Origin of the sequence: Streptomyces sp. NPDC006368, from assembly GCF_040612535.1 — a bacterium.
GTDB lineage: Bacteria > Actinomycetota > Actinomycetes > Streptomycetales > Streptomycetaceae > Streptomyces.
The window spans coordinates 1-54,564 of the sequence record NZ_JBEXQK010000032.1; the positions used below are offsets into that span (position 1 = coordinate 1).

Annotated in this window: 56 protein-coding genes and 2 pseudogenes (1 of these 58 only partly in view); 23 read left to right on the top strand and 35 right to left on the bottom strand. The window is 72.9% G+C overall.

All coding sequences use genetic code 11. From position 1 onward, the window contains the following. Positions 1-84: pseudogene (locus tag ABZZ38_RS21825) on the top strand (LysR family transcriptional regulator); the annotation flags it as partial. A gap of 191 nt (positions 85-275) precedes the next feature. Here ABZZ38_RS21825 and ABZZ38_RS21830 read toward each other — a convergent pair. After that, positions 276-950 (bottom strand): response regulator transcription factor, encoded by a 675-nt coding sequence (locus ABZZ38_RS21830; protein WP_356742430.1) that lies wholly within the window; start codon positions 948-950, stop codon positions 276-278. Positions 951-968: 18 nt separating this feature from the next. Next, the gene (locus ABZZ38_RS21835; RefSeq protein WP_356742432.1) at positions 969-2,171 is read right to left on the bottom strand and encodes a sensor histidine kinase; all 1,203 of its coding nucleotides are present in this window, start codon (positions 2,169-2,171) and stop codon (positions 969-971) included. Between the two features lie 164 nt (positions 2,172-2,335). Between ABZZ38_RS21835 and ABZZ38_RS21840 the strand changes: the two genes are divergently transcribed. After that, complete coding sequence (locus ABZZ38_RS21840) at positions 2,336-3,466, top strand: SAM-dependent methyltransferase (protein WP_356742434.1); 1,131 nt, start codon at positions 2,336-2,338, stop codon at positions 3,464-3,466. Next, positions 3,463-4,623, top strand: a complete 1,161-nt coding sequence (locus ABZZ38_RS21845) for an NADH-quinone oxidoreductase subunit D (protein ID WP_356742436.1) — start codon at positions 3,463-3,465, stop codon at positions 4,621-4,623. The genes ABZZ38_RS21840 and ABZZ38_RS21845 overlap by 4 nt, the downstream gene beginning before the upstream one ends. A 7-nt stretch (positions 4,624-4,630) precedes the next feature. Here ABZZ38_RS21845 and ABZZ38_RS21850 read toward each other — a convergent pair whose 3' ends face one another. From ABZZ38_RS21850 to ABZZ38_RS21865, 4 genes are all read right to left on the bottom strand, one after another. Further along, positions 4,631-5,611, bottom strand: a complete 981-nt coding sequence (locus ABZZ38_RS21850) for a hypothetical protein (RefSeq protein ID WP_356742438.1) — start codon at positions 5,609-5,611, stop codon at positions 4,631-4,633. 216 nt (positions 5,612-5,827) lie between these two features. Beyond that, positions 5,828-6,805 carry an ABC transporter substrate-binding protein gene (locus ABZZ38_RS21855; RefSeq protein ID WP_356742440.1) on the bottom strand — a complete coding sequence of 326 codons (978 nt, stop codon included), beginning with the start codon at positions 6,803-6,805 and terminating at the stop codon, positions 5,828-5,830. After that, positions 6,805-7,497, bottom strand: coding sequence for an ABC transporter permease (locus ABZZ38_RS21860; protein WP_356742442.1), 693 nt, complete (start codon positions 7,495-7,497; stop codon positions 6,805-6,807). Before ABZZ38_RS21860 ends, ABZZ38_RS21855 begins: the two co-directional genes overlap by 1 nt. Positions 7,498-7,500: 3 nt before the next feature. Then, a complete protein-coding gene (locus ABZZ38_RS21865) occupies positions 7,501-8,193 on the bottom strand; it encodes an ABC transporter permease (RefSeq protein WP_356742444.1) in 693 nt (230 codons plus the stop codon). A 140-nt stretch (positions 8,194-8,333) separates the two neighbouring features. Between ABZZ38_RS21865 and ABZZ38_RS21870 the strand changes: the two genes are divergently transcribed. Further along, positions 8,334-9,476, top strand: coding sequence for a betaine/proline/choline family ABC transporter ATP-binding protein (locus ABZZ38_RS21870; protein WP_356742446.1), 1,143 nt, complete (start codon positions 8,334-8,336; stop codon positions 9,474-9,476). A 41-nt stretch (positions 9,477-9,517) separates the two neighbouring features. Here the strand turns inward: ABZZ38_RS21870 and ABZZ38_RS21875 are convergent, their stop codons facing one another. Next, positions 9,518-10,633 (bottom strand): alpha/beta hydrolase-fold protein, encoded by a 1,116-nt coding sequence (locus ABZZ38_RS21875; RefSeq protein ID WP_356742449.1) that lies wholly within the window; start codon positions 10,631-10,633, stop codon positions 9,518-9,520. Between the two features lie 147 nt (positions 10,634-10,780). Here ABZZ38_RS21875 and ABZZ38_RS21880 point away from each other — a divergent pair, with 147 nt between their 5' ends. The 6 genes from ABZZ38_RS21880 to ABZZ38_RS21905 all read left to right on the top strand — a co-directional run bounded on the left by ABZZ38_RS21880 (position 10,781) and on the right by ABZZ38_RS21905 (position 15,623). Further along, positions 10,781-12,622, top strand: coding sequence for a phosphatidylglycerol lysyltransferase domain-containing protein (locus ABZZ38_RS21880; RefSeq protein ID WP_356742453.1), 1,842 nt, complete (start codon positions 10,781-10,783; stop codon positions 12,620-12,622). Between the two features lie 52 nt (positions 12,623-12,674). Further along, the gene (gene folP / locus ABZZ38_RS21885) at positions 12,675-13,535 is read left to right on the top strand and encodes a dihydropteroate synthase (protein ID WP_356742455.1); all 861 of its coding nucleotides are present in this window, start codon (positions 12,675-12,677) and stop codon (positions 13,533-13,535) included. Next, complete coding sequence (locus ABZZ38_RS21890; protein WP_356742457.1) at positions 13,532-13,996, top strand: nuclear transport factor 2 family protein; 465 nt, start codon at positions 13,532-13,534, stop codon at positions 13,994-13,996. Before folP ends, ABZZ38_RS21890 begins: the two co-directional genes overlap by 4 nt. Positions 13,997-14,141: 145 nt before the next feature. After that, positions 14,142-14,501 carry a dihydroneopterin aldolase gene (folB, locus tag ABZZ38_RS21895; RefSeq protein ID WP_355363069.1) on the top strand — a complete coding sequence of 120 codons (360 nt, stop codon included), beginning with the start codon at positions 14,142-14,144 and terminating at the stop codon, positions 14,499-14,501. Continuing rightward, entirely contained in the window at positions 14,498-15,097 is a 600-nt protein-coding gene (gene folK / locus ABZZ38_RS21900) for a 2-amino-4-hydroxy-6-hydroxymethyldihydropteridine diphosphokinase (RefSeq protein ID WP_356742459.1), read from the top strand. Before folB ends, folK begins: the two co-directional genes overlap by 4 nt. Before the next feature lie 49 nt (positions 15,098-15,146). Then, the gene (locus tag ABZZ38_RS21905; RefSeq protein ID WP_356742461.1) at positions 15,147-15,623 is read left to right on the top strand and encodes a DUF3180 domain-containing protein; all 477 of its coding nucleotides are present in this window, start codon (positions 15,147-15,149) and stop codon (positions 15,621-15,623) included. A gap of 119 nt (positions 15,624-15,742) precedes the next feature. Here the strand turns inward: ABZZ38_RS21905 and folE are convergent, their stop codons facing one another. From folE to dacB, 6 genes are all read right to left on the bottom strand, one after another. Then, on the bottom strand, positions 15,743-16,348 hold the full coding sequence (gene folE, locus ABZZ38_RS21910; RefSeq protein ID WP_356742463.1) for a GTP cyclohydrolase I FolE: 606 nt from the start codon (positions 16,346-16,348) through the stop codon (positions 15,743-15,745). Between the two features lie 149 nt (positions 16,349-16,497). Further along, positions 16,498-18,528 (bottom strand): ATP-dependent zinc metalloprotease FtsH, encoded by a 2,031-nt coding sequence (gene ftsH / locus ABZZ38_RS21915; RefSeq protein ID WP_356742465.1) that lies wholly within the window; start codon positions 18,526-18,528, stop codon positions 16,498-16,500. Between the two features lie 168 nt (positions 18,529-18,696). Further along, entirely contained in the window at positions 18,697-19,236 is a 540-nt protein-coding gene (hpt, locus tag ABZZ38_RS21920; protein ID WP_031077393.1) for a hypoxanthine phosphoribosyltransferase, read from the bottom strand. Between the two features lie 41 nt (positions 19,237-19,277). After that, positions 19,278-20,393: a tRNA lysidine(34) synthetase TilS gene (gene tilS, locus ABZZ38_RS21925; RefSeq protein ID WP_356742467.1), complete on the bottom strand. Its 1,116-nt coding sequence runs from the start codon at positions 20,391-20,393 to the stop codon at positions 19,278-19,280. Between the two features lie 216 nt (positions 20,394-20,609). Further along, complete coding sequence (locus ABZZ38_RS21930) at positions 20,610-21,734, bottom strand: zinc-dependent metalloprotease (protein WP_356742469.1); 1,125 nt, start codon at positions 21,732-21,734, stop codon at positions 20,610-20,612. Positions 21,735-21,820: 86 nt separating this feature from the next. Beyond that, on the bottom strand, positions 21,821-23,239 hold the full coding sequence (dacB, locus tag ABZZ38_RS21935) for a D-alanyl-D-alanine carboxypeptidase/D-alanyl-D-alanine-endopeptidase (protein ID WP_356742472.1): 1,419 nt from the start codon (positions 23,237-23,239) through the stop codon (positions 21,821-21,823). A 110-nt stretch (positions 23,240-23,349) separates the two neighbouring features. Here dacB and ABZZ38_RS21940 point away from each other — a divergent pair, with 110 nt between their 5' ends. Next, positions 23,350-23,844 carry an inorganic diphosphatase gene (locus ABZZ38_RS21940; protein ID WP_017949744.1) on the top strand — a complete coding sequence of 165 codons (495 nt, stop codon included), beginning with the start codon at positions 23,350-23,352 and terminating at the stop codon, positions 23,842-23,844. Positions 23,845-23,968: 124 nt separating this feature from the next. Beyond that, positions 23,969-25,618 carry a threonine/serine exporter family protein gene (locus tag ABZZ38_RS21945; protein WP_356742476.1) on the top strand — a complete coding sequence of 550 codons (1,650 nt, stop codon included), beginning with the start codon at positions 23,969-23,971 and terminating at the stop codon, positions 25,616-25,618. Positions 25,619-26,060: 442 nt separating this feature from the next. On the opposite strand, the gene ABZZ38_RS21950 is transcribed toward ABZZ38_RS21945, so the two are convergent. After that, on the bottom strand, positions 26,061-26,462 hold the full coding sequence (locus ABZZ38_RS21950; RefSeq protein WP_356742480.1) for a hypothetical protein: 402 nt from the start codon (positions 26,460-26,462) through the stop codon (positions 26,061-26,063). 134 nt (positions 26,463-26,596) lie between these two features. On the opposite strand from ABZZ38_RS21950, the gene ABZZ38_RS21955 reads away from it, so the two are divergent. Next, complete coding sequence (locus ABZZ38_RS21955) at positions 26,597-31,066, top strand: cation-transporting P-type ATPase (protein WP_356742482.1); 4,470 nt, start codon at positions 26,597-26,599, stop codon at positions 31,064-31,066. A gap of 68 nt (positions 31,067-31,134) precedes the next feature. Here ABZZ38_RS21955 and ABZZ38_RS21960 read toward each other — a convergent pair whose 3' ends face one another. The 6 genes from ABZZ38_RS21960 to ABZZ38_RS21985 all read right to left on the bottom strand — a co-directional run bounded on the left by ABZZ38_RS21960 (position 31,135) and on the right by ABZZ38_RS21985 (position 36,814). Continuing rightward, entirely contained in the window at positions 31,135-31,824 is a 690-nt protein-coding gene (locus ABZZ38_RS21960; RefSeq protein WP_356742484.1) for a VTT domain-containing protein, read from the bottom strand. Positions 31,825-32,086: 262 nt separating this feature from the next. After that, positions 32,087-32,845, bottom strand: coding sequence for a MerR family transcriptional regulator (locus ABZZ38_RS21965; RefSeq protein WP_356742486.1), 759 nt, complete (start codon positions 32,843-32,845; stop codon positions 32,087-32,089). 229 nt (positions 32,846-33,074) lie between these two features. Next, positions 33,075-33,716: a PadR family transcriptional regulator gene (locus ABZZ38_RS21970; RefSeq protein WP_356742489.1), complete on the bottom strand. Its 642-nt coding sequence runs from the start codon at positions 33,714-33,716 to the stop codon at positions 33,075-33,077. A gap of 53 nt (positions 33,717-33,769) precedes the next feature. Next, positions 33,770-34,315 (bottom strand): DinB family protein, encoded by a 546-nt coding sequence (locus ABZZ38_RS21975; RefSeq protein WP_356742494.1) that lies wholly within the window; start codon positions 34,313-34,315, stop codon positions 33,770-33,772. 94 nt (positions 34,316-34,409) lie between these two features. After that, positions 34,410-35,867, bottom strand: coding sequence for an aldehyde dehydrogenase family protein (locus ABZZ38_RS21980; RefSeq protein ID WP_356742499.1), 1,458 nt, complete (start codon positions 35,865-35,867; stop codon positions 34,410-34,412). A 65-nt stretch (positions 35,868-35,932) separates the two neighbouring features. After that, on the bottom strand, positions 35,933-36,814 hold the full coding sequence (locus ABZZ38_RS21985; protein WP_356742503.1) for a helix-turn-helix transcriptional regulator: 882 nt from the start codon (positions 36,812-36,814) through the stop codon (positions 35,933-35,935). 287 nt (positions 36,815-37,101) lie between these two features. Between ABZZ38_RS21985 and ABZZ38_RS21990 the strand changes: the two genes are divergently transcribed. Continuing rightward, positions 37,102-37,611: an ATP-binding protein gene (locus tag ABZZ38_RS21990; protein WP_356742505.1), complete on the top strand. Its 510-nt coding sequence runs from the start codon at positions 37,102-37,104 to the stop codon at positions 37,609-37,611. A 110-nt stretch (positions 37,612-37,721) separates the two neighbouring features. Here the strand turns inward: ABZZ38_RS21990 and ABZZ38_RS21995 are convergent, their stop codons facing one another. The 5 genes from ABZZ38_RS21995 to rpmG form a co-directional block, all read right to left on the bottom strand. Further along, positions 37,722-37,961 (bottom strand): DUF397 domain-containing protein, encoded by a 240-nt coding sequence (locus ABZZ38_RS21995; protein ID WP_355363110.1) that lies wholly within the window; start codon positions 37,959-37,961, stop codon positions 37,722-37,724. 225 nt (positions 37,962-38,186) lie between these two features. Next, positions 38,187-38,438 (bottom strand): 30S ribosomal protein S18, encoded by a 252-nt coding sequence (gene rpsR / locus ABZZ38_RS22000; RefSeq protein ID WP_356742508.1) that lies wholly within the window; start codon positions 38,436-38,438, stop codon positions 38,187-38,189. A 6-nt stretch (positions 38,439-38,444) separates the two neighbouring features. After that, positions 38,445-39,581 carry a GTP-binding protein gene (locus ABZZ38_RS22005; RefSeq protein WP_356742511.1) on the bottom strand — a complete coding sequence of 379 codons (1,137 nt, stop codon included), beginning with the start codon at positions 39,579-39,581 and terminating at the stop codon, positions 38,445-38,447. Beyond that, positions 39,581-39,838: a type B 50S ribosomal protein L31 gene (locus ABZZ38_RS22010; RefSeq protein ID WP_356742513.1), complete on the bottom strand. Its 258-nt coding sequence runs from the start codon at positions 39,836-39,838 to the stop codon at positions 39,581-39,583. Before ABZZ38_RS22010 ends, ABZZ38_RS22005 begins: the two co-directional genes overlap by 1 nt. A 6-nt stretch (positions 39,839-39,844) precedes the next feature. Then, a complete protein-coding gene (gene rpmG / locus ABZZ38_RS22015; protein WP_030573688.1) occupies positions 39,845-40,009 on the bottom strand; it encodes a 50S ribosomal protein L33 in 165 nt (54 codons plus the stop codon). 63 nt (positions 40,010-40,072) lie between these two features. On the opposite strand from rpmG, the gene rpmB reads away from it, so the two are divergent. From rpmB to ABZZ38_RS22030, 3 genes are read left to right on the top strand one after another with little or no spacing between them, the layout of a single operon-like run. Beyond that, entirely contained in the window at positions 40,073-40,309 is a 237-nt protein-coding gene (rpmB, locus tag ABZZ38_RS22020) for a 50S ribosomal protein L28 (protein WP_356742517.1), read from the top strand. Beyond that, a complete protein-coding gene (gene rpsN, locus ABZZ38_RS22025; protein WP_356742521.1) occupies positions 40,309-40,614 on the top strand; it encodes a 30S ribosomal protein S14 in 306 nt (101 codons plus the stop codon). The genes rpmB and rpsN overlap by 1 nt, the downstream gene beginning before the upstream one ends. 50 nt (positions 40,615-40,664) lie before the next feature. After that, positions 40,665-41,168, top strand: a complete 504-nt coding sequence (locus tag ABZZ38_RS22030; protein WP_356742524.1) for a hypothetical protein — start codon at positions 40,665-40,667, stop codon at positions 41,166-41,168. Between the two features lie 58 nt (positions 41,169-41,226). Here ABZZ38_RS22030 and ABZZ38_RS22035 read toward each other — a convergent pair whose 3' ends face one another. From ABZZ38_RS22035 to ABZZ38_RS22045, 3 genes are all read right to left on the bottom strand, one after another. Then, complete coding sequence (locus tag ABZZ38_RS22035; RefSeq protein WP_356742528.1) at positions 41,227-41,676, bottom strand: hypothetical protein; 450 nt, start codon at positions 41,674-41,676, stop codon at positions 41,227-41,229. Between the two features lie 178 nt (positions 41,677-41,854). Continuing rightward, positions 41,855-42,982, bottom strand: a complete 1,128-nt coding sequence (locus ABZZ38_RS22040) for a DUF2786 domain-containing protein (protein ID WP_356742533.1) — start codon at positions 42,980-42,982, stop codon at positions 41,855-41,857. Further along, entirely contained in the window at positions 42,979-43,374 is a 396-nt protein-coding gene (locus tag ABZZ38_RS22045; protein WP_356742536.1) for a helix-turn-helix domain-containing protein, read from the bottom strand. The genes ABZZ38_RS22040 and ABZZ38_RS22045 overlap by 4 nt, the downstream gene beginning before the upstream one ends. 72 nt (positions 43,375-43,446) lie before the next feature. Between ABZZ38_RS22045 and ABZZ38_RS22050 the strand changes: the two genes are divergently transcribed. After that, entirely contained in the window at positions 43,447-44,268 is an 822-nt protein-coding gene (locus tag ABZZ38_RS22050) for an NAD(P)H-binding protein (RefSeq protein WP_356742539.1), read from the top strand. Between the two features lie 95 nt (positions 44,269-44,363). Here the strand turns inward: ABZZ38_RS22050 and ABZZ38_RS22055 are convergent, their stop codons facing one another. Continuing rightward, the gene (locus tag ABZZ38_RS22055) at positions 44,364-44,936 is read right to left on the bottom strand and encodes a WHG domain-containing protein (RefSeq protein ID WP_356742541.1); all 573 of its coding nucleotides are present in this window, start codon (positions 44,934-44,936) and stop codon (positions 44,364-44,366) included. A gap of 126 nt (positions 44,937-45,062) precedes the next feature. Between ABZZ38_RS22055 and ABZZ38_RS22060 the strand changes: the two genes are divergently transcribed. Next, positions 45,063-46,751, top strand: coding sequence for a bifunctional 3'-5' exonuclease/DNA polymerase (locus ABZZ38_RS22060; RefSeq protein WP_356742543.1), 1,689 nt, complete (start codon positions 45,063-45,065; stop codon positions 46,749-46,751). 76 nt (positions 46,752-46,827) lie between these two features. Here ABZZ38_RS22060 and ABZZ38_RS22065 read toward each other — a convergent pair. The 3 genes and pseudogenes from ABZZ38_RS22065 to ABZZ38_RS22075 all read right to left on the bottom strand — a co-directional run. Further along, a pseudogene (locus tag ABZZ38_RS22065) lies at positions 46,828-47,107 on the bottom strand (SigE family RNA polymerase sigma factor); the annotation flags it as partial. Positions 47,108-47,269: 162 nt separating this feature from the next. Further along, positions 47,270-47,656, bottom strand: a complete 387-nt coding sequence (locus ABZZ38_RS22070) for a rodlin (RefSeq protein ID WP_356742545.1) — start codon at positions 47,654-47,656, stop codon at positions 47,270-47,272. A gap of 160 nt (positions 47,657-47,816) precedes the next feature. Next, complete coding sequence (locus tag ABZZ38_RS22075) at positions 47,817-48,203, bottom strand: rodlin (RefSeq protein ID WP_356742547.1); 387 nt, start codon at positions 48,201-48,203, stop codon at positions 47,817-47,819. A gap of 177 nt (positions 48,204-48,380) precedes the next feature. Here ABZZ38_RS22075 and ABZZ38_RS22080 point away from each other — a divergent pair, with 177 nt between their 5' ends. The 4 genes from ABZZ38_RS22080 (at position 48,381) to ABZZ38_RS22095 (ending at position 52,553) form a co-directional block, all read left to right on the top strand. After that, positions 48,381-48,761: a DUF6479 family protein gene (locus tag ABZZ38_RS22080; protein ID WP_356742549.1), complete on the top strand. Its 381-nt coding sequence runs from the start codon at positions 48,381-48,383 to the stop codon at positions 48,759-48,761. A 175-nt stretch (positions 48,762-48,936) separates the two neighbouring features. Beyond that, complete coding sequence (locus ABZZ38_RS22085) at positions 48,937-50,247, top strand: cytochrome P450 (protein ID WP_356742551.1); 1,311 nt, start codon at positions 48,937-48,939, stop codon at positions 50,245-50,247. 433 nt (positions 50,248-50,680) lie between these two features. Further along, positions 50,681-50,914 carry a chaplin gene (locus ABZZ38_RS22090; RefSeq protein WP_356742553.1) on the top strand — a complete coding sequence of 78 codons (234 nt, stop codon included), beginning with the start codon at positions 50,681-50,683 and terminating at the stop codon, positions 50,912-50,914. Positions 50,915-51,251: 337 nt separating this feature from the next. Then, positions 51,252-52,553 carry a glycosyl hydrolase gene (locus tag ABZZ38_RS22095; protein ID WP_356742555.1) on the top strand — a complete coding sequence of 434 codons (1,302 nt, stop codon included), beginning with the start codon at positions 51,252-51,254 and terminating at the stop codon, positions 52,551-52,553. Between the two features lie 24 nt (positions 52,554-52,577). Here the strand turns inward: ABZZ38_RS22095 and ABZZ38_RS22100 are convergent, their stop codons facing one another. The 3 genes in view from ABZZ38_RS22100 to ABZZ38_RS22110 are tightly spaced (each overlapping or abutting the next) and all read right to left on the bottom strand, a layout consistent with a single transcriptional unit that may run on beyond the window. Further along, positions 52,578-53,666 (bottom strand): GNAT family N-acetyltransferase, encoded by a 1,089-nt coding sequence (locus ABZZ38_RS22100; protein ID WP_356742560.1) that lies wholly within the window; start codon positions 53,664-53,666, stop codon positions 52,578-52,580. Further along, entirely contained in the window at positions 53,663-54,352 is a 690-nt protein-coding gene (locus tag ABZZ38_RS22105) for a lipopolysaccharide biosynthesis protein (RefSeq protein WP_356742563.1), read from the bottom strand. The genes ABZZ38_RS22100 and ABZZ38_RS22105 overlap by 4 nt, the downstream gene beginning before the upstream one ends. Then, positions 54,349-54,564 carry the end of a glycosyltransferase gene (locus ABZZ38_RS22110; protein WP_356742567.1) on the bottom strand. Its footprint extends 870 nt past the window's final position, so 216 of the gene's 1,086 nt are visible here — the last part of the coding sequence; its start codon lies beyond the right edge, outside the window — the gene reads right to left on this strand; its stop codon occupies positions 54,349-54,351. Before ABZZ38_RS22110 ends, ABZZ38_RS22105 begins: the two co-directional genes overlap by 4 nt.

A 54,564-nucleotide genomic window follows, 5' to 3' on the forward strand; every position in this document is an offset into this window, starting at 1 on the left:
CGGGACGCGGAGGGCGACGAGTCGCTGCCGCTCGTCCTGGACGGTGAGGCGGATGTGGCGCTGGCCGTGGAGTACCGGGGCGCAAGGCGGAGAAAGGAGGCACCGCGGTGGGCCCACCTCCCGTGCCCGAAGGGCTACGGGGGACATCGGCGACTGACGACAACGCGGCTGGGGGTACCCCCAGGCGCGTTGCTCTGGGGAGTGCGCGCCGGGCGCCCGGCAGGCAGACGGGACTGTGAAGACACGACCTGGGGACCCCGGTTCCGGCCGATCGCTCAGCCCGAGGCGCCCCCGGCCCGTACCAGGCCCGTCTCGTAGGCCAGTACCACCACCTGCACGCGGTCGCGCAGGGCCAGCTTCGTCAGAATGCGGCCGACGTGGGTCTTGACGGTGGCCTCGGACAGCACCAGCCGGGTCGCGATCTCGCCGTTCGACAGGCCCTGGGCGACGAGCATCAGCACCTCGCGTTCGCGCTCCGTCAGCTTCTCCAGGGCGGCGTTCCGCGGCTCGCCCCCGGTCGAGGGCAGCATCGGGGAGAAACGGTCGAGCAGCCGCCGCGTCGTCGACGGCGCGACGACCGCGTCACCGCTGTGCACGGAGCGGATGGCGGCGAGCAGGTCGCCCGGCGGGACGTCCTTGAGCATGAAGCCGCTGGCGCCCGCCTTCAGCCCGGAGAAGGCGTACTCGTCCAGGTCGAAGGTGGTGAGGATGAGGACCCTGGGCGCGTCGGGCTCGGCGCAGATGCGGCGCGTCGCCTCCACACCGTCGAGCCGAGGCATGCGTACGTCCATCAGCACCACGTCCACGGCGGTGGACCGCAGGACCTCGATGGCCTCGGCCCCGTCGCCCGCTTCCGCGACGACCTCCATGTCCGGCTGGGCGGCGAGCACCATGCGGAAGCCGGTGCGCAGCAGCACCTGATCGTCGACGAGCATCACGCGGATCGGCATACAACGGTCCTTAAGGGGTCAGTGGGCGGGCTTGAGGGGGAGCAGGGCGCTGATCCGGAAACCGCCGCCGGGCCGCGGGCCGGCGTCCAGGGTGCCGCCGACCATACCGACCCGCTCGCGCATGCCGATCAGGCCGTGGCCACGGCCGTCGGCGCCCCCGTCCTCGTACAGCTCGTGCGAGGCGCCGCGGCCGTCGTCCTCGACCAGCAGGCCGAGGCCGTCGTCGAAGTACACCAGGCGCACGCTGGCCCCCACGTCCGGGCCGCCGTGCTTGCGGGTGTTGGTGAGCGCCTCCTGGACGATGCGGTACGCGGTCAGCTCGACGCCGCTGGGCAGCGGGCGCGGCGTGCCCTCGACGCGGAAGTCGACGGCCAGCCCGGCCGTGCGGACCTGCTCGACCAGGTCCTCGATCTGCCGGACGTCGGGCTGCGGGACGTAGTCCTCGGAGTCCTGCGGTTCCCCGGTGCGCAGGATGCCGAGCAGCCGGCGCATCTCGGCGAGGGCCTGGCGGCCGGTGGCCGAGATGGTCTCCAGGGCCTGCTTCGCCTGCTCGGGCGAGCTGTCGATGACGTAGGCGGCGCCGTCGGCCTGGACGACCATCACGGAGACGTTGTGGGCGACGACGTCGTGCAGCTCGCGGGCGATGCGGGCGCGCTCGGCGGCGACGGCGACCTTGGACTGGGCCTCGCGCTCCTTTTCGAGGCGGGTGGCGCGCTCCTCCAGCTGCGCGAAGTACGCGCGGCGGGTGCGCATGGAGTCGCCGAGCACCCAGGCGAGCACGAACGGCACGGTCATCACGACGGTGAAGAAGATCTTCCCGGGGATCGAGAGGTTCTCGACGGGCCAGCGCACCTGCGACAGCGGCGCCGCGCTCACGCCGCCGATCAGCGCGAGGCGGGACGCCCAGCGGGGCCCGTCGCCCTTGGCGGCGACCGTGTAGATGACGACGAGCATGGCGAAGTCGGCCGGGTTCGTCGCGATGTCCAGGGCGAGCTGGGCGGCGCCGAGCGCGGTGACGAGCAGCAGCGTCTTCTCGGGCGCGCGGCGGCGCAGCGCGACCGCGAGGCAGAGCAGGAGGACGATGCCGGCGGCCAGGAGGCGGGGCTCCGCGCCGACGGGGACCGTGGCCACCCACAGCAGGGAGAACCCGAGGAGCATCACAGCCCAGAAACTGTCGACGCCCGTGGGGTGTCTGCGGATGAAGTCATAGAGACGCTGCACGTAACCCAGCGTAGGGAAACGCGATAGGTGCAGGGGTCAACCGGAGGTCCCATCCACATGGCCGGGGTCTACTCCACAAGGTGGAGACTGGTGCCCGTGATGGATGAGAGGTGTCAACGGGCCTGTTGGCGGAGCCGGCGCCGGACCTGTCGGCGGAGCGTTCGATGAGCGGGCACGGGCGGGGCCGGCGCGGCTGGCGGGCGGCCACGGAGACCGCGCTGTACGGGCCCGACGGCTTCTACCTGCGGCCCGAGGGGCCCGCCGGGCACTTCCGCACCTCCGTGCACGCCTCGCCGCTCTTCGCCGCGGCGGTCGCCCGGTTGCTGGCCCGGGTCGCGGAGGAGTGCGCCGCGGGCGCGGCCGACGAGGCGCACGAGGTCGCGCTGGTGGACATGGGCGCGGGACGGGGCGAACTGGTGAGCGCGGTGCTCGCCGCGGCGCCGGCCGGTCTTCGCGTACGGGCGTACGCCGTCGAGCGCGCCGCCCGGCCGGCCGGGCTCGATCCGCGTATCGCGTGGGTCGCGGAGCCGCCGCGCGGGGTGCGGGGGCTGCTGTTCGCGAACGAGTGGCTCGACAACGTCCCGGTGGACGTGGCCCAGCTGGACGACGCGGGTACGGCCCGGTACGTGGAGGTGGCGCCGGACGGCACGGAGCGGCTGGGCGCGCCGGTGGCCGGTGCCGACGCGGAGTGGCTGGCCCGGTGGTGGCCGCTGCGGGAGCCGGGTGAGCGGGCCGAGATCGGCCGGCCGCGGGACGAGGCGTGGGCGGGGGCGGTGGGCACTCTGGCGGCGGGGCTGGCGGTCGCGGTGGACTACGCCCATGTCCGGGACGCCCGGCCGCCGTTCGGCACGCTGACGGGGTTCCGCGCCGGGCGCGAGGTCCCGCCGGTGCCGGACGGCACCTGTGACATCACGGCGCACGTGGCCATGGACGCCTGTGCCGCGGCGGGCGCTCCCCGTCCTGAGCCGCGGGGCCCCGGCCCGTACGGCACCGGGGCCGGGGCCGGAACCGAGGCCGACACCGACACCGGGACCGAGGCCGACACCGGCACCGGCACCGACACCGGCACCGGCACCGGCACCGGCACCGAGCTCGTGTCGCAGCGCGAGATGCTGGGGCGGCTCGGGCTCTCCGGTGCGCGACCGCCCCTCGCGCTCGCGTCGAGCGATCCCGCGGCGTACGTCCGGGCGCTCGCGACCGCCGGGCAGGCCGCCGAGCTCACCGCCCGCGGCGGTCTCGGGGACTTCACCTGGCTGCTCCAGCGGGTGCCCGGCGAGGGATACTGTCCGCCATGACGGACAGGACGCAGCCCATGGAGACCACCGTCGGCATCGGCGGTGCGGCCGAGAGCACCGACATGGTGCTGAACATCGGCCCCCAGCACCCCTCCACCCACGGCGTGCTGCGCCTGCGCCTCGTCCTCGACGGCGAGGTGATCCAGCACGCGGAGCCGGTCGTCGGCTACATGCACCGCGGCGCGGAGAAGCTGTTCGAGGCGCGCGACTACCGCCAGATCATCATGCTGGCCAACCGCCACGACTGGCTGTCGGCGTTCTCCAACGAGCTCGGTGTCGTCATGGCCGTCGAGCGGATGCTCGGCATGGAGGTCCCGGAGCGCGCCGTGTGGACGCGCACGCTGCTCGCCGAGCTGAACCGGGTGCTCAACCACCTCATGTTCCTCGGCTCGTACCCCCTCGAACTGGGTGGCATCACCCCCATCTTCCACGCGTTCCGGGAGCGGGAGGACCTCCAGCACGTCATGGAGGAGGTCTCGGGGGGCCGGATCCACTACATGTTCAACCGGGTCGGCGGTCTGAAGGAGGACCTGCCGGCCGGCTGGCTCGGCCGGGCCCGTGAGGCGGTGGCGGCGATCCGCTCCCGCATGGACGTGTACGACCGGCTGGTCCTCGGCAACGAGATCTTCCGGGGCCGTACCCGCGGCGTCGGCGTCATGTCGCCGGAGGTCGTGCACGCGTACGGGGTCAGCGGCCCGCTCGCCCGCGCCTCCGGTGTCGACTTCGACCTGCGCCGCGACGAGCCGTACCTGGCGTACGGCGAACTCCAGGACACCCTGAAGGTCGTCACCCGCACCGAGGGCGACTGCCTGGCGCGCTTCGAGTGCCTGCTGGAGCAGACCCACAACGCCCTCGACCTCGCCGACGCCTGTCTCGACCGGATCGCCGACCTGCCGCCCGGGCCGATCAACCAGCGGCTCCCGAAGGTCCTGAAGGCGCCCGAGGGCCACACGTACGCCTGGACCGAGAACCCGCTCGGCGTCAACGGCTACTACCTGGTCTCCAAGGGCGAGAAGACCCCGTACCGCCTCAAGCTGCGCTCGGCGTCCTACAACAACATCCAGGCGCTGACCGAGCTGCTGCCCGGCACGCTGGTCGCGGACATGGTGGCGATCCTGGGGTCGTTCTTCTTCGTCGTCGGCGACATCGACAAGTAGCGGGAACTCAGCCGACGGCGCCGCGCCGCAGCCGCACCACGTCCAGCTGCTCGGTCTCGTCGTGCGCGGTCAGGTCGATGACCTTGCCGACCGCGCGGTCCTCCCGGCGGCGCACGGTGGCGAGGGCCTCCTCGCCCACGACGTCCGCCAGGTCCTCGTGCTGCACGGCCTCCACGGCGGCCTTCTGCGTGCCGAAGAAGTCGAACCCGCCCTGGAGGCGCGGTGCGGGGCGGCGCTGCGCCGCGTACGGCACGACCGCGGCAGCCGCCGGGACCGGACGCATCGGGGGGACGGCGGACGACGGGCGGACCTGCGACCGCTCCCCGGCGGCCGCCGCGTGCTTCCCCTGCGGCTCCTCCGCCTCCCCGGCCAGCTCGGCCGGGTCGCGGCGGCGCGCCTCCTCGGTGGTGCGCTTCGCCTCCCGCACGGCGGCGTTGCGCGTGAGGTCCTCCAGGGCCTTGGCGGCCATGAGGTACGCGGCCGGGGTCGGCGTGGAGCCGGCGGCGGGCAGTCCCCTGGCGGCGGCCGGGGCGGCGGCCTCGATCGCGAGCCGCCGGCGGCCTTCCAGGGCGCTGGCCCGCTCGGTCTCGGCGGTGGCGTACCGCCGCAACAGCTCGGCGTGCTCGTTGCGCAGCCCGGCGAGTTCGACGCGCTTGGCCCGCAGCTTCGCCTCCAGCTTGGCGCGCAGCTCGCGGGACTCCTCGAGGTCCGTCTCCAGCTCGGCTATCCGCTCCTCGGTGCGCCACTGGTCGCCCGCGCGGGCCCGGGTGAGCTCGGCGACCCGGCGGCCCGCGGCACGGTCCCAACTGCGCATGAGTACGGAACCGGTGACGGCCGCCGCGGCGGCCGCGGCGACCAGCAGGCGCAGGGGCAGGGGGTCCGCGAGGAGCCAGGCGCCTCCGGCACAGAGAACCGACGCTCCGGCGACCGCCGAAGGCGGCAGCAGCCTGTGCAGGGGTGGGGAATGGCGGTGGCGTCCACGTGGCATGGCCTGAAATTTACCGTGCGTAGGTGTCGTTTGGGGATCGGCCCGGCAATGTTTTGCCAGTGATCGACTTCCTGATCGACTTCCCGATCGACTTCCGGGTCCGGCGGCCTTCCGGCCGGGGATCCGGCGCGTGCCGACTTCCCTCTCCGGTGCCCTTCCGCCGCCCTTCCCGTCCCTATCCCTTACCGAGTTCCCTCCGCCGATTCCCTCTCCCGGTCAGTTCTTGATCAGGCCCTTGTCCGCCAGGTAAGCCCTCGCCGCGTCCGCGGGCTTTGCCCGCTCGGCGTCCACCTTCCTGTTCAACCCGACCAGATCCTCAGTGGTGAGAGCCTTGGTGATCTTGGCGAGCGCCGCCGCTATCTCCGCCGAGCCGGCGTCCTTCGCATTGACGACCGGCAGCACATTGTCGGCGTTCTGGAGCTTCTTGTCGTCCTTCAGCAGCACCAGCCCGAAGGCGTCCAGGGTCGCGTCGGTCGTCGTGGTGAGGACCAGCTGGTCGATGCCGTCCTTCACGGCCTGCTTGGCCTGCGGCGTACCGACGCCCTTGGGGTCGATGCCCGCCACATCGATCCCGTACGTCTTCTTCAGGCCCGGCGCGCAGAACGGCCGTATCTCGCACTCGTCGCCCGCCGCGATCTTCACCCGGAGCTTCGACGCGCCGAGGTCGGAAAGCGTCGTGAGCTTGTTCTTCTCCGCGAATTCCCTGGTGACGGCGAAGGCGTTCTGATCGACCGCGCCGCCCGCCGGGAGGACCTTCAGCCCGCGCGGCGCCGCCAGCTTCTCCAACGCCGCGACGGTGGCGGTGACATCGCTGGAGGCGACCGGCTTCTCCTCCGCCGCCTTCGGGCCGTTCACCTTGGCGTTGAGGAATTCCGCAAGCGTAGCCGCGTATTCCGGTACGACGTCGATGTCGCCCTTCTCCAGGGCGGGTTCGTACAGTTCCCGGTTCTCCACGGTCTTGATCGACGTGGTGTACCCGGCGTCTTTCAGCACCTGTGCGTACAGCTCCGCCAGCACATTGGCCTCGGTGAAACCGGCCGAGCCGATGACGAGCGCGCCCTTGCCGCCCCCGCCCGCCGACGCGGTGTCCGCGCCGCCCTTCTTCTCCAGGCTTTCGCCACCGCACGCGGCGAGCCCACCGGTCAGTGCCACCACGGCCAGTACCGCACCCGCCCTGCGCGAGGTCCTGCTCATCACGTTCTCCGTCCGGATGTGGATAGGTCAGTGCGCCGCGCCGGGTCGAAGGCCCGCCCGGCGAGCGCCATCAGGCCCTCGACCGCCAGGGCCAGCCCCCCGACGATCAGCGCCCCCGCGACCACCTGCGCGGTGTCGTACGTGTTGAAACCCGCGGTGATGATCCGGCCGAGCCCGCCCTGGCCCGCCATCGCGGCGAGCGTCGCGGTGGCGATCACCTGGACGGTCGCCGACCGCAGACCGGTCATCACCATCGGGTAGGCCAACGGCAGTTCGACCCTGCGGAAGACCTGCCAGCCCGACATCCCCATGCCGCGCGCCGCCTCGACCACGGCCCGGTCGACCTCGCGCATCCCGATGTACGCGTTGGTCAGCAGCGGCGGCACCGCGAACAGCACCAGCGCCACGATCACCGGCAGGTCGCCGTGGCGCCCCAGCGGGGTGAGCGTCAGCAGCACGAGCACCGCCAGCGTCGGCACCGCGCGCCCCACGTTGGAGATGTTGACGGCGAGCGTCCCGCCCTTGCCGATGTGGCCCAGCCGGAGCGCCAGGGGCAGCGCGATCAGACATGAGATCAGCAGGCACACCCCGCTGAACCAGAGGTGCTCACCGAGCCGGTGCCACACCCCGCTCTCCCCCTGCCAGTTGGCCCCGGTCGTCAGCCAGGTCCAGGAGTCCGCCACCGCACCCATCGATCAGCCCGCCCCACCCGTACGCGACCGGACGCGGGTCCACGGGGTCAGCACCCGCTGGAGCCCGAGCAGCAGCAGGTCGGCCGCCACCGCCAGCAGTACGCACAGCACCGACGCCGTGAGCACCTGCGCCTTGAAGAAGCTCTTCAGCCCGCTCGTGATCAGCGTGCCGAGACCGCCGTAGTCCACCAGCGCGCCGACCGTCGTCAGGGCGACCGTCGACACCGTCGCCATCCGCACGCCCGCCATCACGGCCGGCAGCGCGAGCGGCAGCTCGACCTCCCACAGCAGCCGGCCCCGCCCGTACCCCATGCCGCGTGCCGCCTCCCGCGCCTCCCGCGGCACCGCCGCGAGCCCGGCCAGGATGTTCCGTACGAGAATGGTCAGCGAGTACAGCACGAGGCCCGTCACCACCAGGGCCGCGGAGAGCCCGAAGAGGGGCAGCAGCAGCGAGAACATCGCGAGCGACGGGATCGTGTAGAGCACGGTCGTCAGCCCCAGCACCGGCCCGGCGAACCGCGGCCGGGCGCGCACCAGCAGCGCCAGCGGAAAGGCCACGGCCAACCCGATCAGTACCGACACGGCCGTGATCCAGACATGCTGGACGGTCGCGTCCGCCAGCTCCTGGGCGCGGGAGCGGACGTACTCCCCGCAGATCCAGTCGTTGGCCGCCAGACAGTTCGGCGCCGCGCTCACGCACTCCACCCCCGCTCCCGTGCTCGGTCGTCCCCGTGTTCGACCCGCTGACGACCCTATCCCCCACCACTGACAATCGCCGGGACCCGCCACAGCACGGCAACATGGCCTTCACACCGCACCCGCCACAATGGGGAACCATGATCCGATTCGAGCACGTCACGAAGCGGTACCCGGACGGCACCACCGCCGTCGACGACCTGTCGTTCGAGGTGGCCGAGGGGGAACTCGTCACGCTCGTCGGACCGTCCGGCTGCGGCAAGACGACCACGATGAAGATGGTCAACCGGCTCATCGAGCCGACCGAGGGCCGGATATTCGTCGACGGTCACGACATCTCCGCCACCGACCCCGTCAAGCTCCGCCGGCGGATCGGCTACGTCATCCAGCAGGTCGGGCTCTTCCCGCACAAGACCGTGCTGGAGAACACCGCGACCGTCCCCCACCTCCTCGGCGTCAAGCGTTCCACGGCCCACGCCCGCGCCGCCGAACTGCTCGACCTCGTCGGGCTCGACCCGTCGCTCTACGGCGACCGCTACCCCGAGCAGCTCTCCGGCGGCCAGCGCCAGCGCGTCGGCGTCGCCCGCGCCCTGGCCGCCGACCCACCCGTGCTGCTGATGGACGAGCCGTTCGGCGCGGTCGACCCCGTCGTACGCGAGCGTCTGCAGGACGAGTTCCTCAAGCTCCAGTCCCAGGTGCGCAAGACGGTCCTGTTCGTGACCCACGACATCGAGGAGGCGGTCCGGCTCGGGGACCGTATCGCCGTCTACGGGCAGGGCAGGATCGAGCAGTTCGACGCGCCGGCCACCGTGCTGGGGGCGCCCGCCACCCCGTACGTCGCCGACTTCGTCGGCGCGGACCGCGGCCTCAAGCGCCTCTCCGTGACGCCGATCGAGCCGGGCGACCTCGAACAGCCGCCGGTCGTCCACCTCGACGACCCGCTCCCCCGCGAACTGGACTCGCGCTGGGCGGTCGTGCTGGACCGCGACGACAATCTGCACGGCTGGATCTCCGACGAACAGGCCGCGCGGAGCAACGGGCTCGTACGCGAACACGCCCGCCGCATGGAGGCCTGGCTGCCCGTCGGCGCCTCCCTCAAGCAGGCGTTCGCCACCATGCTCCAGCACGACGCGGGCTGGATCGCGGTCGTCGACCGCTCCGAGAAGGGCCGCTTCCTCGGCGTTCTCACCCCCGCCCGGCTGCACGAGGCGCTGCGCCGCTCCACCGCGGCGGACGCCCGGGACGTGCCCCGGACCGATGTCCACGTGGAGACGGTCGGCTGAGACGCGCGGGCGACGCGCGGGCGACGCGCGCGGGCGCGGCGTTATGCGGCGCTCAGCCGGCCGCTCAGCCAGACCAGGGCGGCCGGGATCTCCCGGTTCCAGGTGGTGAAGTTGTGCCCGCCGCTGTCGAGGGTGATCGACGACACGCGCGCGGGCGCCTTCACCTTCCTGACGAAATCGAGCGTGCCCTTGAGGTTCCCCTCGCCCTGCCGGGAGGTGGTCACCAGGAAGGACGTCCGGCCCCGGGGCAGGTGGTCCAGGCTCCACAGCAGGTCGGCACGGCTGCGCAGGCGCCGGTCGCCGTGGAAGAGGTCGCCGGTCGTGACGTCCTCGGCGGCCTTGTAGTAGGCGGAGAGGCCGGCGCCCGCCGCGTAACGGTCCGGGTGGTGCATCGCGATCTTCAGTGCGCAGTAGCCGCCGGTCGAGTTGCCGATGATGCCCCAGTCGCGGGGCCGCGTGCCCACCCGGTACGTCCCGGCCACCGCCTTGGGCAGGTCCTCGGCGAAGAACGTCTCCGTCTGCGGCCCGCCGGGGATGTCGACGCACTCGGTGTCCCGGGGCGGCGCCACGGTCGGCCGCAGCATCACCAGGATCATCGGCCGCATCTTCCCCTTCCTCACCTGCTCATGGGCGGTGCGCGGGTACTTCAGCCCCTTGAGCAGGTTCTCGGCGGTGCCCGGGTAGCCGGTCAGCACGACCGAGGCCGGGAAGGTCTTCCGCGCGTACCGCGGCTGGAAGTACTCCGGGGGCAGATAGACGTACGCCGGGCTGTTGATCTTCGACTTCCCGCCGGCGATGACGACCTTCTGGACCTGACCGGCAACCGCCGGCCGCCCGCCGCCCGGCACGCCCTCCGGCTTGCGCTCACCGACGACCGTGAGGTGCTTCCCGCCCGCCGAGTGGTCGACGACCACGCCCGGCTGCTGCTCCCGGCCGAAGAGGTCCGCCCAGGAGCCGTAGAAGAGGAAGTAGTTGTTGGCGGCCAGGCCGACCGCAGCGAACAGCGCCACCTGGGTCGCCAGGAGCAGGCCCACCCTTCCCAGCACCGGGCGCACGCCCCGGCGCGACAGCCGCGGCCACAGCCACACCGTGGCGGCGAACAGCGCCACGGCCAGTACGGCGGCCAGCGCAAGGACTTTGCTGCTGGTGAGACCCATGAGTCGTTCCAGTCCTCTTCATCGAGAATTTCCGGGGGCGAATGAACCCGCCTCCCGTGGACGCCGTCCTAGAGAGCGCACGTTGTCCGAGCCGAACATTCTCCGGCCCTCTGGACACAGGAATCTCTCGCGGAGCCACGGGAAGCGATGTCTGTCACGCAAGATGGGGACAAGTCGGGATCGGTTCCGTCTCGGGTGCGCCGTGCCCTGCGCGGGCCACGCCCCGAGAAGGTCCCCTCCCTGGTCGGCACGGCCTGCACGGTCATCGGCCTGATCGACATCGCCGCCGGGGTCTTCCCCCGCTTCCGGGCCAGCCGGATGCACGCCATCGCCGAGGTGCTGCCCGGCACGCTGGGCCCGCTCTCGGCGGCCCTCTCCCTCAGCGTCGGCGTGCTGCTCCTGCTGCTCGCGCACGGTCTCAAGCGGCACAAGCGCCGCGCCTGGCGCGCCGCCGTGATCCTGCTGCCGGTGGGCGCGGTCGCCCAGTTCGTCTACCGCCACTCCGTCATCGGCGTCCTGTTCTCGCTGCTGCTGCTCGCCCTGCTCCTGCGCCACCGCGGCGAGTTCGCGGCCCTGCCCGATCCGCGCAGCCGCTGGAAGGCGCTCGCCAACTTCGTCCTCATGGGCGCCGGTTCCCTCGCTCTGGGTCTGGTCATCGTCAGCGCCCACCCCGGGAGGGTCATCGGCAGCCCGAGCCTCAGCGACCGCCTGGAGCACGTGCTGTACGGCCTGTTCGGCGTGGAGGGGCCCGTCGGCTACCGCGGCGGCGTCGACTGGACCGTCGGCTACTCCCTCGGCGCGCTCGGCCTGCTGACCGCCATCACCACCATCTACCTGGCCTTCCGCCCCGAACACCCCGTCGCCCGGCTCACCGAGGACGACGAGACCCGGCTGCGCGCCCTGCTCGCCAAGCACGGCGGGCGCGACTCCCTCGGGCACTTCGCGCTCCGCCGCGACAAGGGCGTCGTCTTCTCCCCCAGCGGCAAGGCCGCCGTCTGCTACCGCGTCGTCTCCGGCGTGATGCTCGCCAGCGGTGACCCGATCGGTGACGTCGAGGCCTGGCCCGGCGCCATCGAACGCTTCATGGACGAGGCCAAGGCCCACTCCTGGACCCCCGCCGTGATGGGCTGCTCCGAGACCGGTGGCGAGGTGTGGACCCGGGAGACCGGTCTCGACGCGCTGGAGCTCGGCGACGAGGCGGTGGTGGACGTCGCGGATTTCTCCCTCACCGGGCGCGCGATGCGCAATGTGCGCCAGATGGTCAAGCGCATCGAGCGCAACGGCTACACCACCCGGGTACGCCGCGCCCGTGACCTGCCAGAGGACGAGCTGGAGGCGATACGGCGCGCCGCGGCCGACTGGCGCGGCACCGACACCGAGCGCGGCTTCTCCATGGCCCTGGGGCGGATCGGCGACGCGGCGGACGGCGACGCGGTGATCGCCACCGCCCACAAGGCGGACGCCGAATCCGGCGCGTCCCCGTACGGCGACCTGAAGGCGATCATCCACTTCGTGCCGTGGGGCATGGACGGCATGTCGCTGGAGCTGATGCGCCGCGACCGCTCCGCCGACCCGGGCATGAACGAACTGCTCATCGTGGCCGCCCTGCAGGCCGCTCCCCGGCTGGGCATCACGCGGGTGTCGCTGAACTTCGCGATGTTCCGCTCGGCCCTGGCGCGCGGTGAGAAGCTCGGCGCGGGCCCGGTGCTGCGCGTCTGGCGCGGCCTGCTGGTCTTCCTCTCCCGCTGGTTCCAGATCGAGTCGCTGTACAAGTTCAACGCGAAGTTCCAGCCCCACTGGGAGCCCCGCTTCGTCGTCTACCGCAGCACCCGTGACCTGCCGCGCATCGGCTTCGCCGCCATGCAGGCGGAGGGCTTCGTCACCTTGGCGCCGCCCCGCCCCTTCCGCCGCCGGAGCGCCGGGCGCACGGCCCGCCCGTGCGCGCACATCACGCCGCCGGCCGGGGAGCGCGAGGTCCGCGCGGCCTGAGCCGGACCCCGTGGGGCCCGCCCCCCGGGGGCGGACCCCCTAGGCTGGACGCATGAGTACGTTGCGCGCACGTGGCACGGCCCGGGGCCTGCCGGAGTGGGACCGCTGTGCGGTCATGGGGGTCGTCAATGTGACACCCGACTCCTTCTCCGACGGTGGCCGCTGGTTCGACACCACGGCCGCCGTCAAGCACGGCCTGGACCTGGTCGCCCAGGGCGCCGACCTGGTCGACGTGGGTGGCGAGTCGACCCGTCCGGGCGCCACGCGCGTCGACGAGGACGAGGAGCTGCGGCGGGTCGTTCCCGTCGTACGCGGCCTGGCGGCCGAAGGGGTCACCGTCTCGGTCGACACCATGCGCGCCTCCGTCGCCCGCCGGGCCGTCGAGGCCGGCGCCGTACTGGTCAACGACGTGAGCGGCGGCCTCGCCGACCCCGAGATGGTGCCGTCCGTCGCCGCCGCGCAGGTGCCGTTCGTCGTCATGCACTGGCGCGGCTTCAGCGAGAACATGAACAGCCTGGCCGTGTACGACGACGTGGTCGCCGAGGTCGTCGCCGAGCTCCACGCGCGCGTGGATGCCGTCGTCGCCGGCGGCGTCGACCCGGAGCGGATCGTCCTCGACCCCGGTCTCGGCTTCGCCAAGCAGGCCCCGCACGACCTGGCCCTGGTGGCCCACCTGGCCGACCTGCGCGCTCTGGGCCGCCCCCTGCTGGTGGCCGCCTCGCGCAAGCGGTTTCTCGGCCACGTCCTGGCCCCGGAGGGCTCCTCCCCGCCGCCCGCGCGGGAGCGGGACGCGGCCACCGCCGCGGTCTCGGCGATCGCCGCGCACGAGGGCGCCTGGGCCGTACGCGTCCACGAGGTGCGCGCGACGGCGGACGCGGTCCGGGTGGCCCGTGCCGTCGAGGGCGCCTCGTGAGCGACGCGCGCACCCACGACACCGAAGCGGTCGAGCTGGCCAACACCGCCTTCTACGAGGCGATGGAGCGCGGTGACTTCGAGGAGGTCAGCGAGCTCTGGCTGGACGAGGCGTTCGGCGAGATCTCCTGCGTGCACCCGGGCTGGCCGGTGCTGACCGGGCGCGGCGAGGTGCTCCGCTCGTACGCGCTGATCATGGCGAACACCGAGTACATCCAGTTCTTCCTGACCGATGTGAAGGTGTCCGTGGCCGGTGACACCGCCCTGGTGACCTGCACCGAGAACATCCTCAGCGGCGGCCCCGCCGAGGACGGCGCGGAGCTCGGGCCGCTCGTCGGGCAGCTCGTCGTCGCGACGAACGTGTTCCGCCGTACACCCGACGGGTGGCGGGTCTGGTCGCACCACGGTTCACCCGTCCTGGCTGAATCCGGTGACGAAGAGGACGACGACAACCCGTCCTGAGTGGGTAGGCGAGCGGGTAGGCGAGTCCACGGGCGGGCGCTGTCAGTCGCTGTCAGTGCTCGCAGGTAGATTCGAGTGGTGGCAACGCGCGTCGACCGCACCCGGCCGCTTGCCCGCCCGACCAACGACAGCAGGAGTGATTCGCGTGGATCGTGTCGCGCTGCGCGGCCTCAAGGCCCGCGGGCACCATGGCGTCTTCCCCCGGGAGCGCGAGGAGGGCCAGACCTTCATCGTGGACCTGGTGCTCGGCCTCGACACCCGCCCCGCGGCGGCCGATGACGACCTGGCGAAGACCGTGCACTACGGGATCGTGGCGGAGGAGGTCGTGGACGTGGTGCAGGGCGAGCCGGTCGACCTGATCGAGACCCTCGCCGAGCGCATCGCCCAGCAGTGCCTCAAGCACGGGGGGGTCCAGGAGGTCGAGGTGACCGTGCACAAGCCGGACGCCCCGATCACCGTGCCCTTCGACGACGTCACCATCACCATCACGCGGAGGCGCGCATGAACAGCACGCAGAGCGACCCGACGGTACAGCCGGTGCCCGCCTCCGTCACGGAGCAGGTCGACGCGGCGGACATCACGCTCTCCAACCCCAAACGGGCCGTGATCTCCCTCGGCGCCAACCTCGGCAACCGCCTGGAGACCCTCCAGGGCGCCATCGACGCCCTGGAGGACACACCCGGCGTCCGGGTCAAGGCGGTCTCCCCCGTGTACGAGACGGAGCCCTGGGGGGTCGACCCCGGCTCCCAGCCGTCGTACTTCAACGCGGTCGTCGTCGTGAAGACCACGCTGCCCCCGGCGTCCCTGCTGGAGCGGGCGCACGCGGTCGAGGAGGCGTTCGCGCGCATCCGCGACGAGCGCTGGGGCCCGCGCACGCTCGACGTCGACATCGTGGCGTACGCGGACGTCGTCTCCGACGACCCCGTCCTGACCTTGCCGCACCCGCGCGCCCGCGAGCGCGCCTTCGTGCTGGCGCCGTGGCACGACGTCGACCCCGGGGCGCAGCTGCCCGGCTCCGGCGCGATCGCCGACCTGCTGACCGGCGTCGGCCGGGAGGGCGTCGTCGTCCGGCCCGACCTGGAACTGCGGCTGCCCGAGTAGCCGTTAACCTCGACGGGAAGCGTACGGCGACGAGCACGAAGGACACCCGGTGAAGCAACTGCGGCTCAAGGTACTGGCCGGACTCTTCGCCGTCGCCGGCATCCTCTCCTGGGGCGGCGCCCGGCTGTGGGAGTCCTTCGGCACCCTGCCGAGCGTGCCGCTCGCCGCGCCGATCGTGCTCGCGGCGATCGCCGCCGTCCTCGCGGCGACGGCCCTCTCGCTGCGCTCCCGCCTGCGCGCCCAGCGCGAGCGCCGCCCCGGCGCGAAGGGCGTCGAGCCCCTGATGGCCGCCCGCGCGGTCGTCTTCGGCCAGGCGAGCGCCCTGGTGGCGTCCCTGGTGAGCGGCGCCTACGGCGGCACCGGCGTCTTCCTGCTCGGCTCCCTCGACATCCCGGCCCGCCGGGACCAGGCGATCTACGCCGGCTTCTCGGTGGCGGCGGGCATCGCGGTGGTCGCGGCGGCGATCTTCCTGGAGCGGGTCTGCAGGCTCCCGGACGACGAGGACGAAACCCCGGCCCCCGCGTAACGCCGCCAGTCGGGGGGTGGGCCCCACAGCAGCGTGCCGCCCGCGACCCCGCCCGTGCGCACCGTACCCGTCGTCCCGGCGTGTTCCGGAACAGGAGACGGGCGGGGAAGGGGAGTCGGTCAGTTCGCCATGATGAGGCTCATCGCCTCCGCGCGCGTCGCCACGTCCCGCAGCTGCCCCCGCACCGCGGAGGTGATCGTCTTGGCGCCGGGCTTGCGGATGCCGCGCATCGACATGCACATGTGCTCGCACTCGATGACCACGATCACGCCCCTGGGCTCCAGGATCTTCATCAGGGAGTCGGCGACCTGGGTGGTCATGCGCTCCTGCACCTGCGGCCGGCGGGCGTAGACGTCGACGAGCCGGGCCAGCTTCGACAGGCCGGTGATCTTGCCGGTGGTGGACGGGATGTACCCGACGTGGGCCACGCCCCGGAAGGGGACCAGGTGGTGCTCGCAGCAGGACGTGACCTCGATGTCCTTCACCAGGACCATCTCGTCGTGTCCGAGGTCGAACGTCGTCGTCAGGACGTCCTCGGGCTCCTGCCACAGGCCCGCGAATATCTCCCTGTACGCGCGTGCCACCCGGGCCGGCGTCTCGCGCAGGCCCTCGCGGTCCGGGTCCTCTCCGACCGCGATGAGAAGTTCGCGCACGGCGTTCTCGGCTCGCTTCTCATCGAAGGTGCCGATCGTGCCTTCGCCGTCCAGCGTCACCGGGTCGGTCATCTGTGCCTCGTTCCGTGTTGCGTGAGTCCGCGCGTACCTGTGTACGTGAAAAGCCGCGCCCCCACAGGCTAGAACCTGGGGGGCGCGGCATTCATTCCGGGGCCTTGGCGAGGGGTCCGGGCCCTGACCTGGGCCGGGACCGGGAACCCTTACGCCTCGGGGCGCTCCTCGGGGACGGGCTCGGCCGCCGGGGTGGCGTCCACGGGGCCGGAGCCGTTGGCGACGGCCGTGCCCGCCGCGCCGTTGGTCAGCGCCAGCTCCTTGGGGGAGAGCACCGGCGGCCGCGTCGACGGCGTACGCCGCGAGGAGCCGGTCCACGCCGGACGGGGCGGGCGCTTCACGATCGGGGCGAAGATCTCGGCGATCTCCTCCTTGCCGAGCGTCTCCTTCTCCAGCAGCCGGAGGACCAGGTTGTCGAGGACGTCACGGTTCTCGACGAGGATCTCCCAGGCCTCGTTGTGCGCGGTCTCGATGAGCTTCTTGACCTCTTCGTCGACGAGCGCGGCGACCTCTTCCGAGTAGTCGCGCTGGTGCGCCATCTCGCGGCCCAGGAAGGGCTCGCTGTTGTCGCCGCCGAACTTGATCGCTCCGAGCCGCTCGGTCATGCCGTACTGCGTGACCATGGCCCGCGCGGTCGCGGTCGCCTTCTCGATGTCGTTGGCCGCGCCGGTGGTCGGGTCGTGGAAGACCAGCTCCTCGGCCGCGCGCCCGCCCAGCATGTACGCCAACTGGTCGAGCATCTCGTTGCGCGTGGTCGAGTACTTGTCCTCGTCCGGCAGGACCATGGTGTAGCCCAGGGCACGGCCACGGGACAGGATCGTGATCTTGTGGACCGGGTCGGAGTTGGGCGAGGCCGCCGCTACCAGGGCGTGTCCGCCCTCGTGGTACGCGGTGATCTTCTTCTCCTTGTCCGACATGATCCGGGTCCGCTTCTGCGGGCCCGCGACCACCCGGTCGATCGCCTCGTCCAGCATGTGGTTGTCGATGAGCTTCTTGTTGCTGCGCGCGGTGAGCAGCGCGGCCTCGTTCAGCACGTTCGACAGGTCGGCGCCGGTGAAGCCCGGCGTACGACGCGCCACGGCGGACAGGTCGACGTCCGGGGCGACCGGCTTGCCCTTCTGGTGGACCTTGAGGATCTCCAGACGGCCCTGCATGTCCGGCCGGTCGACGGCGATCTGCCGGTCGAAACGGCCGGGGCGCAGCAGCGCCGGGTCGAGGATGTCCGGCCGGTTCGTGGCGGCGATCAGGATGACGCCGCCCTTCACGTCGAAGCCGTCCATCTCGACGAGCAGCTGGTTCAGGGTCTGCTCGCGCTCGTCGTGGCCACCGCCGAGACCCGCGCCGCGGTGCCGGCCGACGGCGTCGATCTCGTCGACGAAGACGATCGCCGGGGCGTTCGCCTTGGCCTGCTCGAAGAGGTCACGCACACGGGAGGCGCCGACACCGACGAACATCTCGACGAAGTCGGAGCCGGAGATCGAGTAGAACGGGACGCCCGCCTCGCCCGCGACGGCGCGCGCGAGCAGCGTCTTGCCCGTACCGGGCGGGCCGTACAGCAGCACACCCTTCGGGATCTTGGCGCCGACCGCCTGGAACTTCGCCGGTTCCTGGAGGAACTCCTTGATCTCGTGGAGTTCCTCGACGGCCTCGTCGGAGCCCGCCACGTCGGCGAAGGTGGTCTTGGGGGTGTCCTTGGTGATCAGCTTGGCCTTGGACTTCCCGAAGTTCATGACACGGGAGCCGCCGCCCTGCATCTGATTCATCAGGAACAGGAAGACCACGACGATCAGTACGAAGGGCAGCAGGGAGAGCAGCACCGAGACGAACGGGCTCTGCTTCGACGGCGAGACCGTGTAGCCCTTGTCGATGTCACCCGCTTCGTACTTCTGCTGCAGCGTGGCGGCGAGGTCGGAGCCCTGCGTGCCGATGTAGCTCGCCTGGATCTTGTCGCTGCCCTTGACCTTCTGGCCGTCCTTGAGGTCGACCTTGATCATCTGTTCGTCGCCGGTGGTCAGCTTGACCTGGTCGACCTGGTTCTTGTCGATCGCCTGGACGACCTCGCCGGTGTCCACCGTCTTGTAGCCACCGGACGAGCCGACGACCTGCATCAGCACGACCACGGCGAGGACGGCCAGCACGATCCACATGACCGGCCCACGGAAGTATCGCTTCACGTCCATCCATACGGAGCGATGACGCCCCGTCCCTCCTGCCCGTAGGTAAATGCTGCTATGAGAAAAGACTGTGCTTCGGACGGTACCCCAGCATTGTCACCCGCGACCGCCTTCCCATGCTCCAACGGCGGGAAGGAGGCCAGGGTTCCCGGGCCGCGCCAGGACATCAGCTGTTCAGCCGCCGTAGACGTGTGGGGCGAGCGTGCCGACGAAGGGCAGATTGCGGTACTTCTCCGCGTAATCCAGGCCATAGCCGACGACGAACTCGTTGGGGATGTCGAAGCCGATCCACTTGACGTCGATCGCGACCTTCGCCGCCTCCGGCTTGCGCAGAAGGGTGCAGACCTCCAGGGAGGCCGGCTCGCGCGAGCCGAGGTTCGACAGCAGCCAGGACAGGGTCAGGCCGGAGTCGATGATGTCCTCGACGATCAGGACGTGCTTGCCCTTGATGTCGGTGTCCAGGTCCTTGAGGATCCGGACCACGCCGGAGGACTGGGTGCCCGCTCCGTACGAGGAGACGGCCATCCAGTCCATCGTGACGGGGGTGGACAGCGCGCGGGCCAGGTCCGCCATCACCATCACCGCGCCCTTGAGGACGCCGACGATGAGCAGGTCCTTGCCCGCGTACTCAGCGTCGATCTTCGCGGCCAGCTCGGCCAGCTTCGCGTCGATCTCTTCCTTGGTGATGAGCACCGACTGGAGGTCGGCGCCCATGTCTTTCTCGTTCACCCGGGTCACTTTCGTTGCAGCCTGCGTCAGCCTTGCCGAATGACCAGTCTGCCACCCTGTCGGCGCGCCTCGACGCGGCCGGGCAGATTGATGGCCCCCTGACCCCGCCATCCGGTGATCAGCCGGTCGAGTTCCTCGATGTGGCGGGCGAAGAGGGAACCCGCCGGGGCGCCCTCGGCGATGGCCGCCCGGCGCAGCACACGGCGGCGGACGGCGGGCGGCAGCGCGTACAGCCGGGCGCACACCAGCAGGCCGGTCTCGTCGCGCACGGTCGCCTCGGCGTCGGCGGCCCAGGCGTCCAGGGCGTCGGCGTCGTCGCGGCACAGCCGGGCCGTACGGGCGAGCGCCTCGACGACGCCCTTGCCGAGCGACTTCTCCAGTGCGGGCAGACCCTCCTGGCGCAGCCGGGACCGGGTGTAGGCCGGGTCCGCGTTCATCGGGTCGTCCCAGACCGGCAGGGACTGGACCATGCAGGCCTTGCGGGCGGTCTGGCGGTCGAGCGTGAGGAACGGGCGGCGGTAGCGGCCGTCGGCGCCGGTGACGGCGGCCATGCCGGACAGCGAGCGGATGCCGGACCCGCGGGCGAGCCCGAGCAGAACGGTCTCGGCCTGGTCGTCGCGGGTGTGGCCGAGCAGCACGGCGGCGGCGCCCAGCCGCTCGGCGGCCTCGTCCAGTGCCGCGTACCGGGCGTCGCGGGCGGCGGCCTCGGGCCCGCCGTCCCGTCCGACGGTCACGGCGACGGCCTCCACCGGGTCGAGACCCATCGCGGTGAGGCGCGCGGCGACTTCGGCGGCGCGCAGGTCGGAGCCGGGCTGGAGGCCGTGGTCGACGGTGATGGCACCGGCCCGGACGGAGAGCTTGCGGGCCTCGAAGGCGAGGGCGGAGGCGAGCGCCATGGAGTCGGCGCCTCCGGAACAGGCCACCAGCACGAGCGGGGGCTGCGTCCGCTCGCCGGGAGCCGTGGGCGCGGCAGCCGCGTGCGGGGCGGTGCCGTGCTCGGGAGCGGTGGGGTGGATCGGGGGGTGCGCGGGGACGCTGTGCCGGAGGACGCTGTGCGCGGGGACGGCGTGCTGCGTGAGTACGTCGTGCAGGACGCGGCGGACCGCCAGGCGTATCGCCGCGACCGCAGGATGGGGACCCATGTCCGGTGCCCTTCGTGTGAGGTGGGAGGGGTGCCTCGGTCGGAGACTTAACGGTCGGAGACTTAACGGCCGGACCGAAGGATTCGGTCACTGAGAGTGCATCGATCGTGACAGAACTCGGCCGTTACCCGAGCATCGCACGCCCACCCATCTCCCACGGTCCCTCGGATGGGTGATTGGAGGGGCGTTCCTCTGCCGTCGGCCGGATCGGGCTCTCTACTCCGCTTTACGGTGCACCCGCGCGACCCAGTCCGCCGGTGCGGCGATCTCCGCCTTGGTGGGGAGGGTGTTCGGGGAGGTCCAGACGCGGTTGAAGCCGTCCATGCCGACCTCCTCGACCACCGCCCGGACGAACTTCTCGCCGTCCCGGTACTGGCGCAGCTTGGCGTCCAGACCGAGGAGCTTGCGCAGCGCGAGGTCCAGCCGGGACGCGCCGCGCGCCCTGCGCTGCTGGAATTTCTCGCGGATCTCCGCGACCGACGGCACGACCTGCGGGCCGACGCCGTCCATCACGTAGTCCGCGTGCCCTTCGAGCAGGGACATCACGGCGGTGATCCGGCCGAGGATCTCGCGCTGCTCGGGCGTCTGGACCAGCTCGACGAGCGAGCGGCCCTCGTCCTCCTCGCCCTCCGGGCGGGCCCCGGCGAGCGTCTGGGCGGCCTCACGCAGCCGCTCCAGGACCGTCATGGGGTCCACGTCCGTCGCGTGGAGGAATGACTGGATCTCGCCCTGCAGGTGGTCCCGCAGCCACGGCACGGCGGTGAACTGCGTGCGGTGCGTCTCCTCGTGCAGGCACACCCACAGGCGGAAGTCGTGCGGCGACACCTCCAGCTCGCGCTCGACGTGCACGATGTTCGGGGCGACGAGCAGCAGCCTGCCGCCGCCGTTCCCCCCGGCCGGGAGCTCCCTGGTGGCCGGCGCGAACGTCTCGTACTGCCCGAGGACCCGGGAGGCGAGGAACGACAGCAGCATGCCCAGCTCCACGCCGGTCACCTTGCCGCCGACCGCGCCCAGCACCGCGCCGCCCGGGCTGCCGGAGCGGCGCTCCTGCATCTTCTCCAGCAGGGGTTTGAGCAGCTCGCGGAAGCCGGCGACGTTGGCCCTGACCCAGCCCGGCCGGTCGACGACCAGGATCGGGGTGTCGTCGGGTTCGTGGCCCTCGGGGATCATCCGGGTGTACGCCCGAACGTGTTCCTCGGACGCCTTCGCGTGCCGCCGCAGCTCGGCGACGACCTCGCGGGCCTCCTCCCGGCTCACCTCCGGCCCGGGGCGTACCAGCCGGGTCGCCGTCGCGACCGCGAGGTTCCAGTCGACCATCTCCGCACCACCGATGCTCGTCATGCGTCAACCGTACGTGCTCGGCGCGCCGAGGGGTGAGGGATGCGACGGCACCCCTCACGGCACTTCACGGCGCTCCTGCGGTGACGTCAGCGCGCGAGCGCGGCGGCGAGGCGGTCCAGAGCGGGCTGCGCGGTGTACGGGGAAGGGGTCTCACCGGCGAGAAACGCGAACGCGAGGAGTCGTCCGTTCGCGGCCACGACCGTCCCGGCGAGGGCGTTCACGCCGGTCAGGGTGCCGGTCTTGGCGCGGATCAGTCCGGCGCCCGGGGAGCCGTCGCCGTACCGGTCCCTCAGGGTGCCGCTGAAGCCGCCGACCGGCAGGCCCGTGAGGACCGGGCGCAGTTCGGGGTGGTCCGGGTCGGCGGCGCGGGCGAGGAGTGCGGTGAGGAGCGCGGCGGAGAGCTTGTCGCGCCGGTCCAGGCCGCTGCCGTCGGCGAACCGCGCTCCGGCCAGGGGCAGGCGCAGCTTCGCGAGCTCGGCGCGGACGGCCTGGCCGGCGCCGTCGAAGTCGGCGGGCTTGCGGTGCGCGAGGGCCGTGCGGCGGGCGAGGGCCTCGGCGAGGTCGTTGTCGCTGTGGGTCAGGGTGCGCTCGACGAGGGCGGAGACCGGCTGTGACCAGGTGCGCGCGAGGAGGGCCGCCCTCTTGGGCGCCTTGGCGCGGGCGGGCGGGTCCGCGGTGGCGACGCCGTGGGAGGCGAGCAGTTCGGCGAAGGCGCGGGCGGCGTCACCGGCCGGGTCGGCGGAGCGCGGCGCGTCGCCGGTCGTGGAACCGTCCAACCGTCCCTCGTCGGTCATCAGGGCCGTTACCGGGGCGATGTTGTCGTTGACGCCGATGGAGTGGCGCTCGGGTCCGGAGTAGAGGGAGGTGTCGTAGGTGAGGCGGACGGTGGTGACGCCGCGGTCGCGCAGGGCGCGGGCGGTGTCCCGGGCCAGGGCGCGCAACCGCTTCGTATCGAGGGTGGGGTCGCCGCCGCCGACCAGCGTGACGCCCCGGAAGCCGGGCGCGGCGACGACGGTGGTGGGGATGCGGTGGTCGGGGCCGAGGGCGGACAGCGCGGCCAGCGCGGTGGCGAGCTTGATGGTGGAGGCGGGCGTCATCGGGGCCGCGGCGGCGTTCCCGTACAGCTGCTCGCCGGTCGCGACGTCGATGACCGCCGCCGTACGCAGCCGGCCGAGGTCCGGGGAGGCGAGCAGGGGCTCCAGGGTGGCCGCGAGGCCGCGGGGCCGCGGGGCGACGGCCTTGGTCCCGGCGCCGGTCGGGCTGAGGGCGGTGAGGACGCCGGGGGCGCTCGGGGCGGGCGCGGGTGCCTGCGGGCGGGCGGGCGCGGCGGCGCCGGGCACATCGTGATGTGCGCCACCTGTACGGGACAGGGCGACCGCCCGGGCGCGCTCGGCCGTACGCTGACCCGAGTCCCAGGGACCGGCCACGCTCGCCGCGCCGGCCGCCAGGACCAGGCCGAGCACGGCGGAGCCCGCGGCGAGCTGCGACACCTTCCGCTCCAGCACGGCTGACCAGCCCCTTTCGCGAGCACTCAGTTGCGTGAGGGACACTTAACCACTGAGCTGTGCCGTGAGCACGGCACCCCCGGTTTGTGTTGATCTTGGAGGAGCCACCCGTGGAGTTCGACGTCACCATCGAGATCCCGAAGGGGTCGCGGAACAAGTACGAGGTGGACCACGAGACCGGTCGTATCCGCCTGGACCGTCGCCTCTTCACCTCGACCAGCTACCCGGCCGACTACGGCTTCGTCGAGAACACCCTCGGCGAGGACGGCGACCCGCTGGACGCGCTGGTCATCCTGGACGAGCCCACCTTCCCGGGCTGTCTGATCAAGTGCCGCGCCATCGGCATGTTCCGCATGACCGACGAGGCGGGCGGCGACGACAAGCTGCTGTGCGTGCCGGCGTCCGACCCGCGCGTCGAGCACCTGCGCGACATCCACCACGTGTCGGAGTTCGACCGCCTGGAGATCCAGCACTTCTTCGAGGTCTACAAGGACCTGGAGCCCGGCAAGTCGGTCGAGGGCGCGAACTGGGTCGGCCGCGCCGAGGCCGAGGCCGAGATCGAGGCCTCGTTCAAGCGCCTGGAGGCGCAGGGCGGCGCTCACTGACCTCCCTTTCCACCGTGGCGACGGGCGGCGCACCTCACGGGTGCGCCGCCCGTCGTGCGTGGTTCCCCTTGCTCGTGTTCATACTGGGCAGACGGGTCGGATGGGAGTGAGGGACAGGGAAGTGGTGGCGCAGGAACCTGAGGTTCCGGAGGACCGGAAGCCTCAGTCGGACGAGGCACACAGCGCGTTCACGCCACCGCCGGGGGTGGAGCAGCCCGCCGGGCCCGAGGAGGACCAGCCGACGTCGGAGTTCGCCCTTCCGCAGGGGCTCGCCCCCGAGACCCCGGCCGAACCCGAGGGGTCGGCGTTCGCCCCGCCCTCCACGTACGCGGCGAGCCAGTCGCCGCCCGCGTTCACCCCCGCGCACGGTTTCCCCGCGGTGAAGCTGTCCAAGGACGCCCCCTGGCAGGACCGGATGCGCACCATGCTGCGGATGCCGGTGAGCGAGCGGCCCGTGCCCGAGCCGGTGCAGCGTCAGGACGAGGCGGGGCCCGCCGTGCCGCGCGTGCTCGACCTGACCCTCCGTATCGGGGAGCTGCTGCTCGCGGGCGGCGAGGGCGCGGAGGACGTCGAAGCGGCGATGTTCGCGATCTGCCGCTCGTACGGGCTCGACCGCTGCGAGCCGACGGTCACCTTCACGCTGCTGAGCGTCACCTACCAGCCGTCGCTGGTGGACGACCCGGTGACGGCGAGCCGGACCGTACGGCGGCGCGGCACCGACTACACCCGGCTGTCCGCCGTCTACGCGCTCGTCGCCGACATCAACTCCGAGGAGCACGACGTCTCCCTGGAGGAGGCGTACCGGCGCCTCGCGGAGATACGGCGCAACCGGCACCCGTACCCCGGCTGGGTCCTCACCGTGGCCGCCGGCCTGCTCGCCGGGGCGGCCTCCATGCTGCTCGGCGGTGACATGGCGGTGTTCGGCGTGGCGGCGGCCGGCGCGATGCTCGGTGACCGCCTCGCGTGGTTCTGCGCGGGCCGGGGGCTGCCGGAGTTCTACCAGTTCGCGGTGGCGGCGGTGCCGCCGGCCGCGCTGGGCGTCCTGGTCAGCCTGCTGCACGCCGGGCTCCATCCGAACGCCGTCATCACCGGTGGGCTGTTCGCGCTCATCCCCGGACGGGCGCTGGTGGCGGCCGTCCAGGACGGTCTGACCGGCTTCTACATCACCGCCTCCGCGCGGCTGCTGGAGGTGGCGTACTTCTTCGTCGCCATCGTGGTGGGCGTGCTGACGGTGCTGTACGTGGGCGTGCAGTTCTTCCAGGCGAAGCTCAACCCGGAGGGCGCGCTGCAGGCGGTCGAGCGGCCCGGGATCCAGATCCTGGCGGCGGTGCTGCTGTCGGTGACCTTCGGGGTCCTGCTCCAGCAGGAACGTTCCACGGTGCTGTTCGTGGCGCTCAACGGCGCGGTGGCGTGGGTGGTCTACGCGTCGATCGCGGTGACCGCGGACGGGCCGACGGTGCTGGCGACGGCGATCGCGGCGTGGCTGGTGGGGCTGTTCGGGCAGCTGATGGCCCGGTACGAGCACACGTCGTCGCTGCCGTACGTGACGGCCGCGATCGGGCCCCTGCTGCCCGGTAGCGCGACGTACCTGGGTGTCCTGAACATCGCCCAGAACAACCTGGACGCGGGCTTCGCGTCGCTGGCCCGGGCGGCGGCGCTGGCGCTGGCGATCGCGATCGGGGTGAACCTGGGGAGCGAGATGGCACGGCTGTTCATCCGCGCGCCGGGGTCGGCGGCGGGGCGCCGGGCGGCGAAGCGGACGAGGGGGTTCTAGGGCCCCCCGTCCCGCCCCTTCCCGAAACCGGGGGCGGCGCCCCCGGCCCCCCTGGCGGGGTGCCCCTCCAGTGCGGCCGGGAGCCCCTGGGGGCGGCGAGCCCGGCCCCTCCGGGCGGGGAGGCGCGCGGGGGGGCACCGGGGGCGACCGGGTGGGCGGCGGCTTCGCGCCGCCCGGACGCGGCACGGGCCCGCGCGGCGGCGCGGCGGGGCGACCGCTGTCGTACAGCCGCCCGAGCGGCCGAGGCGAGGAAGCCGGTGCCGTTGCGCGGCTTCAGGGCGCCAGGGCTGCACCGGCCGGTGGGGCGACCCCTGTCGTAAGGCCGCCCGAGCGGCCGAGGCGGGGAAGCCGGTGCCGTTGCGCGGCTTCAGGGCGCCAGGGCTGCACCGGCCGGTGGGGCGACCCCTGTCGCACAGCCGCCCGAGGCGGGGAGCCCGGGGCGTCAGGCGGAGGCCGGGCGGGACGGGGAGGGCTGGGGGAGGATGCCGGCGCGGCGCAGGAACGCGTAGCCGACGCCCAGGCCGATGGCGACCGGCCATTCGATGATGTCCGCCACGCCCAGGACTCCGAGGCCGAGGTAGACGGGGAGCCCGCCCTTGGTGGGGAGGACCTGGCGGGCGGCTGCCACCGGCAGCATCGCCGCGTTGGCCGCGCCGCCGGCGACGCGGTCGAAGGACGGCACGGTGAACGTCACCGTGCGGCCGCCCGCGTTCTTCTTCTCCGGCGCCGGGGCCCGGGTGGCTTCGGTGGCTTCGGCCGCGGCCGGCTTCTTCGCGGAGGACCGTTCCGCGGCGGGCTTGCTCTTGGTCGACGTGCGCTTACGAGGGGTTGGAGATGTGGCCACAGGTCTCACATCCGCGCATCGAGTATGGGCAGTTTGTCTATATTTCAGGGTATCCGTTGCCGGACGGTTGAAGCAGGCGGAAGGGGCTACTCGGGCGGCGTTCGCGTCGGGACGACGGACCGGAGGCCCTGGCCATGTCACCGTTGCCTGGTCTGCATCTGTGGGCGCCCCCGTTGCTCGGGCCGGTGGCGTCGGGCGTGACGTACGGCGTCGCGGCCGGTGTGCGCGGCGCCGCCGAGGTGGCCGGCCTGCTCATGGGCCTGCCGAAGCGCGGCGTGTGGTGGCGTCCCGGGCGCTGTTACATCGAGGTCCACGGGGTCCACGGCGTCGGCGGCGAGCGGGTCGCCGAGCGCGTCGAGCGTGCCCTGGAAGGGCACCCGGGAGTGCTGTGGGCGCGGGTGAACGCCCCGTCCGAGCGGGTCGTGGTGGCCGTGGCCGCCCCACCACCGCCGGAGCGCGAGCTGGTCGCCCTGGTCACCCGGGCGGAGGGCGACCTCCCGGCGCACCCGGACGAGTTCGACGAGTGGAGCCCCGAGCCGCACCACCCTTCCGAGGGCCCCCGCACCCGCCAGTCGGTGCCCGCGCTGGCCGCGGACACCGTGGGCCTGGGCATCAGCGCCGTACGCCAGTTGGCGCCGTGGTTGCGGGTGCCACCCGAGACGGCGGCGCTCGTCGGGGCGCTCCAGCACCACCCGCGGCTGCGCCATCTGGTCGCCGAGGTCAGCAGCACCGAGCAGGCCGAGTCGCTCCTGCCCGTGGCCAGCGCCCTGGCACAGGGCGTCGCCACCCGGGGCGGCGGGATCGCCCTGGACGCTCTGGAACGGCTCGCCCAGTGGCGGGAGGCCACCGCGGAACGCGCGGCGTGGAACGAGGCCGAGCCCCGGCTGGTACGCGGCCCGGAGCACGCGAAGGCCGATCCGCTCGTCGTCGACCGGGCCGGCCCGACCCCGAGGGACTCGGCGGACCGCTATGCCGAGCGGGCCATGGCGGCGGGCGTGGCGGCCGGTGCGCTCAGCGTTCCGTTCGCCGGGCCCCGCCACGGGCTGGCGGTCGCCCTGGCCGCCGTACCGAAGGCCCCGGAGGCGGGCCGGGAGGGCTTCGCCACCGGTCTGGGCCGGGCCCTGGCGCTGCGGGGCGTCGTGACCATGGACCGGAGCGCGCTGCGTCGGCTCGGGCAGGTGGACACCGTCGTCCTGGAGGAGGACGCGCTGCGCAGCGACCGGTACGAGCCCGTGGACCTGGAGCTGCTCACTGGCGCCGATCCGGAGCTGACCGCCGACCGGCTCTTCGCCCTCTTCGACGCGGACGCCCCGCTGCGTACCGTCCGGGACGACGGCGACGGCGGCTGGGTGCTGGGGCCGCTCGACGAGCTGGAGCTGTCGGGCCGCACCGGGCGGCAGGCCCAGGCGCGGTTGCGGCGCCGGGGCAGCGAACGGACGCTCGGCCTGGCCAAGGGGCGGCGGCTCCAGGCGGTGGCCGGTCTGGGCACGCAGACGGCGCCCGGCGCCGAGGCGGTCGCGGCGGCGGCCCGCCGGGCGGGCGCCCGGGTGGTCCTGGCCTCCGACCGCGGGAGCCCGGGCTTCACGTTCGCCGACGCGGTGGTCCCGGCGGGCGGGCGCCTGGTGGCGTCCGTACGCGCCCTGCAGGCCGACGGCGCGGTCGTCCTGCTGGTGTCCGGCAACCGGCGGGCGCTCGGCGCGGCGGACTGCGGTGTCGGCGTCCACCGGGACGGCGAGCCGCCCGCCTGGGGCGCCCACCTGATCGTCGGCACCGACCTGGAATCGGCGGGGATCATCGTGGACGCCGTCGGGATGGCCGCGCGGGTCGACCGGGACAGCGCGATGCTCGCCGCGAGCGGCAGCGGCATCGGCGCGGTCGCCGTGTTGCGCGCCCGCGGTCCGCAGGCGACCGCACGCGGCATGACCGCCGGCACCACGGCCGGGAGCCTGGCGTTCTGCCTGGGCACATGGCGTGCCCGGCAGCTGCTCGCCCGTCCGCTGGCCCCGCCGGTGACCAGCGTGCCGTGGCATCTGATGCCGCCCGAGCGGGTCCTGGAACGGCTGCGGACGTCGGCGGACGGCCTGACCGCCGACGAGGCCGCCGCGCGCGGCGGCGCGACCACCGGGGGCAACGAGCCCGCGCGGCTGACGCTGCCGTCGGCGTTCATCGAGGAGCTGTCCAACCCCCTGACGCCCATCCTGGCGGGCGGCGCCGCCCTCGCCACCGCCGTGGGATCACGTACCGACGCGGGGCTCGTGGCCGCCATCACCGGTACGTCCGCGCTCATCGGCGGCTTCCAGCGCGTACGGACCGAACGGGCGCTCGCGGAGCTCTTCCGCCGCTCGGCCATCGGCGCGCGGGTACGCCGGGGAGGCCGCGAGCGGCTGGTGACGGCCGGGGACCTGGTGGAGGGCGACGTCATCCTGCTGCGGCCCGAGGACGTCGTACCGGCGGACTGCCGGCTGCTGGAGGCCGAGGGGCTGGAGGTCGACGAGTCGTCGCTGACCGGCGAGTCGCTCGCCGTCCACAAGGACCCGGCGCCGGTCGTCGCCACGGACCTCACCGGGCGCCGGTCGATGGTGTACGAGGGCACCACGATCTCGGCGGGGCGGGCCGTGGCCGTCGTGGTCGCGACCGGGTCCGCGACCGAGGTGGGGCGCAGCCTGGCCACCGCCAGGCAGGCCGCGCCCGAGACCGGGGTGGAGGCCCGGCTCGCCTCGCTCACCCGCAAGAGCCTGCCCATCGCGCTCGGGTCGGCCGGGGCGGTGACCGCGGCGGGTCTGCTGCACGGCCGCCCGCTGGTCGACAACCTCGCCTCCGCGGTGAACCTCGCCGTCGCCTCCGTACCGGAAGGGCTGCCGTTCCTGGTGAACGCCGCCCAGCTGGCCGCCGCCCGGCGCCTGGCGGACATCGGGGCGCTCGTGCGCAACCCGCGCACCATCGAGGCGCTCGGGCGGGCCGACGTCCTGTGCTTCGACAAGACGGGCACTCTGACGGAGGGCAAGCTCCAGCTCGCGGGCGTGAGTGACGGGGACGGCGTGCTGCCGCCCGCCCGGCTGGAGGCCCGGCACAAGGGCGTGCTGGCCGCGGCGTTGCGGGCCACCCCGCCCGCCCGGCAGGCCGAACCCATGGCGCACCACACCGACCGGGCCGTCATGGCGGGCGCGCGCAGCGCCAAGGTGTCGGTACGGCAGGGGGCCGCGCGCTGGCAGCGCCTGGACACGCTGCCGTTCGAGCCGTCCCGCGCCTATCACGCGACGACCGGCCGGACCGGGCACGGCCTGCTCCTCAGCGTGAAGGGCGCTCCGGAGAACGTCCTGGACCGCTGCGCCCGGCTCAGGCGGCCCGGCGGAACCGGAACCGGCCCCGGCAGGTCCGGAGCCGAGGACGCCGCGCTCGACGGGGAGGGGCTGGCACGGCTGACCGCGCGGGCCGAGGAGCTCGCGGGCGCGGGGCGGCGGGTGCTGGCGGTGGCGGAGCGCCCGATGGACGCGGAGGAGGAGCTCACCGACGACAGCGTGCGGGACCTGACGTTCCTCGGTTTCCTCACCCTGGCCGACCCGGTACGGGCCGGGGCCGCGCCCGCGACGGCCCGGCTGCGCGAGGCGGGCGTGCACACCGTGATGCTGACCGGCGACCACCCGGCCACCGCCGACGCCATCGCGTCCACCATCAGCGACGTGACCGACCCGAAGGTCTGCACGGGCGCGGAGCTCGACGAGCTCGACGACGACGCGCTCGACGAGCTGCTGCCGACCGTGGACGTCATCGCCCGGTGCAGCCCGCACCACAAGGTCCGTATCGTCCAGGCGTACCAGCGCGTCGGGCGGGTCGTGGCGATGACCGGCGACGGCGCGAACGACGCACCCGCCATCCGGCTCGCCGACATCGGCATCGCGCTGGGGCGGCGCGGCACCCCCGCGGCGACCGCGGCGGCGGACCTGGTCGTCGGCGACGACCGGCTGGAGACCATCGTGTCGGCGCTGATGGAGGGCCGCGCGATGTGGGCCTCGGTGCGAGCGGCGCTCGGCATCCTCATCGGCGGCAACCTGGGCGAGGTCACCTTCAGCGTGCTGGTCTCCGCCCTCACGGGGAGCACCCCGCTGAACGCCCGGCAGATCATGCTGGTCAACCTGCTGACCGACCTCGCGCCCTCGCTGGCCATCGCGGTGCGCGAGCCGACGGGGCAGGCGGCGGAGCGACTCCTGGAGGAGGGCCCGAGCCGGTCCCTGGGGAGCGCGCTGACCAACGAGATGCTGCTGCGCGGCGCCATCACCGCGACGGGCGCGGGGCTGGCGTGGGGCGCGGCGCGGATGACGGGCCGGAGGCGGCGGGCCGGTACGGTCGCGCTCGCCGCGGTCGTCGGCACGCAGTTGGCGCAGACGCTCGCGACGGGCGGCCTCGACCGGAACGTGCTGGCGGCGAGTCTGGGGTCGGCGGCGGTGCTGGCCGCGGTCATCCAGACGCCGGGCCTCAGCCAGTTCTTCGGCTGCACGCCGCTGGGCCCGGTCGGCTGGGGCATCGCGCTGGGCGCGATCACCGCGGCGACACTGGCCGGTGTGGCGCTGTCGCCGCTCGTACGGGAACGGGGCGGGCAGGAGTGAGGGGTGGTCCCGGGGGTCCTGGGGACGGGGCCGGGAGGGGCGCCCGGTGAGGGCGCCCCTGGCGGGCGTCAGCGCTTGGCGTGCCTGCCGCGCTGGGCCGGCGGCACGGTGTCCCCGGGGTTCGCAGCCCGCTCCTTCTTGCCCTGGGATCGGGCCCGCAGGTACTCGATCACGATCGGAACGACCGAGATCAGCACGATGAGCACGAGGATCTTCTCGATGTGCTGGTGCACGAAGTCGATCTTGCCGAGCGACGCGCCGAGGAGCGTCACACCGGCGCCCCACAGGACACCGCCGATGACGTTGAACGTGATGAACGACCGGTAGTTCATCCGGCTCACGCCCGCGATGATCGGTGTGAACGTCCGCACGATCGGTACGAAGCGGGCCAGGATCAGCGACTTCGGGCCGTGCTTCTCGAAGAAGTCGTGGGCCTTCTCGACGTTCTCCTGCTTGAAGAGCTTGGAGTCCGGGCGCTTGAAGAGCGCCGGGCCGACCTTGCGGCCGAAGAGGTAACCGACCTGGTCACCGATGATCGCGGCGAGCACGATGAGCGTGCACACCAGCCACAGGGGCGTGTCCAGCTTGTTGGTGGTCACCAGCAGGCCGGTGGTGAAGAGCAGGGAGTCACCCGGCAGGAAGAAGCCGATCAGAAGGCCGGACTCGGCGAAGACGATGACCAGGACGCCGATCAGACCGAAGGTCTGGATCAGATAGTCCGGGTCCAGCCAGCTCGGTCCGAGCGCAAGCGTATTCACGGTTCCGGGGCTCCTGGGTTGGTGGGCGGGGACGGCTGCCCAAAGCTATCAACGGTTCCCCTCCCGCCCCGGTTCCACCGTCCCCCCAACGACTCCGCCGGCCCCCCGCGGCCCCCGGACAGCCGCCCCGGCCCGAGCGTGCCGACCGGACGGTCACCCCGGCACCCGCCGCCCCGGCCCGGGCATCGCCCGGTGCACCCGTCCCCCGCCCGGGTTCACCGGGCTCGCCGGGCCGCCGCCCGGAGCCGCCCGCCCGGGCCCGTCAGGCGTGGCGGGACGCGTTGGCCGTGATGGCGGCGTGGAGGTGTGCCGCCATGCCCGGGTGCAGGGCTTCGTAGTAGGCCGTGAAGCGCTCGTCCGCGACGTACATCTCCCCCAGGCAGCGGTGGATCTCGTACGTGCAGTCGTAGAACCAGCGGCTCATGTACCGGCGGTGCTCCTCCGCCAGGTCCATCGCCCGCTCACCCGTCGGCGGCTCGCCGTCCGTCATCAGGTCGCGGTACCGGGCGTTCCACTGCGCGGACTCGTCCTGGACGCGCTGCCAGTCCGCCTTCGTGTAGCGGGAGGTACGGCGCTGGGACTCGCGGTACGCGTCCGTGTCGCCCCAGCGTTCCTCCGTCTCCTGCGCGTACTGCTCCGGATCGTGGTCCCCGAAGACCTCGAACTTCTCCTCGGGCGTGAGGTTGATGCCCATCTTCTTCGCCTCCATGGCGTGTTCGACGGCCGCGGCCATTCTCTCCAGATCGGCGATCCGCGCGGTCAGCAGTTCGTGCTGGCGCCGCAGGTGTTCCCGCGGGTCCGCGTCCGGGTCGTCGAGGAGGGCCGCGACCTCTTCGAGCGGGAATCCGAGCTCCCGGTAGAACAGGATCTGCTGCAACCGGTCGAGGTCCGCGTCGTCGTAACGCCGGTGCCCCGCGTGGCTGCGGCCGCTCGGGGAGAGCAGCCCGATCTCGTCGTAGTGGTGCAGGGTGCGCACCGTCACTCCGGCGAAACCGGCGACCTGACCCACGGAGTAACCCATGGCTTTCCGCTCCTTCGCTGCATCGGTACGTCCCTCAGCCTGGGTCCTCACGCCGCGTGAGGTGCAAGTCCGGATTCCCGGGGCTCCGGACGGGTGCGGTGTGCGGGCCACCGCGCCCAACGGCCCTTCGACGACGATCGCGTCGGTCATCCGGCTCCGCGCGAACACAGTGGTCAAACTTGACCACTTCGACGGGGCCAACCCCGTTGGGTCCATGGGCCCGACTCGATCAGCGGGCGTCCCCGGGGTGCGGTGTCCCGGTCGCGTAGGGGTTCTCCTCGCCCGGCCGCAGGACCCCCACGAAGGGCTCACCCTCCCCGGCGAAGGTGTACGCACCCCGCTCGATCCGCTCGATCAGCCCGCGCGTCCACTCGGCTCCCGCGTCGGCCGAGTGGATCCACATGTGCATGATCTCGCCGATGTGGCCGAGAGAGCCGGGCCCGTCCGCCGGGGTGTAGTACTCCAGGACCCCCGCCCGCCACCGCTCGATGCCGGCCACCCGCTGCCTGAGCAGCGCGACCGCCTCCTCGCGCGGCAGGTCGACGATGAAGCCGACCGCCGCCGAGAGGACGTCCGTCTTCTGGTCGTAGACCGTCAGCGACGCGCGCAGCAGTGCGAAGAACTCCTCGGTGCCCCGCTCGGTGATCTCGTACTCGGTGCGCGGCGGGCCGCCGGCGGTGCTCGGCGCGGTCTCGTACGCGCGCAGCAGCCCCTGCTTCGCCATCTGCTTGAGCGCGTGGTAGATGGAACCGGGCTTCGCGTTGGACCACTCGTGGGCGCCCCAGTACTCCAGGTCGTTGCGGACCTGGTAGCCGTGCGCCCGCCCGTGCTGGCGCACCGCCCCCAGGACCAGCAGCCGGATCGCTGACATGGCGTGTCCCTCCCAGTCAATTGTGACCAGGCTACGCACGCCGGGCCCCCGCCCTACACGGACCGCCCGCGCTCCAGGTCCACCAGCTCGAAGGCGGTCTTCCCGTCCAGCGACTCGCGGACGATGTCCGCGTGCCCGGCGTGCCGGGCGATCTCCTCGACCAGGTGCAGGGCCATCCAGCGCATCGAGACGCGTCCCTCCTTGGGGAACCAGGGCGCCTCCGGCAGCGGGAACGTGTCGTCCAGGCTCGGGACCGACCTCAGGAACTCCTCGGTCTCCTTCGCCACCCCCTCCCAGAAGTCCAGCACTCCGGCGATCGACTCCTCCCCCACCAGCCGGAAACCGTCCCCCCAGGTCTCCCGCGTCCGCCCGCGCTCGTTCGGCCGCTGCTGGGCCATCCGCAGCCAGCTCAGCTCCGTCTCCGCGACATGCTTGAGCAGGCCCGACAGCGACAGCTCGCCGGCGCTGGGGCGGGAGGCCGCCTGCTCCTCGGTCAGTCCGAGCACGGAGCGGCGGACCGCGCCGCGCTGCGCCTCGATGAACGAGAGCAGCGCGCCGCGCTCGTCGCCGTGAGCCTCGGCCGAAACGTGAGTGACCATGACCTGTCCGCCTTCCCAGTCGGGTGTCGGTCCCTGTCCGACATCCACCACGCTACGGACCCTTGCGGTCAGCCTCTGTCCTCAACGCGCGGCTCTAGAACGGGAATCGGCTGCGGCCGTGCTGGATGGAGATCCACTTGTACGTGGTGAACGCGTCGACGGTCGACTCGCCGTTCAGCCGCCCGACCCCGGAGTGCTTCTCGCCGCCGAAGGGCACGATGGGCTCGTCGTGCACGGTGCCGTCGTTGATGTGGATCATCCCGGTGTGGATGCGCTGGGCGACGCGTACACCGCGCTCCACATCGCCGGTGTGGACGGCACCGCTCAGCCCGTACGGGGTGTCGTTGGCGATCCGGACCGCCTCGTCCTCCCCGTCGAACGGGATCAGCATCACCACCGGACCGAAGATCTCCTGGCTGAGGACCGGGGAGTCGGCGGGCAGGCCCGTCAGAACGGTCGGCGTCACCACGTTGCCCTCGGCCCGGCCGCGTACCAGCGCCGTGGCGCCCGCCTCGACCGTCTGCTCCACGAGCGAGGACACGGCCTCCGCCTGCGTGGAATTGATGAGCGGGCCGAGGTGGGTCTCCGGGTCGGCCGGGTCGCCGGCCTTCAGGGTGCGGACCTTGGCGACGAACTTGTCGGTGAACTCCTTCTCCACGGACCGGTCCACCAGCACCCGGTTCGCGGCCATGCAGACCTGTCCCTGGTGCACGAACCGGCTGAAGACGGCCGCGTCCACGGCGTAGTCGATGTCGGCGTCGTCCAGCACGATGAGCGCGCTGTTGCCGCCGAGCTCCAGGACGGCCCGCTTGAAGTTGGCCGCGCAGACGGTGGCGACGTGCTTGCCCACCCGGTCGGAGCCGGTGAAGGAGATGACCTTGGGCACGGGGTGTTCGAGCAGCGCGTCACCGATCTCCGCGATGTCGGTGATCACCACGTTGAGGAGACCGGCCGGCAGGCCGGCGTCCTCGAAGACCTTCGCCACGAGGGCGCCGCCGAGGATCGGCGTGTTCTGGTGCGGCTTGAGCACGACCGCGTTGCCGAGGGCCAGCGCCGGGGCGACGGACTTGATCGACAGGAGGAAGGGGAAGTTGAAGGGGCTGATGACGCCGACGACACCGACGGGCACCCGGTAGAGGCGGTTCTCCTTGCCGTCCACCGGGGACGGCAGGATGCGGCCCTCGGGCCGCAGCGCCAGGTTGACCGCCTCGCGCAGGAACTCCTTGGCGAGGTGCAGCTCGAAGGCCGCCTTGGTCCGCGTACCGCCGAGCTCGGCGATGATCGCCTCGGTGATCTCGGCCTCGCGCTCCTCGACGATCCGCAGGGCCCGCTCGAAGACGGCGCGGCGCGTGTACGGATTGGTGTCCGCCCACGCGCGCTGGGCCCGCTCGGCGGCCCGGTAGGCCTGGTCCACCTCGCCGACCGTGGCCACGGTGATGGAGGCGAGCTTCTCCTCGTTGTACGGGTTGAAGTCGATGATGTCCCACGAGCCGCCGCCGGCCCGCCACTCACCGTCTATGTACTGCAGGGCCAGGTCTGTGAAGTAGGACATGCGATCCCTCCGGCAGGCGTGCGCGCGACTCACCGCTTATGACGACACGTCATCCTACTGACGAGTCAGGTGAGTTGGAGGAGTCCCCTGAGGACATCGCGGCTTTCCTCCGGGCCCGGACTGTCCTGGTGGAGCCGCTCCATCACGCGCTCGTACTGCGCGACCTCCTCGCGCTTGTCCAGGTAGAGGGCGCTGGTCAGCTGCTCCAGGTAGACGATGTCGGAGAGGTCGGACTCGGGGAAGCGCAGCATGGTGAAGGCCCCGCTCTCGCCCACGTGCCCGCCGAAGCTGAACGGCATGACCTGGAGCGTGACGTTGGGCCGCTCGGAGATCTCGATCAGGTGCTTCAGCTGGTCGCGCATCACCTCCCGGTCCCCGTACGGGCGGCGCAGCGCGGCCTCGTCCAGGACGGCGTGGAAGTGTGGCGCCCGCTCGGCGACGAGGACCTTCTGCCGCTCCAGCCGCAGCGCGACCCGGCGCTCGATCTCCGCGCCCGGGGCGTCGGGCATACCGCGCCGGACGACGGCCTGCGCGTATGCCTCGGTCTGCAACAGGCCGTGGACGAACTGCACTTCGTAGATGCGGATGAGCGAGGCGGCGCCCTCCAGGCCGATGTACGTCTGGAACCAGCCCGGCAGCACGTCGCCGTAGCTGTGCCACCACCCGGCGACGTTGGCCTCGCGGGCGAGGCCGAGCAGCGACGCGCGCTCGGTCTCGTCGGTGACGCCGTAGAGCGTGAGCAGGTCCTCGACATCCCTGGCCTTGAAGCTCACCCGTCCCAACTCCATGCGGCTGATCTTGGATTCGGATGCCCGGATCGAGTAGCCGGCGGCCTCTCGCGTGATGCCGCGCGACTCCCGCAGCCGCCGCAGCTGCGAGCCCAACAGGATGCGGCGCACCACGGAACCGCTCGATTCTCCTGGGGTCACGTCTCCAACCCTCCCCATCGCTGATGTGTACGACGGAGCACCCCCGAGCCCCGAGTGCCGGATTCTGCCACTAAATGCATCAGCGTGTACTCGTGTGATTACGGATAGGCAAAGCTTGGCCGGAGCGGGATGAAATCTGTCGCGGGAAGATATGGCCCGCAATCGGCACAGGGGCGGACAGGCCGGGCGCGTGCACGTGCATCTGCCCTTGCATCAGCTGGTCGCATTCGGAAGCATGGTCCCCGCGCACCTGCGTAGTCGTTCGTGTTGTCGCACCACAGCCGCGAATCCCGGGAGTGCCTCGCATGGGGACGAATGGATCGACCATGCTCGAGCCTTTAAGGCAGGGGCTTCCGCCGATCGACGCCGCCTCCGTCTCCGGCTCCGCGTCCTGCGCGCTGCCGGCCCGGTACGAAGCGGTGCGCGGCGCCCGCCAGTTCACCAGTGCGACGCTCGCGCAGTGGGAGCTCAGCGACCGCTTCGACGACGTGGCGCTGGTCGTCTCCGAGCTCGTCACCAACGCGCTGCGCCACGCGGTACCCGCCGAGCCGCCCGCCCCCGACACCCCGCACGACTCCGCCGTCCGTCTGCACCTCATGCGCTGGGCGAGCCGGCTGGTGTGCGCGGTGCGCGACCCGAGCCCCGACAGCCCGGCGACGCGCGAGACGGAGGAGGACTTCGACGCCGAGTCGGGCCGCGGGCTGTTCCTGGTGGAGTCCTTCAGCGACAGCTGGGGCTGGCACCCCCTGGCGGGGACACTGCGCGGCAAGGTGGTCTGGGCGCTGTTCCGGCTGCCGGACGCGCCCGCGTCCTGAGGCGCCCCGCCGCGGCGGGGCGCAGGCGGCGGCGCGTACGGCGGCGAGGCGCCGCCGGACAGGGGCGCAGGGCGGTGGCCGAGCCGCCCCGTGCGGTCTGCGGCGGTGACTCAGCCGCCGACCAGGTGATCGAACTCCCCGTCCTTCACGCCGAGCAGCAGAGCCTCTATCTCCGCGGGCGTATAGACCAGGGCGGGGCCGTCGGGGTGCCGTGAATTGCGCACGGCCACGTCTCCGCCCGGCAGCTTGGCGAACTCCACGCAGGAGCCCTGCGAGTTGCTGTGTCTGCTCTTCTGCCAGACGACCCCGTGAAGCTCTGTGGCCGCCATGCCGTTGTACACGTGGTGCACAGGACGCTCCCGAGATACATGATGTAGGTGTCAACTATGCGCGATCATAGCTTCGTTCATATGCACCTGCATGAGCATATGCACGTGCACGCGGGGTGGTCCCGCGATTACAGCCCCCGTCACGGGTGAAGACGCCAGAAAGGCCTTTCTGGCTCCACTCCGGGCACGCGAAAGGCCCCCTGCCCAGGAGCGGGGGGCCTTTCGGACGGCGAGGCGGGTGGGCCGTCAGCGTCCGGACGACGCGGACGCGTACGGCAGCAGGGCCATCTCACGGGCGTTTTTGACGGCCCGTGCCAGCATCCGCTGCTGTTGCGCCGAGACGCGCGTCACACGCCGGCTGCGGATCTTGCCGCGATCGGAGATGAACTTCCGGAGCAGATCGGTGTCCTTGTAGTCGACGTACGTGATGCCGTCGCGGTCCAGCGGGTTGGGCCGGTTCTTGGCGGGCTTGCGGTCCGAGGGGCGGCGCGGGGACATGAGGTGTCAGACCTCCAGAAGGGCGTCGAAGGCGGGCGGGAGCCGCTTCCAGGCCTCGCGGCCCGCGGCGAACTCCGCGTCGGTGAGCAGGCAGGAGTCGAGGAGCTCGGCGAGCCCCTCGCGGTCCAGGCCCGGCGAGGTGAAGACCAGGTGCTGGCAGCGGTCCCCGTGCTCGGGGTCCCAGTCCAGCGCCGCCGCCGCCCGGCGTACCGGCGGGACCATCTCCCAGGCGGCGTCCGGCAGCGAGGCGAGCCACGGCCCGGCCGGCTCGACGCACAGCGCGCCGCCCGCCGCGTCCCACGCCAGCAGCGTGTCGGGCCGGTCGGCCAGCCAGAACCGTCCACGGCTGCGGGCGGCGGCGCAGGTCAGGTCCTCCAGCGCGGCGTAGAGCCGTTCCGGGTGGAAGGGGCGGCGCCGGTGCCACACGTACGTGCCGACGCCGTGCGCGTCCGCCTCCTGCGGCAGCAGCGCGCAGGCCGGGTGCTGCGCGGCGGCGGCGGCCTCCACGTCGAACCCGGCCAGCGCCGCCGCCGCGAGGTCACCGTTCTCCCCCTCGCCCACGGGCACCTGGCGGGCCGTCGGATGCAGCTGGGCGAGCAGCGCCCGGTCCTCGTCGTCCGCCTCCGGGCTGTCGAGGACGGCGAGCACGGGCGCGTACTCCAGCTGGCGCGCCCAGGTGTCGGCGACCGTGCGCCGGTCGGTGGCCGCCGCGGCGAGGCCGGCGTCCATCAGGTCGTCGCCGTTGCCGAGGTACGGCAGCAGCAGCGCCGGGTCCACGGCCGTGATGACGGACGTGACGGTCAGGCCGGCCGCGGCGACGACCTCGGCCATCGCCTTGGGCTCGACCGAATCCCACAGCTCGACGACCGCGAGGCGGGTGAGTCCGGCGTCGGCGAGCCGCTCCAGCTCGGGCACCAGGTCCTCGCGCAGGGCGCAGCAGGCGCAGTCGTTGACCAGCGGGGTCTCGCCCGTGGACAGGACGCCGGTGGTGTCCCGTACGGTGCGGACGACCGTGCCCCGCTCGGCGGCGGCCGTCAGGTCGTGGTGGAGCGCCACGCTGCCGGGGACGGTGGCGAGCAGCCGCTCCACGGCGGCGGCGCGGGCGTCGGAGTGCAGCCCGCCGACGAGCGCGACGGACAGCATCAGCGGGCCCCGTGGCGCCGGCCGTACCGCTGCTCGAACCGCTCCACGCGCCCGGCGGTGTCCAGCACACGCGCCTGCCCCGTGTAGAAGGGGTGGCTCGCGGAGGAGATCTCGACGTCGATGACCGGGTAGGTGGCGCCGTCCTCCCACTCCACCGTCTTGTCGCTGGTGGCGGTGGAGCGGGTCAGGAAGGCGAAGCCGCCCGCCTTGTCACGGAAGACGACGGGCCCGTACGGGGGGTGGATGCCCTGCTTCATCGCGGGTCAGCGCTCCTCTCGGAAGTCGACGTGCCGCCCGGCGACCGGGTCGTACTTGCGCAGCGTCATGCGGTCGGGGTCGTTACGGCGGTTCTTGCGGGTGACGTAGGTGTAGCCGGTGCCGGCGGTGGACCGGAGCTTGATGACCGGTCGGAGTTCGTTGCGGGCCATGCGGTTAGAGTAGATGGAAATGGTTTCCATTACCAAGACAGTGTCCCGAGAGGTAGGTCACCCTTGTCCGCCCACTGCCAGCTGACCGGCGCCCAGCCCGGCTTCGGCAACCGCGTCTCGCACTCGCACCGGCGCACGTCGCGCCGCTTCGACCCCAACGTCCAGCGCAAGCGCTACTGGCTGCCCAGCGAGGGCCGGTACGTCCGGCTCACCCTCTCCACCAAGGGCATCAAGACGGTGGACGTCATCGGCGTCGAGGCGGCCGTGACCCGTATCCGCGCCCGGGGAGGGAAGGTCTGATGGCCAAGAAGAGCAAGATCGCGCGCAATGAGCAGCGCAAGACGGTCGTCGAGCGGTACGCGGCCCGCCGGGCCGAGTTGAAGGAGGTCATCCGGCGCCCCTCCACGCCCGAGGCCGAACGCCTCGCCGCCCAGGCGGAGCTGCGCCGCCAGCCGCGCGACGCCAGCCCCACGCGCGTCCGCAACCGGGACAGCGTGGACGGCCGCCCCCGTGGCCACCTGCGGAAGTTCGGCCTGTCCCGGGTCAATGTGCGCGGGCAGGCGCACGCCGGATTCCTGCCCGGCGTTCGCAAGTCCTCCTGGTAATACCGACTGGTAGCTTGGCGCGGTCCGGACACCGACAAGGGGGACTGAACGTGCACAGGCTCATACGGAACCGGGTCGTCGCGGCGGTCGGTTGCCTGACCGCGCTCGCGCTGGCCGGCTGCGGTGGTGGCGGGGACGACAACAGGAGCGGCGGCGCCGGCCGGGAGAAGGACAAGGGCGGCGCGGTCACCGCCACGCCGTCCCCGGCCACCCCCGAACCGGCCGACGGCGCCACCGCCGCGGACGACGTCGAGGGCGCGTGGCTCGGCATCACCGACGGCAAGGCCGTGAACCTCACCATCAAGAAGGGGCACGCCGTCGTCCTGGCGGAGTCCCGGCTCTGCCAGGGCTCGGCCAGGAGCGCCCGCCCCGGCAGGGTGACGCTGGGCGTCAAGTGCCAGGACGGCAACACCGACCGGGCGACGGGCTCGGCGGTGACGAGCGACGGCAGGAAGATCGTCGTCACCTGGGACAGCGGCAAGAAGGACACGCTGACGAAGTCACCGCTCAGCGCCGTACCGTCGTCGCTGCCGTCCCTCCCGCCGCAGCCCTGAGGAGCGTCCTCGCAGGGGCATCGTCCGCGGGGCTGAGGGGACACGGCCCGGTTCCCCCTCAGCCCTCCTCCAAGGCGTCCGACAGGTCGCCCAGGGCCTCGCCGAGCATGCGCACCCTGTTGCGGACGACCGCGTCGGGCACCTCGTCCTCCGTGACGCGGGCCTCGTGGACCTCGTCCCGGCGCGGGACGCGGCGCTCCCGGATGTCCTCGGCGCCCCGCTCCGTCGCGTGGCGCAGCGCCTCCGTGAGGGCGGCGGCGGCCGGCAGCGGGGCGGCGTCGCGGTCCGGGAGGTGGGCCTCCATCAGCATCGTGACGCGGCCCAGCCGGGCGAGCGCCGCTTCCGCGCCGTCGGCGGCGGCGCGGGACAGGCCCCGGTGCCGAACGGGCTCGTGGGCCGCCCGCGCCAGGGCCTCCCGCCCGGCCACCCGGGCGGTACGGGTGGCGAGCACGGCCTCGCGCACCTCTGCGCCGTCCGGGGCGGCCGGGTTCGCGCAGTGGGCGAGCACGCGTGCGGCGTGACGCCCGTCCGCCGCCGGCGAGCCGGCCGCGCAGCCGGGGCGCCTCCCACGCCGGGTACACCGCGTACGCCGCCATCGCCGGCCCCCGCCCGCCGGCGCCGGCAGCACGCGCTCCGCAACGGTCCGGACCCAGGTCTCCCCGCCCACGCCGAGCAGGCCTCGCGGGTCACCCCGGCAGCGCGCCGCCCGGAGGGGTCGTCCTCACCCGGTCCGCCGCCGAGGTGCCGTGGTGCCAGCCCTCCGCGTCCGTCGCGCCCCGCACCCGTGTCGTGGTCGTCTCGGGGAACATCCGCTCCGTCCGCTCCGTCACGGCCACGTCCCGCGCCGCCAGGACCGGGAGCAGGGTCGGCTCCTCGGCGGTGACCCGGCGGGAGGTGGAGGCGAGCCGGTCGCCGAGCCGGTGCGCGTACGCCAGCAGGAACGACTGGCGGAATGTCTTCGTCCGCTTCCGGCCGCCCGCCCGCTGCGCGGCCTCCGCCTTCGTCATCGCGCCCGTGCCCTGGACGAGCAGCGAGGTGTACAGCAGCTCGACGACCTCCAGGTCGGGCTCGTAGCCGACGACCGTCGAGAAGCCGAACGCCTCGTTCCACACGGCCCGGCACCGGTTCGCGCCCGCCACCGCGTCCAGCAGGATGGCCTTGGCGGTCTCGTACGGCGCGTCGACGCCGATCCGTACCGCCGCGGGCTCGTCCGCGCTGTGCGTGCGCGCGGCGAGGGCCGCCTCGTCGAGGCTGTGCCGTGCCATCAGCTCCTGCGCCTTCGCGGTGAGCGCCTCCGCCTCCTCCGGGAACCCGGTCGCCTCCGCCTTGGCCAGCAGCGCCCGGATGCGCGCCAGCATGCGCGGCTCGCCGTGCACCGGCACGGCGTGCGACGGCGGCGCGCCCGGCGCCGGGCCGACCGGCCCGATCGCGGGGAGGCGGGCGAGCAGCCGGTACAGCTCCAGCACGGCCGTCGCGTACGAGAACCGGTCCGCGCGCCACTCGGCGTCGGGCAGTTCGGCGAGCTGCGCGTCCCAGCGCGGCGGCAGCGTCGCGTACGCGCGGGTCTCGGCGGCGACCAGGCCCGACACCAGCCGCACATGGTGGTCGTCGAGGTCACGCCGTACGAGCCGTACGACGTCGGCCGGCTGCCAGCCCCGCTGCCAGGCGCGACGCACGAACTCCTCACCGCGGCGCGCCAGTTCCGCGTCCGCGCCCGGGTCGGCGGCGAGCAGCGAGGCGCCGGTGTCCAGGGCGGCGTCGTCCCGGGTGTACAGGGCGGCGGCCAGCGCCCGCTCGACGGTGGTGCCGCTCATGTCCGTGACTGCGCGTCGTCGTAGGCGCGGCGGGCCTCGGCGATCACCGGACGGTGCGCGAGCGACCAGTCGACCAGCGCCTTGATCAGGTGGGTCATGCTGTGCCCGGTCCCGGTCAGCTCGTACTCGACCTGCGGCGGGATGGTCGGGTGCACGGTCCGTGTGACGAGCCCGTCCCGCTCCAAGCGGCGCAGGGTCAGGGTGAGCATGCGCTGCGAGATGCCGGGGACGAGTCGCTGGAGCTCCTTGAACCGCCGGACGCCCGCCGCGAGTTCCACCACGACGTGCACGGTCCACTTGTCGCCGAGACGGTCCTGCACGTCCCGTACACCGCACTCCTCCGCGCAGCTGACCACCGGCTCGGTGGTTACCTCTGTGTGCCCCGCCGACATGAAAGTGCCTCCTTATGTGGACGCCGCCACCCACGGACCATGGTCGCAGGCGTCGAACGGAAGGACCTTTTCATGTTGCTGATCACCGGTGTCTCGGGCGGCCTCGGAGCGCTCATCGCCGAGCGTGCGGCAGGGCGGCGGGACGTGGTGCTCGGCACCCGGTCGGCCGGTGCGGCCGGTGTCCCCGGCGCCCGCCGCGTCGACTTCGACGACCCCTCCTCCCTCCCGGACGCCTTCGCCGGCGTGCGGACCCTGCTGCTGATCTCGGCGGGGTACGGGGAGGACGACACCGTCGTGGCCCGCCACGAGGCGGCGATCTCGGCGGCCGAGGAGGCGGGGGTGGCCCACATCGTCTACACGAGCCTCTCCGGGGACGGCGACCACCTCCCGTACGCCCTCGCGCACCGCTGGACCGAGCGCCGTCTGCGGCGGTCGGCGGCGCGGTGGACGATCCTGCGCAACGGCCTGTACGCCGAGCTGCTCGCCCACCTCGCCCCGCCCGGCCCGGACGGCCGCGTCACCGCGCCGCTCGGTGACGGCCGTCTCGCCGCGGTGGCGCGCGCGGACCTCGCGGAGGTGGCGCTCCGGGTCGCCACGGACCCGGCGCCCCACGCGGGCCGGGTCTACGAGCTGGTCGGCGAGCGGGCGCTGTCGGGCGGGGACCTGGCCTCGGCGCTCGGCGCCACGTACGAACCGGGCACGCTCGCCGCCGCCCGCGCGGCCGTCGCGGCCTCCGGCGCGGCGCCCTTCCAGGTGCCGATGGTGACCGGCACGTACGCGGCGATCGCGCACGGCTTCATGGACGGCCGGGAGCTGCGGAGCGACCTGCGGGCGCTGCTGGGGCGGGAACCGCTGCCGGCGCTGGAGGTGTACGCGCGGGCGGTACGGGGGTGACGCGCCGCACCGTCCACAGCCTGTGGACGGTGGGTCCGCCGCGCGAGCCGCGCCGACGGCGCCCTGGACCGGGGCCACCAGGGCGGCGGGGCGGGTCAGCCGCGCGAGGGCCAGGTGCTCAGCAGCAGGTCGAGCGCGTCGAGCGCCCGCTCCCACGAGGTCTCCACATCGCGCGGGTGGGCGAAGCCGTTCGCGGCCTCGACGCTGATCCAGCCGTGGAAGGTGCTGCGCAGCAAGCGGACCGCGTCCGTCAGGTCGGGTTCGGTCAGTCCGTAGCCGCGCAGCACCGCGCCCGTCGTCTCGATGTTCCGCAGGTGGCCCGGCGAGCCGGCGATCACGGCCGGGTCGAGCCGCAGCTGGTTGGCCTCGTACCGCCCCGGGTGCTCCAGGGCGAAGCTCCGGTAGGCGTGGCCGAACGCCCGCAGCGCGTCGCCGCCCGCGCGGCCGGCCACCGCCGCCGAGAGGCGGTCGGCGAACTCCCGCGCGGCGAGCACGGCGACCCGTGTGCGCAGGTCCGCCAGGTTCTTGATGTGCGAGTACAGGCTGGCGTCCTTGACGCCGAAGGACCGCGCCAGCGCGGACACCGTGACCTTGTCCAGGCCCACCTCGTCCGCCAGGGCCGCTGCCGCCTGAGTCAGACGGTCGGCCGTCAGACCGGCCCGCGCCATGCGTCACCTCCCGGTGCACGACCTGGAGACCCCAGGTCCGGCACCACCTTATCCACGCCCGGACCACCCCCGGGTGGTGGATCGCCTCCGGCCTGATTGTCGGTGCCGGGTGTCAGACTCGCCCGTGTGAACGAACGCTGGGCTCTGGACTCCACCGAGGGCGGCGGGGCGCGGCTCGTCCCGCTCGGCGAGGGCGGGCTGCCCGCCGGTCCCGTCCTCACCGAGCCCGATCTCGTCGAGGCGGTGCGCTCCCGCCCCGGCGTGGGCCGGTGGGTGTGGCGGTCCACGGCCGAGATCCACCCCCGGCTGCTCGCGGCGGGGGTGCGCGTCGAGCGGTGTTACGACATCGAGGCCGCGGAGCAGCTGCTGCTCGGGCACGAGGGGCGGCTGGGTGAGCCGCGCTCGGCGGCGGCGGCCTGGGCGCGGCTGCACGGCCGCCCCGTACCGTCCGACCCGCCGCTCAGGGCGGCCGAACCGGGCTCCCAGTCGTCGCTGTTCGAACCGCCCTCCGGTCCGGGCGTCCCCTTCGAGGGCCTGCTGGAGGTGTACGCCGACCAGCTGCGAAGACACGAGGCCGCCGAGCACCCCGGCCGGATGCGGCTGCTGACCGCGGCCGAGTCGGCGGGGATGCTGGTGGCCGCCGAGATGACCCGGGCCGGACTGCCGTGGCGGGCGGACGTCCACCGGGGGGTGCTGCACGAGCTGCTCGGCGAGCGGTACGCGGGCGGCGGCGAGCCGCGCCGGCTGGCGGAGCTCGCGGACGAGGTGTCGGCGGCCTTCGGGCGCCGCGTCCGCCCGGACCTGCCCGCCGATGTGGTCAAGGCGTTCGCCCAGGCCGGGATCAAGGTGCGTTCGACGCGCCGCTGGGAGCTGGCGGAGATCGACCACCCGGCCGTCGAACCGCTCCTCGCGTACAAGAAGCTGTACCGGATCTGGACGGCGCACGGCTGGAGCTGGCTCCAGGACTGGGTACGGGACGGCCGCTTCCGCCCGGAGTACGTACCGGGCGGCACCGTCAGCGGGCGCTGGACGGCCAACGGCGGCGGGGCGCTGCAGATCCCCAAGGTGATCCGCCGTGCGGTGGTCGCCGATGAGGGCTGGCGGCTGGTGGTGGCGGACGCGGACCAGATGGAGCCCCGTGTGCTGGCGGCGATCTCCCGGGACCCCGGTCTGATGGAGGTGGCGGCCCACGGGGACGACCTGTACACGCGCCTGTCGGACCGGGCGTTCTCCGGCGACCGGGCGCACGCCAAGCTGGCGCTGCTGGGCGCCGTCTACGGCCAGACGAGCGGTGACGGCCTGAAGAACCTGGCCGCGCTGCGCCGCCGGTTCCCGCGCGCGGTGGCGTACGTGGACGACGCGGCGAAGGCCGGCGAGGAGGGGCGGCTGGTGCGGACCTGGCTGGGCCGGACGAGCCCCCGCGCGGCGGGCGCCGCGGAGGCGGACGAGGCCGGCCTCCCTCAGGAGGACACCGAACAGCCGCCTTCCGACGGCGAGTTCACGCCCGGGTACGCGTCGGTGAACGCCCGGGCGCGTGGCCGGTTCACCCGGAACTTCGTGGTGCAGGGCAGTGCCGCCGACTGGGCGCTGCTGATGCTCGCCGCGCTGCGACAGGCCACCGCCGGGATGCGGGCGGAGCTGGTGTTCTTCCAGCACGACGAGGTGATCGTGCACTGCCCGGCCGAGGAGGCCCCGGCGGTCGCCGAGGCGATCCGGGCGGCCGGCGACATGGCCGGGCGGATCACGTTCGGCGACACACCGGTGCGGTTTCCGTTCACGACGGCGACGGTGACCTGCTACGCCGACGCCAAGTGACCGCCCGTGCCGGTCACTGCCTGAAGGCCGGCCACTTCCCGCTCACCGCGACGCGCGGGGCCGGGTCGTCCGCCTACGCCGGCGCGGTGTCCGGCAGCTGGGCCATCGGCCGCTCGGTGGCCGAGCGCCGCCGCTGCCGCGTGAGGAAAGTGCGTACGAGGGCGGTCCGGGGCGTACCCGGGCGGGGTTGCCCACCCGTGCCATGCGTCCCCACATCGCGTACATCCGGCCCAGCGTCTCCTGCACCAGGTCCTCGCCGCGATGTCGCCACGCGCCAGCAGGCCCGCGGAGCGGAAGAGGTGTCCCGACCGTCCGGCCGCGAACTCCATGAATTCGTCCGCGCGTGACCTTCTCATGCCCTCCCCCTTCACCACCGCGGCGCCGCTGTCGCCCCCCCCTCACTCCCTTGACGCGACGGCCTGCCACAAATGTTTCGACACATGCCTCAGGGGCGGGCCCCGCATCCGTGGATTCGGATGCGGGGCCCGCCCCTGCGGTCACTCCGTACGGAGCCGGTGTCAGTCGGCCGCGACGCTGAAGTTCTCGGAGATGAAGTTCTCGAGGATGTGCGACAGAGCGGCGTCACCCTTGACCGCCGTGGAGTTCTCCGCGCACTGCTGGTTCTGCTGGTCGCTGAGGATGTCCTGCACACCGATGTTGATCAGGGCCGCGATGTTCTGGACGTCCTCGACGGGCAGAGCGATGCAGGGCTTGTTGAGCGTCCCCTGGATGAGCCCGATCTGCGGGCTCATGTGACCGCCGGTGACGGTGTTGCCGTACGTCTGGGAGGCGGCGTTGCCGTTCACGGTGTCGACCCCGTGGTCGCCCACCGCAGCGGCCATCGGCGCGGACGCGCCCAGGACGACCGCGGCCATGCCGGCGGTAGCCAGAACCTTCTTGATCATGGTCCATCCTTCTCGTCGAGAGACCCGCTGCTCGGGTCGTCCTGCCGCGCCCACTCGGGGAGGGCGCCATGCGGTTACCGAAGTCTTCGTGCGTGCGGCCATGGTGGCCGCAGTGGGGACCGGCCCGCGCGGACGTCGCGCGGGCCGGCGGCCACACTCCTCAGTCGACGGAGGCGGCGCCGTTCTCCGACAGGACGTTCTCGAGGATGTGCGACAGAGCGGCGTCACCCTTGACCGCCGTGGAGTTCTCGACGCACTGCTGGTTCTGCTGGTCGCTGAGGATGTCCTGGACACCGATGTTGATCAGGGCCGCGATGTTCTGGACGTCCTCGACGGGCAGAGCGATGCAGGGCTTGTTGAGCGAGCCCTGGATGAGCCCGATCTGCGGGCTCATGTAGCCGCCGGTGACGGTGTTGCCGTACGTCTGGGAGGCGGCGTTGCCGTTCATGGTGTCGACCCCGTGGTCGCCCACCGCAGCGGCCATCGGCGCGGACGCGCCCAGGACGGCCGCGGCCACGCCGGCGGTAGCCAGAACCTTCTTGATCATGGTCCATCCTTCTCGTCGAGAGACCCGGTGCTTGGGTCGCCCTGATCAACAGCCCCGGCCGGTTTCAGTTCCGCCATGTCACCCGAAGAGCGCAATCGACAAAAGACGGACTCACGGCTTTTACGACCATAGTTTTGTCTTTGTCTGACCGGGCGTGAGAGCGGGTACACGCGTCGTATGGACGCTCTCATCACCAACAGCATGGAAATGGCCGAGCGGGATCACCTCGTCGGGATCGGCCCGCTGGTCGCGGGAATCATCCTGGTCGGGTTCCTGATCGGCGCCTTTTGGCTGGGTCGGCGCATCAGGAACCGGGAGCCCGAGCCCCCGAAGCCGGAGGAGCAGCCGCACCGGCCGGCGGACGCCGGACTGCCCGGTGAGGCCGAGGGCTACCGCAGGCCGGCCGAGCTCACCGAGCGTGAGGACCGGGTGATGCCGTACGAGCTGAAGCACGAGAACACGGAGCCGGACACCTCGCCGCGCAGCGAGGACGACCACAAGTGGCGCGGCGCCCCGAGTGGCGGCTTCGGCAGCGGCGGCCCGACGACGGGCGGCTGACCCGTCCGGCATCCGCCCCGCCCGGGCGCCCGACCTCGTCCGGGCGCGCCGTTCTGCCCGCGTCCGGGCGGACCTCGGCGTCCGGGCACTCCGCCTGGTCCTGTGACCCCGCCCGGGTCGTCGCCCCCGGTTCGACCCGCCGTTTCGTGGCTGATCGCCCGGGAACCCGGGCCCCATGACCGGCACCGACCCGACGCGGCCGGGGCGGCACCCACCGCCCGCGGCCGGGCCGCACACGCCGGTCCGGCCGAGCGGGCGGGACGTCGCACGGCTGGCCGCCCAGGTGATCGCGCCGGGTCTGGCCTCAGGGGGCCTCGCCCGGCGCCGCGCGCAGACCCCCCTCGCCGAGCGGTACGCCGTCGACCGACGGGCGAGCGGCCTGCTCACGTCGCTGCGCCGCCGCTATGGACCGGGCCCGCTCCGCCTCGACGCCGCCGGGCGTACCTTCGCGGTCCTCCTCCTCCCCGAGGACGCCCGCCGCGTGCTGGACGCCACGCCCGACCCGTACTCCCCCGCCACCCGCGAGAAGGCCGCCGTCCCCGAGCGGTTCCAGCCGCGCGGCGTGCTCATGCCGCTCGGGACGCGGCGCGACGAGCGGCGCGCGTTCAACGAAGCGGTGCTGGCGTACGGCCACCGGTCGCACGACCTGGCGCCACGGATGGTGCGCGCGGTACGGGAAGAGGCCGGTGAGCTCCTCCGGGCCACCACCGCCCGGGCCGGGGAGCTCGACTGGACCTCCTTCTCGGCCGCCTGGGACCGCACCGCCCGCCGCGCCGTGATCGGGGACACCGCCCGCGACGACACCGCGCTCACCGCGGCGCTGGACGGCCCCCATGAGCGGTTCGAGCGGCGGCTGCGCGATCACCTCGACCCCCTCGGCCGCGCCCGGGCCGGGAGCCTCGCCGGCGCGCTCGGCACGGATCCGGCGGTCGAGGCGCCGTACTGGCTGTACGCGTTCGACTCGGCGGGCATCGCCGCCTTCCGCACCCTCGCCCTGCTCGCCACGCACGAGCGGCAGGCCCGGCAGGTCAGCGACGAACTGGCCGTCAGCGACCTCACCGAACCCCGCCTCCTGCCGTACACCCGCGCCTGCGTCCTGGAGTCGGTGCGGCTGTGGCCCACCACGCCGTTCCTGCTGCGCGAGTCGGTACGGGACACGCCCTGGGGTGATGAGACGCTCCCCGCCGGAACCGAGTTCCTGATGTACGCCCCGCTGTTCCACCGGGACGAGGCGCTGCCGTACTCCGACCGGTTCACGCCGGAGATCTGGCTGGACGGGACCGCGCAGGACGTCGAGGCGCTGATGCCGTTCGGCACGGGCCCGGGCGAGGGGTCCGGGCAGGACCTGGTGCTGCTGGTGACCTCGACGATGCTGGCGGTGCTGCTGGAGCGGCGGACCTACCGGACCGAGCCGCTGCGGGCCGACCGGCCGCTGCCCCGCACCCTCGACCACGTCCGGCTGCGGTTCGTCACGATTTCGCACTGATGCGGGCACACCCTGTGACATGATGCGAGAGCCTCGCCAGGGCTGCGAACGGAAGGTGCGGCATGGCTTCTCGCGCCGGGAAATGGCAGCGTGTGCCTCTGATTCCCCAGAGCAGGCAGGCGGCCGGGACTGAACCGTCGCCCATCTATTTCTCACTGATGCGCGAATGGAGGGCCCAGGGAAGAGCGACGCCCGGGGTTCCCGATCACGAATGGCAGGCGTTGGTGTCCCGCCCCATCTGGCCCGGCCGGTGAGCCATTCACCTGCAATCACCGCTCCGCGTTCGAGTGAACCGGCCCCGAAAGGTTGCTCGACAGTATCTTTTTCCTTTCGTATTAGCTGTGATTTTCGCAGTGGAAGCCGGGTCCGTCCGTGGGCTCGTTCGCCATGAAATCCGTGGCATGACTTCCTCCTGTGGAAAGGAAGTCGATCCATGAAGTGCAAGAAGGCCGCGGTAGCCGTCGCCGGCATCGTCATGGCCCTGGGTGCGGCCACGCCTGCCGCCGCCGACGCGGAGGCGAAGGGCGTCGCCGTGGGCAGCCCCGGTGTCCTCTCGGGCAATATCGTCCAGGTGCCGATTCACATTCCGATCAACGTGTGCGGCAACACCGTCAACGTCGTCGGCGCGCTCAACCCCGCCGCCGGCAACGTCTGCGTCAACAAGTAAGGCCGACACGGCGCCACGGCTTCGGCCGGTCAGGGCGAGCCGGTCCCGGACGCACGTTCCGGGGCCGGCTTTTCCCGTCCCTCCGGGGGCGCGCAGCCGCCGCTCCACCCCCCGCGCCAACCGTGGCGCCGTGTGCCCCGTGCCGTACACGAACCGCATGGCCGGGCCGTGGGACGGCACCGTCAGCTCCCCGCGCGTTCGTCGTCGATACCCCAAGTGGGCGATGAATTACACCGATGGTCCATTGAAATGCCGGGCGACATTCCCGGTCGGCCGAATAGGAATACTTTTTATCCATCTGACGGACGGCCCGGCGCCGCGCCGCGAAGGAGCAGAGATGGCCGATCGGACAGGGAAGCGAACGCGTACCCGGCTGGGGGTGCTCACGGCCGGTCTCGTCCTCGCGGGCACCGTCGTGGCGCCCGCCGGCCGCACCGCCGAGCCGCCTCCGGCGCGGGACCCCGTGCCACCGGCGGCCCCGGCGGTGACCACGGCGTTCGGCGCCTATCTCCACTACGGGCCGCCCGGCATCCAGCGGATGGAGGGGCTGCGGAAGTGGCTCGGCGGCACCGAGCTGCGGGTGGGCCACACCTACCTGCCCGGTGACCTGTGGAGCAACATCGAGGGCCGGCCCGACTTCCTGGAGCACTGGGCGCAGTGGCGGCGCGCCCGTGCGGACCGGCTCTTCGTGCTCAACGTCCCCATGCTGGCGCCCAACGAGGCCCGGCTGCCCGACGAGGCCGTACGGCGGATGCTGCGGATGGCGGCGGACGGGCGGTTCGACCGCCACTTCCGGGTGCTCGCCGAACACCTCGTCCAGCTGGGGGCGCCGGACACCGTCCTCGTCCTCGGCTGGGAGATGAACGGCATCACGTACACGCACCGGTGCGGGCCGGATCCGGAGGCGTGGAAGACGTACTGGAGACGCATCGTCACCACCATGCGGTCCGTGCCCGGGCAGCGGTTCCGGTTCGACTTCGCACCGAGTCGCGGGGAGGACGCCATTCCGTGGACGGAGTGCTATCCCGGCGACGACGTCGTCGACATCGTGGGCATGGATTCATACGACCAGCCCCCGGGCGAGAATTTCGACGATCAGGTGAACCAGCCTTACGGTCTGCGGGATCACGTGGAATTCGCCGCAGCCCACGGCAAGCCCATCTCGTACCCCGAGTGGGGCCTGTTCCGAAACGGCGACAATCCCGAGTACATGCGCCGGATGCTGGAATGGATCGACCGGCACCAACCCGTGTACCACACGATCAGCGACTACTGCCCGCACGGCGTCTGGCAGTGCGACGACAACCCGAAGTCGTCCGAGGTGTTCCGTACGATGCTGTCGCTGCCGAGGCCGCAGCCGAAGCCCGAGGAGGAGCGGCCGCGGCCCGAGCCCGTCGACCCGGAACAGAAGCCGAAGCCGGAGGAGCCCACGGACCCCGCCGCGCCGGAACCGGAGCCGGACCCCACGGCACCGCAGCCGAAGCCCGTCGAACCGGAGCCGAAGCCGGAGCAGCCCGCTGACCCCGCTGACCCCGCCGCGCCCGCCTGCCGGGAGATGGACCTCGGTCCGTGGATCCGCGAGTGGCTCGGCGGCACGGTGTGCGTCCCCCTCAACTGGCTCCGGCACCGCGCCTTCTGACCACCCGGCGCGGCGAACGGCGGGTCACCCCCCGCCGTCGCCGCGCCGCGCGTGCACCCGCTCCGCCGCCCAGCCGCGCCCGCCCGCGTACGCGGCGCGCAGCATCAGGGCGGGCCCCATCCGGCGGCGGGCCAGCAACAGCCGCTGGTTGCGGGCCGGCGCCGGACGCCACTGACGCTTGTACGGCTCGGTGCCGCGCAGCAGGCTGAGCGTGGTCCGGCCGCTCGCGCTGCACTCCTTGGCGCAGTTGCGCAGCAGCATCGTCAGCACGTCCACCTTGGTCGTACGCAGCACCGGATCCGCCCCGTACAGGTAGGCGCCCGACAGGCGCGGTGACAGCAGGGTGACGTTGGCGGCGACCACGTCACCGGCGATGCGGAACTCCGTCACCATCGCGTGCCCCGCCTCGGCCATCGGCCGCACCGCCCGCTCCAGGTGCTCGGCGAAGCGCGGGCTGAGGTGCTCCGCCGTCACGCGCCGGCCCGCCCACTGTCGTCGGTGCAGGTCCAGCAGGCGCCGCACGGCGCCGGGGATCTCCGACGGCGGGACGACGTGCTCCTCGACCCCCACGCTGTCCAGCTTGCGGAGCTTGGCGCGGGCCCGCTGCGCCCGCGCCCGCGGGAGGCGGCCGACCAGTTCGTCGATGGGGACGGGCGGCAGTTCCAGGCAGGTGGAGTCGGCGAGCCGGTGGCGCGGGCCCTGCCAGCCCGCCCAGATCCGCTCGGCGACCGCGCCCTCCCGTACCTCCCGCAGGTCGATCACGGCGGCACGGGCGAGGTCGCCGAGCGCCCGGGTCAGCTCGGGGACGGCCTCGGGGCACGCGTCGTCGACGAGCACGTCGGAGAAGTCGGTGATGGTGCCGCCCAGGTGGGTCAGCACCGGCACCGGTCCCGGCACCAGCCGCAGCGGTGCCGCGGCGACGAGCCGGCCGTCCCTGCGGACGAGGACGAGGCGCAGGCGGCCCGGGGTCCCGTACGACACCCACCACGAGTGCAGCCAGGAGTGCGCCTGGAACGGGGTGGCCGCCTGGCACCGGCGGTACAGGCCGGCCCACTCACCCGCCAGCCGGCCGAACTCCTCGCCGTCCCGGCAGACGGTCGTCTCCCAGCTCATACCGCCTCCGGCCGGGCCAGGGAGGGTGAGCCCGGGCCGGGTACGGGCGTACGGGCGGCCTCACCGGACCCGTACCGGTCGCGGGCGGTCCCCCGCGGCCGGACCAGCAGCGCGAGCCCGCCCAGCAGCCCGCCCGCGCAGCCGCCGACGAGCACGGACAGCGGCGCGGACGGCGAGACGGGCCGTGTCGGTGTGGCGGCCCGGGTGAACTGGAGGACCTTCACGCCGGTGCTCTCCTGGGTGTGGCTGCCCTTCTCCACCAGGGCCCGGGCCACGCTGTCCGCCATGGCCGCCGCGGTGACCGGGTCCGCCGCCCGGCCGGTGAGGGAGATCATCGGCGCGTCGGGCGAGGTCGCGGCCCGGACGCCGGCGCGCAGGGTGCTCTCCGGGACGCCGGCCGCGACCTGGGCGTCGCCGGTGACCGCGATGTCGGTGGCGACCCGCCCGTACGCCTGGGCGAGCCCCATGGCCCCGGCCGGGTCGGACGAGGCGGCCGGTACGACGATGACGTAGCTGGTCGCGGCGTACTGCGGGGTCGACAGCAGTCCGTACGCACCGCCGCAGGCCATCCCCAGCGCCACGGCCGCCGGGACGAGCCACCGGCGGCGACGGGCCCTCAGGGCGGTGCTCCTCAGCCGGGTCAGCCAGCCGATCACACGGCGTACGACAAGGGAATGGGGGCTCATCGGTCACTCGCTTCGTGGTAGAGGGACAGCAACTGCCGGGCGCTGTGCGCGATGTCGTAGCGGTGTACGGCGGGGGGCACGGGGAGCCGCTCCCCCGGGCCGGTGTCCAGCGCGGCGACCACGTCGGCGACCGACCCGCCGATCCGCCGCGCGCCGGGCGCCTCGCCGGGCGGCAGGTCGTCGAGCGCGGGACACGCGACGTACCGCACGGG

Excerpts from the sequence above, each read along its gene's own strand:
- ABZZ38_RS21845 (WP_356742436.1), top strand. The coding sequence starts at position 3,463 with ATGACGGACAGGACGCAGCCCATGGAGACCACCGTCGGCATCGGCGGT.
- ABZZ38_RS21850 (WP_356742438.1), bottom strand. The coding sequence starts at position 5,611 with ATGCCACGTGGACGCCACCGCCATTCCCCACCCCTGCACAGGCTGCTG.
- ABZZ38_RS21880 (WP_356742453.1), top strand. The coding sequence starts at position 10,781 with ATGTCTGTCACGCAAGATGGGGACAAGTCGGGATCGGTTCCGTCTCGG.
- ABZZ38_RS21840 (WP_356742434.1), top strand. The coding sequence starts at position 2,336 with ATGAGCGGGCACGGGCGGGGCCGGCGCGGCTGGCGGGCGGCCACGGAG.
- ABZZ38_RS21830 (WP_356742430.1), bottom strand. The coding sequence starts at position 950 with ATGCCGATCCGCGTGATGCTCGTCGACGATCAGGTGCTGCTGCGCACC.
- ABZZ38_RS22080 (WP_356742549.1), top strand. The coding sequence starts at position 48,381 with ATGGACGCTCTCATCACCAACAGCATGGAAATGGCCGAGCGGGATCAC.
- ABZZ38_RS22085 (WP_356742551.1), top strand. The coding sequence starts at position 48,937 with ATGACCGGCACCGACCCGACGCGGCCGGGGCGGCACCCACCGCCCGCG.
- ftsH (WP_356742465.1), bottom strand. The coding sequence starts at position 18,528 with ATGGACGTGAAGCGATACTTCCGTGGGCCGGTCATGTGGATCGTGCTG.
- ABZZ38_RS21930 (WP_356742469.1), bottom strand. The coding sequence starts at position 21,734 with ATGACGAGCATCGGTGGTGCGGAGATGGTCGACTGGAACCTCGCGGTC.
- ABZZ38_RS21985 (WP_356742503.1), bottom strand. The coding sequence starts at position 36,814 with ATGGGGAGGGTTGGAGACGTGACCCCAGGAGAATCGAGCGGTTCCGTG.
- ABZZ38_RS22095 (WP_356742555.1), top strand. The coding sequence starts at position 51,252 with ATGGCCGATCGGACAGGGAAGCGAACGCGTACCCGGCTGGGGGTGCTC.
- ABZZ38_RS21855 (WP_356742440.1), bottom strand. The coding sequence starts at position 6,805 with ATGAGCAGGACCTCGCGCAGGGCGGGTGCGGTACTGGCCGTGGTGGCA.
- folE (WP_356742463.1), bottom strand. The coding sequence starts at position 16,348 with ATGACCGACCCGGTGACGCTGGACGGCGAAGGCACGATCGGCACCTTC.
- ABZZ38_RS21860 (WP_356742442.1), bottom strand. The coding sequence starts at position 7,497 with ATGGGTGCGGTGGCGGACTCCTGGACCTGGCTGACGACCGGGGCCAAC.
- ABZZ38_RS21990 (WP_356742505.1), top strand. The coding sequence starts at position 37,102 with ATGGGGACGAATGGATCGACCATGCTCGAGCCTTTAAGGCAGGGGCTT.
- ABZZ38_RS21875 (WP_356742449.1), bottom strand. The coding sequence starts at position 10,633 with ATGGGTCTCACCAGCAGCAAAGTCCTTGCGCTGGCCGCCGTACTGGCC.
- ABZZ38_RS21955 (WP_356742482.1), top strand. The coding sequence starts at position 26,597 with ATGTCACCGTTGCCTGGTCTGCATCTGTGGGCGCCCCCGTTGCTCGGG.
- ABZZ38_RS21975 (WP_356742494.1), bottom strand. The coding sequence starts at position 34,315 with ATGGTCACTCACGTTTCGGCCGAGGCTCACGGCGACGAGCGCGGCGCG.
- tilS (WP_356742467.1), bottom strand. The coding sequence starts at position 20,393 with ATGGGTCCCCATCCTGCGGTCGCGGCGATACGCCTGGCGGTCCGCCGC.
- rpmG (WP_030573688.1), bottom strand. The coding sequence starts at position 40,009 with ATGGCCCGCAACGAACTCCGACCGGTCATCAAGCTCCGGTCCACCGCC.
- ABZZ38_RS22075 (WP_356742547.1), bottom strand. The coding sequence starts at position 48,203 with ATGATCAAGAAGGTTCTGGCTACCGCCGGCGTGGCCGCGGCCGTCCTG.
- ABZZ38_RS22090 (WP_356742553.1), top strand. The coding sequence starts at position 50,681 with ATGAAGTGCAAGAAGGCCGCGGTAGCCGTCGCCGGCATCGTCATGGCC.
- ABZZ38_RS22070 (WP_356742545.1), bottom strand. The coding sequence starts at position 47,656 with ATGATCAAGAAGGTTCTGGCTACCGCCGGCATGGCCGCGGTCGTCCTG.
- ABZZ38_RS22005 (WP_356742511.1), bottom strand. The coding sequence starts at position 39,581 with ATGCTGTCCGTCGCGCTCGTCGGCGGGCTGCACTCCGACGCCCGCGCC.
- rpsN (WP_356742521.1), top strand. The coding sequence starts at position 40,309 with ATGGCCAAGAAGAGCAAGATCGCGCGCAATGAGCAGCGCAAGACGGTC.
- ABZZ38_RS22100 (WP_356742560.1), bottom strand. The coding sequence starts at position 53,666 with ATGAGCTGGGAGACGACCGTCTGCCGGGACGGCGAGGAGTTCGGCCGG.
- folP (WP_356742455.1), top strand. The coding sequence starts at position 12,675 with ATGAGTACGTTGCGCGCACGTGGCACGGCCCGGGGCCTGCCGGAGTGG.
- ABZZ38_RS22105 (WP_356742563.1), bottom strand. The coding sequence starts at position 54,352 with ATGAGCCCCCATTCCCTTGTCGTACGCCGTGTGATCGGCTGGCTGACC.
- ABZZ38_RS22045 (WP_356742536.1), bottom strand. The coding sequence starts at position 43,374 with ATGTCGGCGGGGCACACAGAGGTAACCACCGAGCCGGTGGTCAGCTGC.
- ABZZ38_RS21870 (WP_356742446.1), top strand. The coding sequence starts at position 8,334 with ATGATCCGATTCGAGCACGTCACGAAGCGGTACCCGGACGGCACCACC.
- hpt (WP_031077393.1), bottom strand. The coding sequence starts at position 19,236 with ATGGGCGCCGACCTCCAGTCGGTGCTCATCACCAAGGAAGAGATCGAC.
- folK (WP_356742459.1), top strand. The coding sequence starts at position 14,498 with ATGAACAGCACGCAGAGCGACCCGACGGTACAGCCGGTGCCCGCCTCC.
- rpsR (WP_356742508.1), bottom strand. The coding sequence starts at position 38,438 with ATGTCCCCGCGCCGCCCCTCGGACCGCAAGCCCGCCAAGAACCGGCCC.
- ABZZ38_RS21970 (WP_356742489.1), bottom strand. The coding sequence starts at position 33,716 with ATGTCAGCGATCCGGCTGCTGGTCCTGGGGGCGGTGCGCCAGCACGGG.
- ABZZ38_RS22055 (WP_356742541.1), bottom strand. The coding sequence starts at position 44,936 with ATGGCGCGGGCCGGTCTGACGGCCGACCGTCTGACTCAGGCGGCAGCG.
- ABZZ38_RS22050 (WP_356742539.1), top strand. The coding sequence starts at position 43,447 with ATGTTGCTGATCACCGGTGTCTCGGGCGGCCTCGGAGCGCTCATCGCC.
- ABZZ38_RS21965 (WP_356742486.1), bottom strand. The coding sequence starts at position 32,845 with ATGGGTTACTCCGTGGGTCAGGTCGCCGGTTTCGCCGGAGTGACGGTG.
- ABZZ38_RS22010 (WP_356742513.1), bottom strand. The coding sequence starts at position 39,838 with ATGAAGCAGGGCATCCACCCCCCGTACGGGCCCGTCGTCTTCCGTGAC.
- ABZZ38_RS22040 (WP_356742533.1), bottom strand. The coding sequence starts at position 42,982 with ATGAGCGGCACCACCGTCGAGCGGGCGCTGGCCGCCGCCCTGTACACC.
- ABZZ38_RS21980 (WP_356742499.1), bottom strand. The coding sequence starts at position 35,867 with ATGTCCTACTTCACAGACCTGGCCCTGCAGTACATAGACGGTGAGTGG.